The organism is Alienimonas chondri (assembly GCF_013036045.1).
Classification (GTDB): Bacteria; Planctomycetota; Planctomycetia; order Planctomycetales; family Planctomycetaceae; genus Alienimonas; species Alienimonas chondri.
This window is the reverse complement of record NZ_WTPX01000013.1, coordinates 1-55,484: the sequence shown is the minus strand read 5'-3', so window position 1 is coordinate 55,484 and position 55,484 is coordinate 1. Positions and strand designations below refer to the sequence as shown.

19 protein-coding genes and 3 pseudogenes are annotated in these 55,484 nt (G+C 65.8%); 12 read left to right on the top strand and 10 right to left on the bottom strand.

What is annotated here, in order from left to right:
• On the top strand, positions 1-1,190 hold a 1,190-nt coding region (locus tag LzC2_RS22060), incomplete at its 5' end, for a sugar transferase (RefSeq protein ID WP_246254721.1).
• 44 nt (positions 1,191-1,234) lie between these two features.
• Here LzC2_RS22060 and LzC2_RS03560 read toward each other — a convergent pair.
• Positions 1,235-3,136, bottom strand: coding sequence for a polysaccharide biosynthesis/export family protein (locus LzC2_RS03560; RefSeq protein ID WP_171183853.1), 1,902 nt, complete (start codon positions 3,134-3,136; stop codon positions 1,235-1,237).
• 1,328 nt (positions 3,137-4,464) lie between these two features.
• Between LzC2_RS03560 and LzC2_RS03550 the strand changes: the two genes are divergently transcribed.
• Positions 4,465-4,641, top strand: a complete 177-nt coding sequence (locus tag LzC2_RS03550; RefSeq protein WP_171183850.1) for a hypothetical protein — start codon at positions 4,465-4,467, stop codon at positions 4,639-4,641.
• A 310-nt stretch (positions 4,642-4,951) separates the two neighbouring features.
• Positions 4,952-5,188, top strand: a pseudogene (locus LzC2_RS22050) (transposase); the annotation flags it as partial.
• Between the two features lie 13 nt (positions 5,189-5,201).
• Here LzC2_RS22050 and LzC2_RS22045 read toward each other — a convergent pair.
• Complete coding sequence (locus tag LzC2_RS22045) at positions 5,202-5,579, bottom strand: hypothetical protein (RefSeq protein ID WP_171183814.1); 378 nt, start codon at positions 5,577-5,579, stop codon at positions 5,202-5,204.
• 183 nt (positions 5,580-5,762) lie between these two features.
• Here LzC2_RS22045 and LzC2_RS03535 point away from each other — a divergent pair, with 183 nt between their 5' ends.
• Complete coding sequence (locus LzC2_RS03535) at positions 5,763-6,167, top strand: hypothetical protein (RefSeq protein ID WP_171183848.1); 405 nt, start codon at positions 5,763-5,765, stop codon at positions 6,165-6,167.
• A 435-nt stretch (positions 6,168-6,602) separates the two neighbouring features.
• Complete coding sequence (locus LzC2_RS03530) at positions 6,603-32,297, top strand: polysaccharide deacetylase family protein (RefSeq protein ID WP_315854519.1); 25,695 nt, start codon at positions 6,603-6,605, stop codon at positions 32,295-32,297.
• 263 nt (positions 32,298-32,560) lie between these two features.
• Here LzC2_RS03530 and LzC2_RS03525 read toward each other — a convergent pair.
• Both LzC2_RS03525 and LzC2_RS23005 read right to left on the bottom strand, forming a co-directional pair.
• Positions 32,561-33,418, bottom strand: a pseudogene (locus LzC2_RS03525) (IS3 family transposase); the annotation flags it as partial.
• 76 nt (positions 33,419-33,494) lie between these two features.
• Positions 33,495-33,713: pseudogene (locus LzC2_RS23005) on the bottom strand (transposase); the annotation flags it as partial.
• Positions 33,714-34,169: 456 nt separating this feature from the next.
• On the opposite strand from LzC2_RS23005, the gene LzC2_RS03520 reads away from it, so the two are divergent.
• From LzC2_RS03520 to LzC2_RS03510, 3 genes are all read left to right on the top strand, one after another.
• Positions 34,170-35,945, top strand: a complete 1,776-nt coding sequence (locus tag LzC2_RS03520) for a DUF262 domain-containing protein (RefSeq protein ID WP_171183842.1) — start codon at positions 34,170-34,172, stop codon at positions 35,943-35,945.
• A 537-nt stretch (positions 35,946-36,482) separates the two neighbouring features.
• The gene (locus tag LzC2_RS03515) at positions 36,483-37,829 is read left to right on the top strand and encodes a hypothetical protein (protein WP_171183839.1); all 1,347 of its coding nucleotides are present in this window, start codon (positions 36,483-36,485) and stop codon (positions 37,827-37,829) included.
• 325 nt (positions 37,830-38,154) lie between these two features.
• On the top strand, positions 38,155-41,925 hold the full coding sequence (locus LzC2_RS03510) for a hypothetical protein (protein ID WP_171183837.1): 3,771 nt from the start codon (positions 38,155-38,157) through the stop codon (positions 41,923-41,925).
• A gap of 96 nt (positions 41,926-42,021) precedes the next feature.
• Here the strand turns inward: LzC2_RS03510 and LzC2_RS03505 are convergent, their stop codons facing one another.
• The 4 genes from LzC2_RS03505 to LzC2_RS03490 form a co-directional block, all read right to left on the bottom strand.
• Positions 42,022-45,153: a type I restriction endonuclease subunit R gene (locus LzC2_RS03505; protein WP_171183835.1), complete on the bottom strand. Its 3,132-nt coding sequence runs from the start codon at positions 45,151-45,153 to the stop codon at positions 42,022-42,024.
• 334 nt (positions 45,154-45,487) lie between these two features.
• On the bottom strand, positions 45,488-46,387 hold the full coding sequence (locus LzC2_RS03500) for a hypothetical protein (protein ID WP_171183833.1): 900 nt from the start codon (positions 46,385-46,387) through the stop codon (positions 45,488-45,490).
• Entirely contained in the window at positions 46,384-47,724 is a 1,341-nt protein-coding gene (locus LzC2_RS03495; protein WP_171183831.1) for a restriction endonuclease subunit S, read from the bottom strand. The genes LzC2_RS03500 and LzC2_RS03495 overlap by 4 nt, the downstream gene beginning before the upstream one ends.
• Positions 47,721-49,250, bottom strand: coding sequence for a class I SAM-dependent DNA methyltransferase (locus tag LzC2_RS03490; protein ID WP_171183829.1), 1,530 nt, complete (start codon positions 49,248-49,250; stop codon positions 47,721-47,723). Before LzC2_RS03490 ends, LzC2_RS03495 begins: the two co-directional genes overlap by 4 nt.
• A 1,023-nt stretch (positions 49,251-50,273) precedes the next feature.
• Here LzC2_RS03490 and LzC2_RS03485 point away from each other — a divergent pair.
• From LzC2_RS03485 to LzC2_RS03470, 4 genes are all read left to right on the top strand, one after another.
• On the top strand, positions 50,274-50,624 hold the full coding sequence (locus tag LzC2_RS03485; protein WP_171183827.1) for a helix-turn-helix domain-containing protein: 351 nt from the start codon (positions 50,274-50,276) through the stop codon (positions 50,622-50,624).
• 526 nt (positions 50,625-51,150) lie between these two features.
• Entirely contained in the window at positions 51,151-52,050 is a 900-nt protein-coding gene (locus tag LzC2_RS03480; protein WP_171183825.1) for a hypothetical protein, read from the top strand.
• Positions 52,047-52,640: a hypothetical protein gene (locus LzC2_RS03475; protein ID WP_171183823.1), complete on the top strand. Its 594-nt coding sequence runs from the start codon at positions 52,047-52,049 to the stop codon at positions 52,638-52,640. Before LzC2_RS03480 ends, LzC2_RS03475 begins: the two co-directional genes overlap by 4 nt.
• A gap of 258 nt (positions 52,641-52,898) precedes the next feature.
• Complete coding sequence (locus tag LzC2_RS03470) at positions 52,899-54,098, top strand: McrC family protein (protein WP_171183820.1); 1,200 nt, start codon at positions 52,899-52,901, stop codon at positions 54,096-54,098.
• A 724-nt stretch (positions 54,099-54,822) separates the two neighbouring features.
• Here the strand turns inward: LzC2_RS03470 and LzC2_RS03465 are convergent.
• The gene (locus LzC2_RS03465; RefSeq protein ID WP_171183818.1) at positions 54,823-55,248 is read right to left on the bottom strand and encodes a hypothetical protein; all 426 of its coding nucleotides are present in this window, start codon (positions 55,246-55,248) and stop codon (positions 54,823-54,825) included.
• 38 nt (positions 55,249-55,286) lie between these two features.
• Positions 55,287-55,484, bottom strand: a 198-nt coding sequence (locus LzC2_RS03460; RefSeq protein ID WP_171183816.1) for a hypothetical protein, incomplete at its 5' end; no start/stop codon positions are given.

Below are 55,484 nucleotides of genomic sequence, written 5' to 3'. Positions count from 1 at the left end.
GCGCCTCGCTGCGGGCCGCAACGGCGAGGCGCAGCACGACGGCGTCGGCGCCCGTCCCCGCTGACAGCGCCCCCGTGCAGCGTCCCGTCGTAACCGACCGACCGACTGCCCCGCCGCCGGCCGCGGACTGCCGTCCCACAGCGCTCGAACGGCCCGCCCCGGCGGAGCGGTTCGTCCGCTTGTTGGAGGTGGAACGGATGCGGGCCGACCGCGGCGACCGGCCGGTTTCGGTGGTCGCCCTCCCCGTCGTCGACGGCGACGAGGCGGCCGCCTGGGCGGCACGTGGACGGGTCACCGACCGGATCGGCTGGCTGCCGGACGGCCGCCTCGCCCTGCTGTTATGGGACACGGACGAGGCCGGCGCCCGCCGCTTTCTTCGATCCGCCGCCCAGTCGTCGCACGCCGCCTCGTCGCCCGCCGCTTCATCACACGTCACATCATCGCCGGGCGGACCGTCGACCGCGGGGGGCGACGAGGCGACCGTGTACGTGTACCCCAGTCCGGATTCATCGGACGGCATGCCCGACGGCTCGCCCGACGGTTCGGTCGGGTCGCCGCGGATCCTCCCGCTGGAGACGCTGCTGGTGCGACCGATTCCGGCGTGGAAGCGGGCGACGGATCTGGTCGGCTCCTCCTTCGGACTGCTCGCGCTCTCCCCGCTGCTGCTCGCGATTGCGTTGGCCGTGAAGCTCACCTCCCCCGGCCCGGTTTTGTTCTCCCAATGGAGGACCGGATTGGGGGGACGCCCGTTTCGGCTCTACAAGTTTCGATCGATGGCCGTCGACGCGGAGGACCGGCTGACCGAACTGCGGGAACGGAACGAGCAGGACGGTCCGGCGTTCAAAATGACCCGAGACCCCCGCACCACCCGGCCGGGCCGCCTGATGCGGCGGACGGGCCTGGACGAACTGCCCCAGTTGTGGAACGTGCTGCGGGGGGAGATGTCGCTGGTCGGTCCCCGCCCGCTGCCCGTCGACGAGTCCGACGCCTGTCAGCCCTGGCAGCGTCGCCGGCTGACCGTCACCCCGGGGCTGACCTGCGGCTGGCAGATCCAAATGAAGCGGACGACGATTCCCTTTGCGGAGTGGGTCCGGATGGACCTCCGCTACGCCGACTGTCGCAACCCCCGCCGCGACCTCGCCCTGATCGCCCGGACCGTCGCCGTGGTCCTCGGACGCTCAAAGGAATAGGCGGCCGACGGGCTCCACCGGGGGTGCGGGAGGTCGAGCGACCGTCAGTTACTGCCGCGGATGAGCAGGGAGTTGCCGATCCCGTTGAGGGCGGACTCGAGCAGCAACCGCTCGAAGAACGCCCCGACCGCCTCGCACTTGGTATACCGCAGGATGAGGTAGTCTCCCGGCCGGATCAGCACGCGGGAGGAGGGATCCCTGAGAGCCTGTCGGAGGTCGACCTCGATCCGCATCTCCGGATGCCCGGGAGCGCGCCGAAGGATGAACAGGCGGCTGCCCCCGACCGTCACGTCTTGGTTCAGCGAGCTCGGCCCGCCGACCGCGAGCGGAGCGTTCTGCGCCGCCCCGCCCCGCTGCCGCACGATCGCCAGCGCTTCGAGCACGTCGATGTCGTAGTTCTGGGGCAGCGAATACTGCCCGCCGCCCAACAGGCCGCCGGTGTAGAAGAAGTCGGTCTCGCGGTGCTCCACGAAGACGATATCCCCGTCATACAGGGTCACGTCGCGCTCCGTGAACGGGACCTGCGATCCGGGCGGCACGCGCACCGGAATCCGCAGCACTTGCACGCCCCCCATGGTCGACTTGGCCAGCCCCAGCGGAATCGGGCAGTCCGCCCCGTCCCACCGCTCCGCCGGCAGCCGATCCGGCATCCCCGGACCGCTCGCGTGAACCGCGTCGCTGAACGATCGGTCCGCGTACGCGGGATCCGGGCACGTCGGTTCGGCGAACGACGTACCGGGGAACGGCGTACCCGGGAACGACGGACCGGGGAACTCCGGTCCCGCCGCGAACTGGTCGTCTGCCCGGTACTGATCTGCGGGAGCATATCCGCCCAGCGGAAGCGGGGCCGGCGCCGGGAGGACCGGCAAACCCGGCGCGACGGCCGGGGGAGCGTCCGCCAGCTCGAACCCCGGCGGCAGCGAGTACACGGTCCGCTGAGCGTATCCCGCCGGCCGCATTTCGACGCTCCTCACGTCCGCGGTCGACAACCCGTGCGGCGCCTCCGCCCGCCAAGGGCCGGCCGGAGGCGACTGCCCGCGGACGGTCGGGCTCATCCCGCTCTCTTCTAAGCGACGCGGGGCGAACGCGGCGCCGTACCGATAGTCCGCGCCGTGGCTCGCCTCTTCCAAGTCGCGGGAGGTCGCGCCGCCCGCTCCGTCGCGATCGGCCCCGTCGAGGCTGCCCTCCACCGGCCCGTGGCTCACGGGCGTCGCCTGATTCCTCGGCCGGCGGATCACGTAGATCACGTTTTGCGCGTCCAGCCCCGGCAGCCCGCCGGTCGCGGCCAAGGCGTGCAGCACGTCGTTTTGATAGGCCGGCAGTTCGACGATCCGCCCGGTGCCGCGTTTATCGAGTTCGAAGTTCACCGTGGCGGCGGCGCCGATGTTGCCCTGCTGGTTGCCGGATTCCTGCCGGATCACCAACACCGAATGCGTGCGGGGTCGCTGGAGGCTGACCAGCACCCGGTCCTGGCCGGCCTTCAGAATCGGGTTGCGAACGGTGAATTCCTCCCGCAACTTCGCCTCCACCTGCGGCAAGGTGAGGCCGCGGACAGAGACCGCCCCGGCGGTCGGCAGGGCGAGCGTGCCGTCCTCCCGAACCGCGATCGGGAAGCCGACGCCCGGCCGCTCCACCGCAAACGCCGGGTTGTAGATCGGCGGCGCCTGCTCCGGCCCGCCCAGAACGCCTTCGATATACACCCCTAACACGTCGCCGGAGTCCACCCGGTGCTGCGGCGGGGGCGTGCGACCGAGCAGGGACAGGTCGATCGTCTCCCGCCCGCTGCGGACCGGGTCGCGGAACGCTGCGGAGAGGGAGTCCGCCGGCACCCCCTCCAGCGACCGGAACGCCGCACAGCCCGGCGCTGCGCTGATGACCGCCAGTAGAACAAGATTCGCCGCCGCACGGAGACGAGCGGGCGGCCGTGGGCGAGAGAGCGGAACCATGACCGGGGGGCGAAAAGCGATACGGACACGGCCGAGGGACGGAGAATCGTCGGGAGCTCACGGGACGAGGCCCGCGCCCAAGCGGTCGGGGCGGGCCAGCCCGCAAGGTCCCCCCAATCCCTATCGGCCGAACACGGCCGAGGGTTCACTGCAACGCGCGAACTGTCCGGCCGCGACGTCACGCCCAGGCAAGAAACTGCCCCGTGCCCCGCGGCGGTCTCACCCCGCACGGCGCCTGCCGCCCGACGGACGGAAGCAGATCATCGTTCTGACAACCCATCGCCGTGCCGGCGGAGCAGTCGGGCGGTCCCGCCCGACAGCGCGGCGGAGCAGGACGTCGAGCTGGAGATCGTGCGGCCGCCGAAGGCCAAGAAGGGGTTCGTGCGGCCGCCGCGGCGGTGGGTCGTGGAGCGGACGTTCGGCTGGCCGGGCCGCGGTCGTCGCCTTGCCCGCGAAGACGAGCGGCTGGCGGAAACGCTGGCCGGCTACCACTGGTTCGCCTTCGCCGGTCTCCTGCTCGGACGATTCATCCGACAGAGTTCACGACAGGCTCTAGTCAGTTTGACCAGGAGACCCCGTTCGCGAGACGCCCCATCTCCTGATGGGATTCGCCTCAATCGTTGAGGCGGGCGAGACTGACGACAACTGGGCGCGGCGGGATTCGAACCTGCGACTTCCACCGTGTGAATCTGCCTGTCGGGTCCGCCGGGAGAAGGAGCGTCTCACTGCTGGATAAAAGGGTGAGACGCGGATTGTACGGCGTTTGCAGGCCGATTCCAGCGTTCGCACTCGGTCGCAGCCCGTCGCATTCCCTCCCGCTCCGTCGCGTTGAAAGCTGGTCAATGGGACTCCAGATAGCGGTTTCCTGGTCAGGCTGACCAAGTTTCAGATCGCGTCCGTTCTCTCCCGTCGACGGACCTGCTCCGGTCGGTAGGACGCCTCTCCGCGCCGGCGGCAGAAATCGGATGTCGAGGCGGGACCGGTTGGCCGTAGCAAGGCTCGCTTCGCGGGGCGACACGGGCGACCAGCTTCGCTGACGCCGGGTGATCAGGCTTCGACCCTCAACCGCCGGCTGGTGCGATCGACCTCTTCCTCGCGGCGGGAACTCAGCCCTGCCTTGCCCCCGCCGGAGAACGCCTGACCGGCAACGACGCAGCGGAGCGTGACTTCGATGATCGCTCTGTCGGCATGCCAGGGTCACGCGCGAGAAAGGTTTTGAAGACGTTGCGGGATCGGCACCTGGGCCCGTGAATGCAGGCTTTCGCGGCACCGGCGTATCCGTGGTTACACCTATGGTTACACCTGCGAGCGGAATCGAGCTCCACGCCGTGGCCGTCTCCGTCCTCTCCGGCCAGACCGCCGGCCAGGAAGCGGGGCCCGGCGAGGGGGCGGCCGCTACCCACGATCTGCCGGCCGATGTGCGTCGGGTGGTCGAGGCATGGCCCTCGCTCCCGCCGGCGATTCGGGCCGGGGTGTTGGCGATGGTGGAAGCGAGCGGTGGGTGATTCCGCTTCGGTGGCATGTTCGCAGCATTGCACGCCCCTGCCGCGATAGGGGTATAGACATCTGTATGATCTGCGACTGGGCCGCCGTCTGAGCAGGACTTGGAGGTCGGCGCGGCCGCTCTGAGTGCGTGCCGAATGCTAGGGGAGCGTCGACGCAGGACTCCGGGGGCAGGCGGGTCGTCAACAAAGACCTTCAGGCGTTAGACTCTCGTGTCCGGACCGTTCCGCCGCATTCGCTTTACGCTTGCGGGGACGTTCCTGTCTTGATGAGAAGCTCACGACGCATTTGCAATCCGTGACCGACGGCGCCGTGCAGGTGGCGTTCGTGGATCAGGGCTATACCGGCCGAGACGCGGCCGAAGCGGCGCGGGCTCACGGCGTAAAACTGGAGGTGATCAGAACGCCCGAAGCCAAGCGGGGCTTCGTGTTACTGCCCCGCTGGTGGGTCGTGGAGCGGACCTTCGGCTGGTTGGCCCGCCACCGCCGGCTGGCCCGGGACTATGAGCGGCTGGCCGAGATGCTCGCGGCGTTTCACTGGGTCGCATTCCACGGCATCCTCCTCACCTGCATCCCGCTCGCCGGGAGTTCACCACACGCTCTAGACTCCACCGCGACCGGCCTTCCGGCGGCGCGGAGCAGGTCAGCTTCACCACCGCTGCATCCGCCCCCACGTCCAAGAGCGGCTCGGCGTTTCGGACGTAGGCCCGGGGCGAGAGCGACTCCAGCGACTCTTCCTCGTAGGCTCGCTTCCGCCAGCTTTTCGAGCTGCGTGTCGTCGTCGCCCCAAGGGCTTCGGCCACGTCAGCGTCCTTCCAGCCGAACCCGCCTTCGCCCAGACCGCATAGCAGCAATGCCAAGGCCCGCGTCAGCTTGCGGGCCGCGGCCGTTCCTTTGCGAGTCAGCGATTCCAGCGTCGCCTGCTCCTCGGGGTCAGGCAAAGCACATACTTCTTGTCCATCGTCGGTCCTCCTTGGTGGAAATCTCCCCCCCCCCCGGAAGCGTACACGCGAAGAACTCACAAATACTCAACATTAGAATGGGTGTGGCGTCCCCCCCGGCACTGTTTCTCCGCTTACGAGGTTGGCGCTTCTCTCCCAAGTCCCACGGACCTCGAATCCCCCATGGCCGACATCACCTTCACTATCACCTCCCATGATGGCAACCGGGCCGACGGTCGGCTGCGGTGGCCGGCGAAAGGGCTAGACTCCCCCGCCGTAAGCGGCCCGCACGGCAAAGGGGCGTTACCGACCGGGGAATACATCGCGCAACGAAGCAAATTGCTCGACCGGGACGGGATGCCCGCGTACTGCGACCCCGCGGGCTCCGCTACGCCGCAGGGCCACTGCTGGTTCCAGGTGTTCGACGATGCGGACCACACGGACCGGACAGATCTCGGCGTCCACCCGGACGGCAACGTGGCGGGCACGGAGGGCTGCATCGGTCTCCAAGACAAAGACACAAAACCATGGTATGACGCGTTCTACGCTGTGAGCGGGAGCACCACCGTCGAGGTGAGGAACGCGTAAGAGATGAGTGCGAGTCCCGGATCGCCTTTGTGCAACTGTAGTACTACACGAGTACGAGGTTAGGGGCTGGTACGGCTGGCATCGGCACGGCACGCTGTCGATGCTCGCCCACGTGACGCCGGCGGCGAACAGGGCCGAGGCCCGCGGAGCGAACCGCCGCCCCCAAAAGCGGGGGAAAAAGTGTGAGAAGACGATGCGAGCGAACTGATTCCGCTGACGGTTCCCGAAGTCCGCCGCGTGCTGGCCCGGCTGGTCTGCACCCGCCGCCAGTACAACGATGCCGTCTTGACGGTGGTCGAACCGGCGACGACGCCACCAGCGTCTAGCCCTACTCAGCCCCTACCCGTCCCCGGCCGCCTTCTTGTAACTGTAGTACTCACTCAACCATAATCGTGGCTCGCAAATCACTCGTGATCCTAATCTCGCGATAGGGCAATGCGACCAAGATATCAGGAGCGTCGAATGCGAGTTTCTTACTGCGGCTCGAGAGGTCGAACTGGCGTCTCGCTTGTATGGTTCGTCTTTGCCCTGATTTGTGCGTGCTCCGTCGCCATTGCAGGAGAGCGCCGCGTCTTGAAAGTGGGCTCTTCAGGCCCGGACGTCGTATTTCTGCAGAAGTCTTTGAACGCGATCTTGTCGCTGGACGAACCGATCGCCGAGGATGGGGATTTTGGGTCTGATACGAAGACGAGCGTCGAGACGTTTCAGCGAAAAGCGGGACTGCCGATCGACGGTGTCGTGGGAGAGAACACTTGGCCGCTGTTCGAATCGTCGGTCCGTCGCGCGTTTTCGTCCGAGGGGAGCGTCGACTACCAGCCGTCGGCGGAGACGGGAAAGGTCCTGTATCTGACGTTCGACGACGGGCCGGAGCCGGGCACCGAGGATGTGCTCGCGATATTACAAGCCGAGGACGTGCCGGCGACGTTCTTCTTGGTCGGCGAGTACGCCGCCGCCTATGGCACACGGTCTGGGGAGGATCCTGATCTTCTCACAAGACTCTATCGCGATCCTCGTTACCAGGTCGCCAACCATAGTGATAGTCAGTCGCACCAATTCTACTCGAGCTTCTATTCGGACGGGCTTCGCCTGAACGCGCAGACACTCAAGCCCGACGCTCAGCCGGAGAAGCCGGCCGTGCGGCGATCAGTGTTGATGGATTTCGAGTATGGCTCGGCTTCTTTGACGACGGTGTTGGCGGGGATTCCGGCCGAAATGCCGCCCTATTCTCACGATTATCGTGGGCGGTTCGATCGGGACCGCCTGCAGGGGTATTCACGATTTACGACCCTGCGTCTCCCGGGCCGCAACACATGGCGGTTGCCTGGCATCCGGGTGACGAAGTTCACACCCGACGAGATCCCGGGACTTTGGGATTCCATCGAGGAGGCCGACCGGCTCGAGACCAACGGAAGTCGAATCTACGGCTGGGACACCGAATGGAAGATGGACCTCGAGGGCGACGGCGAAGTCAAGGAAATTGCCGATTTGCAGCGGGCCAGCTTCCTGGCTGGCGAAGACGGATTCGTCAATATGTTCACCCCGCAGACGATCGATCTAGACCGTCCCCTGGATACCGTCGACGAGCTGCTGGCGAAGATCGACGACGCCGAACCTGAGGTCGAGGACCGGATCATCGTCCTCATGCACGAGCGGGCCTTCCGCCGGTACAAGTCGGGCGAGGAGACCAAGTATGCGGACCAGTTCCGAACGTTCGTGCAGGACTGTAAGGCGGCGGGCTACCGGTTCGATGTCCTCGCCAACTACCCTAGTGCGGACGCGACGCCGGTCCCGCCTCGTGAGATGAGCCCGTCAGAGATCCGGATCCTGGATCTCGACGAGGATGAGAAGTCCTTTGCCCGGCCCCTAACGGCCGCCGAGATCGAACACATTGATTGGTCCGACTTCAGAAATCCGGGGAGTCTGTTCATCGACGGCGAAGTAGTTAATCACTCCGACCATGCGTTGCTGGTCTACGGACCCAACCCGGGCCCGAATCGGAAGTACGACAATTCGCTCTATGTGCTGCCCGCCGGTCGTCGGACCGTGTCGAACTGGGACTTCGACGGAGTCTATATCCCGGCGGATCGGTCGGCGACGCCCGCCACGGCTTCCATCACCGGCGTGACGCCGACGTCGCCCTTCGCGGCGAAATCGAAGAACAACGAAGTCTGTCATGTCGACGAGATGACCGACACCGAGATCCACCTCCGGATCTCTGGCGTCCTTTCGGATGAGAAGGTCGACGTCGTCCGAGAGACGGGCACGCCGATCGGCCCGGGAGAGCAGAACGCGAATTGGTGCGTGCCGACCGATGCGACGGCCTGGACGCAGGATTTGGTCGATCGACTGGCGGACGGAGAGCACGTCGACGCGACGCTGACATGGAACGCTGCGCCGGGGTCGCCTCCGCGATTCGTCCTGCCGGAGGAAGTCGCACCCGGAGCGGAACTCAAGGCGACGATCGCGACCACGGCGCCCCACACCGCGACGATCGTGTTGACGCATCATCATGACGATGCGCCGGCGACGGGCGACAAGATCGAGGCGGAGCCCAATACGCCGACAACGCTCTTCACGGCACCTGTTCTTAGTGACGAAACCTATGAGTTCTCGATCGATGTGACGTTCGACGGTTCGCCGTTGGAGATGTTCGGGATCGCGTCGATGGCGAAGGACACTGACGACCAGTGGGCGATCAGCTACGACTTCATCGACCGAGGACTGGTCACCTATCGCAGCGAGGGGCACTCCGACCGCACGCTGCGGATCCATCATCCGGTCCGTTCGGGAGAGCCGGTGTCGGAGAGCAAGTCCGGGGTGACCTTCGGCCGGGGCTACGACATGGGCTCTCGCTCCGCGGAGCAGATCAAGGCGGAATTAACGTCGATCGGATACGACCCAACGGCGGCGGAAACACTCTCGGCTGCGGCGGGCATGACAGGTCTCGAAGCCGATGCGTTCTACCGCCAGCATCGCGACGATGATTCGCTTCTCCTGACTCGGCCGCAGCAGCTCCGATTGTTCAATCTCGTCTACTCCCAGGGCGCCACCTGGACCGAGTCTGACGGGACCGTGCGCACGAGTCCATCGTACATCGATCAGACGATTGCGATTTATAACAGGCGGACCCGACATGTCGACGGGACGTCCAAACCGGGCAAGACGCCCTGGGAGGAATTGCACCCGGCGATCCAGGACATTCTCGCCGACTTCATCTATCAGGGATGGTCGGGCGAGCGGCCGATGACCAAGGGGATGCTGGGCGATTTCGACACTCTCATTCATTACATCAAGACGACGCGGAATCTCAGTCGGGACGAACCGGCACGAGGTCGAGCGCCCTACCTTGAACGATGGAAGCCGAAAGCGGAGGTGTTGCCCACGCCATGGGTGCGTGCCCAGGACATCGTGGGGCTTGACCCGCTGGGAAGACCGATGACCCGGACCGGGTCCATCCAGCTCACGGGGCTGACCGCCGCAGGCGAAGCCGGCGCGACGTTGTTCGTCCGGCGACGTCTGGCTGAGAAAGTGTGGACCGGATGGGCACCGGTTGATCGGGATCCAGCGAAGACCACGGCGAACGTCGCCGTTCTGCCGTCGGCCCGTTATCAGTACTGCCTTGCGAGGCGAGAGCCGACGCTCCCGTCGGCCCGGGTTCTGGAGCTATCCACGGAGGACCTGTTCACGGGAGACCTCTCGCCGATATCCGTCGACGGGCTGCTTTCCCTCTCGGCCGCCGACGAAGTCCGTCGGGTGAACCGGGTGAGGATCAAGACCGTGCTCACCAAGGCGAAAGGGGACGCCGAATTCCACGAGATCGCCACGGGCGACGATGGGACGGCCGGTCACGCTCACTTCGTTCTCGACCCGGCCGGCTCCTCGGCCGCCGATGACGGAGGCTATCTGATCCGACGGGAGCGGACGGCCGCGTCGGCCCCGCCCATCCGCGTCCCGGAGTACTATTTCGCTCCGAAAGTAACGGAGCGATCGTCGACCGATGGACCGGGCCCGCCGCTCCCGTTCGAAGGGGTCGTCGGATTCGTCGTCGAGCGAGAGCTTCTCGATCCGGCGACTGGCGTGGCGACCTGGGAGCAGCTCCGGCCGCACAGCGGGACCGAGCCGACCTTCACGGTCACGGTCCACGCTGGAGCCCGCCGACCGCTGTTGACCGGCACACATGGCGTCGACGAATGGGGCGATGCGGACGTCTCGATCTTCCGGGCGACGCTTCAGCAACGGCTGCGGTGGCTCGGTTACATCGGCGGCGATACGCCCGACTGGCTAGTCGTCGACGGCAGGCTGGATTCGCGGAAGGCCCTCCGGGACGCGTTGACGCTCTGCCGGGCGGCTCACGAAGTCGAGCCCCCGGCCGCCCCGGGTGAAACGGCTCCCGATGCCGACGATTTGCTCGTCCTGCGGGCCGATCGGCGCCGCGACGACACGACGGCACCCGCCTGGAACCGACTTACATCCGGGTCCGGAGCACCATCCTTCGGAACGTCTTGGCTGCGAGAAATCCTTGGCGACCCCTCGCTGGCCTCGTTCGGAGGCGTGACGCTCGAACGCGGGTCCGACGAATCGGGCCGGTTCGTGCCGATCGGCGGCGGGCCCGCGATCCGCGATAACGGGAATGTCGCGATCGTCGCCTGGACCGACGCGGCCGATGAGATCGGGTATCTTAACGCAATTGCGAAGGTCCACGTTCGCCCGTTTCTCGCCGTCAAGCTGGTCGTTCCGACCGGGATCCGGGCCGACCTAGAGCCGGAGGTTCGACCCCTCGTCACCGAGAGCGACGAGCTCGATGTCCAAGCGCAGGTGCGGATCATCCGCCAAGCGGGGTCTCCGATCTCGGCTCCGGGGATCGAGGACGTCGCAGCCCTGCTGCAAGACGACCCAGTCCCGGTTCCGGCGACGCTCGCAACCCACCTCGAGACATTCGGGCAAGCGGTCGCGGCGTCGCTGACCGAGGCGAGAAACGACGAAATCATCGAGGCACTGGACGAACGGCTGATCACGGTCACCGACGAGACCGTCGAAGCGTTCAAGGTTGCCCTCGTCAACGAGATCGGTTCGCTCAAGACGATTGTCGCGGGGGCGGAGGATCTGGAGGACTTGCTCGAGAAGACCGACCGCGTCGACTACGATCCCGCAACGCGAGTCGTCTCACTCCGATTGCCTGACGCCGCTCAGGCCGACGTCGAGGCAACGTTCCGCGTTGAGACCATCGGCGCGGTCGACGAAAGCGTCGTCGACACGATGCTCGACCGGCAGGGCCGGGTCGCCCTAAGAGCCGAGGTTCCTGTCCATCTGCGGGCGACCTGGGCGACCGAGGCGTACCTGGAGGTTCAGCTCGACGAACTGGATCGCTTCACGGTGAAGATCGAATCGGCTCACGCCCGCCTCGCGATCGGTCAACCGCGGGCGTTCGGCCAGACCGATTGGCGATTCGGGATCCTCGGCCTGGCGGCACCGACAGTCGAGGGCCTCGGCTACGAGATTAACGTTCCGATCGTCTCGCTCAATGACGGCGGGGGCGTCACTGTCGCCTCCGAGCAACTCGCGGCGGAGTGCGACGCGTTTCTTGGCCGGGCCCTTCTGGCCCTCGAGCATCCCCTCCCGCCCGACCCGACACCGGGACCTCCGGGTGCGGACGACCGTGTCCGCGTCGGCGAACTGGTCGTCGACCTCGACGGTACGGTCAACGGCGGCCCCCATCCGATCCAAGGGCTCCCACGGGGAGAGACGCGGTTCGAGCTCTGGGTCGATACGGCGGTCGAAGCGGACGCGAGGGTTCGATTCGCCCACCTTTCGCCGGGTCTGCTTGCGGATGTGGTCGCTTCGCTCGACGCCGGGACCGTACCGACGCTGTTCGAGAAGGAAAAGGATTACGAAGTCGACCAAAACGGGGAGACCGCCACGCTGCCCGGTCGAACGTCGTTCCTCTTTCCCGACAAATACAAGCCGCCGGCGGTCGTCGATGTCACGGCCGATACGCGTTGGCGGCTGGTGCTCGATCCCGAGGACGGACAGGACCTGCCTCGGCAAGAGTTCGATGTCCTCATCATCGACGAGGAACCGCGGATCTACAGCGTCTCTCCGACGATTACCAAGTCTTATGTGATCCTTCCGGAGACCACCGAGGCGGGGCGGACGCTCGCCCCGCTGAAGCGGACGACTCAGGAGATACCGCTCAATGTGCTGGACATCGTTGCGGAACGGCTCGAAAGCGGCCTAGCGAAGAAGCGGTTCCCGCTCACCGACGTCAAGCCATCCGATGTAATCGACCTTCGCAGGTGGCTTCAGTTCTCCGTCATCGATCGGATGCTCTACCGGGCGGTCGAGTGCGAAGCGATCGCGGGCGAGGTCTGGCCGTCGACGATCGCCTTCACCATCCACGCGGATGACCGCGTCGTGCCGATCGAGCTCACGGTGGACCCGCCGCCGTACACGGACACCCCGCAACCGGAGGGCGAGTACGTCGAACGGCTCAACGACGCACTCGGCTCCGCGCTCAACCGGGTCGGTCTTGCTCAGACGCTCTGGTTTGGCTTGGCCGATCGGAAGGGAAACGCTCCGCCCCGGTTGCGACTGCTCATCAACCGACAGGCACCGCTTGCCCGGCTCACCATTGAACCGAGGACTGGGTGCGAGGCCCTCGGCCTGAAGTCGATCCGCCGGACGGGTAGCCCCTTGCCCTCGGACAGGGATCTGGCGCAAGAGGATCTAACGTTCCTCGCGGTAATCACGCCGGCCGGGCCACCGGTTGAGGTCGTCGTGCCCCACACGACAGGAAACGTCCAGGAAGTGGAGTCGCGGATCGAGCAGGCGATCAGCAATTTACCCGATGGTGAGGCCAAGACAGCCCTTGAGGCACTCCAGTTCGAGCGACGCGACGGACGGCTGGTGATCACCACCCCTCTGACAGGAAACGCCCCGGTCTCATTGTTCGAAACGGATCAGCTCGGTTTCGTCGGCGGCCTCGCCGATCTGCGGGCGGTTGATGATTTCGCTTCGCCGACGCTGGGGAGCCTGCGCTCGTGCGTTGAGGATCTCTCGGGGGGGCGGCTTACGATCGCGTACGAACGGCAGGGGGGGGCGGATGCGGCGCTCACTTTTTACGCTAAGGCGGTCCGTCCTGAGGACGCTCTCGCCGAAGAGCCGCCGCTGCCGATCGAATCGGCCCGCATCACTTTGCCTCCTGACAGTCCATTCGACCGCCTCACCTTGCAGGGGGGCCTGGCCGCATCGTTCGAAACGTCCCTTAAAGCCAACTTCTCGATCGCGGTCCCGCCGAAGCCGCCGGAGGACGGGCACGACGCGGACGACGGCATCGAGGACGGACCGGCCGACTCGCTCGCGATTTCGGACGACGCCGAAGATCAGGAGGTCTTCCTGCGGCCGTTCTGTGGGGAGATGAGAAAGCGGATGGAGCATCTTTTCGGCTTGCTGACCGCGTCCCATCGAGATGCCGTCCAGGTGAGGGTGGCGCTCACCGGTCACGACCCGGAGACGCCATCCGACCCGCCGACCGCTTTCGACGTGCCCTTGGGGGATGTCCACTCCGCGGAGGAGATCGCCCAGCGATTCAACGAGACGGATCCGACCGGACGGCTGCACGTCGACTTCGACGGGGAGCGTTTTACCTTCCGGGACAGGTACGTCGCGACAATCGACTGGTTCCCTCTGATGGAGACGACGCCGCTGTCGATCACCGCCCCGGGCCAAGCCCCGGATCGCGACGCCATATTCGACACGCTCATGCTCTCGGCGATGTTGGCACTTCCGCTGAAAGACGTCGATCGTGACGGCCTTCTGGTCGGCGGGTCGCTGCTTGCCGAGCGGGGAATCTACGACCTGTCGTTCACAGGAGAGACGCTCGCGGCGTGTTCGGGACGACTGAAGGCCCAGAACGTCCAGGGGCAGGCCGAGCTCGGTTTGCTGGACCTCGGCCTCGTTTTGACAGCGGACGCCGAGGCCGACTTCAGGGCGATCATCGATAACGAAGGAGTTGCCTGTTTCGAGGGCGACGGCAATGTCGCCATCCGGGGAGAGGCCTGGGTGTCGGAGCAATTGTTCGAAGGCGATCTCTGGCGGACAGCTGCCGGTCTCGACCCGGGTCTCAAGGCCGCTATCTCGCAGTTCAACGAAAAAGCGACGATGGGACTGACGGCGGACTGGGACGGCAAGACCGAGATCGAACTCTCCGAGGACGCGATCCTTGGGGGATTGGGGGACCGGGATGCCCTGTTGGACAGCTTACAAGCGGGCCTGAAGGATCTGGCCGATCTTCTTGATCGCTACGCGGCGATCGAGAAGTTCTCCAGTCTCGACGAGCTCGACGGCATCGGGCTGCGGCTGGGTGATCTAATCGAGATTCAGGATGTCTTCGCAAAGTTCCAGCGGACGGTGGCCGCTCGGCTGGACCAGCCCGACCTCATCCATGGCGGTCGCCTGGTGCGCTCGATGGACGATCTTAGCGACGTGTTCGTAGAGGCAATCGAGGACGCACTGGGGCAGGCGGGACTCGGCGAGGCGCTGACGTTTCGCTTCGACTTGGAGACGAACTCGCTGATCTTCACATACACCCGCGCGAAGTCCGAAGATCGAAAAGCGAACCTGAACCTGTCTGTCGACGTCGGCGGCAAGACCTATCCTCTGATCAATGCAGGCGACGATGGGCGGGTGAGAGCCGATCTGACCGCCACGTCTCGCCTGACATTCGGCATCGACCTCTCGAAAGCGGAGGGCGCGGACGAGATCCGAGGCGTCTTCATCGGCTGCAGCGAAGTCGACGACGAGCCGACGGACGCGACCGCCGACGCGACGATCACGCTCCCCGCCAACGACATGGGTCTGATCCCGTTCGAAGCCGTCATCGGACCGTTCCGAGCGACGTTGGGAAATCTCAAATTCATGGGCACGGACTCCGACGGAACCTGGTCCCGGGAGTTCAAATATGTGCTCGAAGACCTAGACGGCGACGAACTCGGCCGTGCCGGCCTTCCTCCCCGGATCTACGACCTCGACACGCTTGCCGATATCGACATCGGCAAGATCAACGCCGAGCTTCCCGAAGTCGGCTTGGATTTCGACCTGGACGATCTGACCTTCGACGGACGGGCGACGCTGCCTGACCTCGACCTGCAATTGCTGCTGGCCAATCTGGGCATTAGCTGGGACCGTCTCAACGCCGAGCTCGAGGAGGCGATCGAACGCGCCCTCGGCGAACAGGATATTCCCGTCCTCGGGCGGGCCAAGCTCGACATTCTGGAGGTATTCGAAGGACTCCGGGGCGCCTTCGAGGACGACTGGCTGACCATGGAGGATATCGATCCCGCTGATCCAAAACTGGAAGAGCGGATTGCCGAACGTCTTGAGGATGCGATCTCCGAGGCGCTTTCCGGGACTGGCGCTGAGGTCGGCGAGGTCGACGTAACGATCGCCGACGGGGAGCTCAAGGGCGTCACGATCCAGCTCCGGATCAAGAAGACGATCGCTCAGGAGACGGAGCTCGACCTCGGGCTCGAGGGGATCGGCATGGTCATGTCCCCGCCGCCCCGGGTGACGCTGAAAGCTTGTCTGACCGTAGGCTCACTGGACGAAAGTGGGGTAGGAAATGGTTTCGCGACGATCGGCTTTGATGAGACGGGGGTCTACTTCGAGGACGTGGCTGTCGAGTGCGTCGCCAAGGCGATTATCCGCCATGACGGCGACGAGACCACGTCGGATATGACGACCGACTTAGGGTTCCTACGCTTCGACACGCGACTTGCAGGCGCCGAGGACACGACCGACTGCTCCTGGAACGACGAGACTGTCAAGAACGGGGTCCGAACGCGGGCTCGACTGATCCTGGCGAACGGAAAGGTTGGCCTCGGGGGGCTCGTCAACAATGCCCGAGTTCCAAGTTTCGAGGCGCAGGCGGGTTTTAACGTGAAGCACTTCACCAGTGACGAGATCGCCCTCGGCGGCGAGTTCAGCCTGCCGCAGTTCCGGACATCTTTCACGTTCACTTGGTCGACGGGCGAGGCCGAGACGACAGTGAAGTTTGGCCAAGTCGAGATGCAGGTCGGTCAGTTCGTCGACGAGTTCGTCGAGCCGATCTTCGAAAAAGTAGAGGCCATCGTCGAGCCGATCGCGGACAAGGTTCAGGAGATGAGACAGCCCTTACCTGTGATCTCGGATCTCGGTGGGGAGGTCAGCCTCATCGATCTGGCGATGTTGCTAGTTGACGGTGGAGTTGACGGTGAAGAAGCCAAGTCGCTCAGGTCGTTCTTGGACGCCCTCGACGAGTTGGCGACCTATTCAGATCGAATCACGGCTCTCAGGTCTCACATTCCCGCGGATGGCTGGGTAGCCATAGGAGGATTCGATCTCGATTACGAGGCGGCACGCTCGGAGGGAGCGGCAGGCACGCTCGAACCGAACAATGTTCAACTCCTCGAATCCTGGAAGCAGACGCGGCGCCAACTGGAGAAGGCGGCCAACGCGTCGCGACCGGCCAGCGGTCCGCCTGCGACACGGGAGGAATTCTACCTTCGTTACAACGCCGGACGGTTTGCGTTCCCCTTGATCGAAGACGTCAACGGGTATAACGACAAGAATCAAATCTTTCCCGTTAGTACGCCGCACAAAGTGATCTTTGGGCTGCTGTTGGGCAAGGACGCGACACTGTTCGAGTATCGGGTCCCCCGGGTGCGGGCAGGATTCGAGTACGGGCAGTTCTTTCCCGTCATCGGCCCTCTGGGAACGCGGATTGGCGGACGGGTCTCAATCGAGGGGACGCTCGGCGTCGGTTACGACACCGCCGCAATCCGTCAGCACCGGCCCGCCCATCACGGGTTCTATATCAACGATCGACTCTATCCGGGCGGACTCGGTCCGGACATCAACGAACTCGCCATCCGGATGGGCCTTTTCGCGGCAATGGAAGTTAACGTCGCCGTCGCCCGGGCGGGGGTCGAGGGCGGCGTCGTCGGCGAACTCGGACTCGATCTCAACGACCAGTGCACGACGGACGGCTACCAGTCAGGCGACGGGAAGCTGCACTACGAAGAGTTCGAGAACAAGAGTTTCGATGAACTATTCACGGCCAACTCGAAGGTCGAGGCGTACCTCCGTGCCTATCTCGAGGTCGGCTTCGAGACGTTCGGCAAGTTTCACTGCGTCATCTGCAAGAGTTACGAGATCGGACGGCAGATCCTCTTCGCGCTCGAGCCGCAGCCCGGTTGCGGCGAGTCGGAAGACATCCTCGTCGCGAGATCGATCCCGGTTTTGCCGGTCGCGATGCGGGTCTTACGAAATGCCGACAATCCGCCGTCGGCGACGGTGGATGGAAGCACGTTGACGATCACCAATCAGGAAGACGCCAAGCTGGAAATCCGCTACTCCCGCGTTCGCGACGACAACGGGAATATGGTTCCGCTGGTGACCATCCTCCGGTATCTGAGCGGCGGCAATGAAGTGATCCCGGTCTGGAAATCCAGGAATCAAAACATTGATAAGCTGGTGTACGTCGGTCACGACGAACCCGAAACGGTCATCTTCGATGCGCGTGTCCCTTACGAACTGGATATCAGCGGTCGGGGTGGTGACGACGTCCTGATCGTCAACAGCCGCGACAACGCCGCGATTCGTATCGACGGCGGCCTCGGTCAGGATGTCATTATCGGCTCCAACGCAGTCGGCGATCTGCTCATCGGCGGCGGCGGGAACGACAAGATCCTCGGACGTGGGGGCGACGACTGGATCTTCGGCGATGGCGACGACGACGAACTCTTCGGCGGGCCCGGCGTGGACCATCTCCACGGTGATCAGGGCGTCGACAAGATCGACGGCGGTCGCGACGACGATTGGATCTGGGGGGGGGATTCCGAGGACCGTATTTTCGGCGACCGCGGGGACGACCACCTCTTCGGCGGCGGCGGGGCCGATCGGTTGGGCAGGCCGTTTACGATCAATCTCCCGCCGCAGGAGGAAGCCAAGCCCTACTTTGCGTTTCTTGAGGACCCTGATTCCGCCGATCGGCCAGAATCTGGTCGGGACGTGTTGGTCGCCGGAGCGCTCCGCGATGTCACGCCAATCGCTCCAGCGAACTTCCCGAATCGGGTCGCTCACCATGCCGCCAACGTGAGCGCGACCGAGCCGCTCCGCAACAGCGACTGGGTCAAGGTCAAACAGCGTCCGGACGCCTTCCAGCGGACCATGACGGACTTCGTCGTTGAGGACGATGACACCGTGGGCACGGAGATCCTCAACGGAGGACCGTCCGGCGACTTCCTCATCGGCTCCGGTCGGGACGACGTGATCGAAGGCGACGACGGGGGCGACTGGATCTGGGGCCTCGGCGGCAACGATCGACTTGCCGGTCAGTCCGGCGGTGACGTGCTCTTCGGGGGCGAAGGCGTCGACACGATCTCCGGTGACGGCGGGAACGACAATCTCGTCGGAGGGGGGCACTCGGACTTCCTCTACGCAGGCTCACTCCCCACGGGACTGCCGGAGAGTCCGGACTCCCTGATCGTGGAGAATGGGCAGTCGATCAAGTTCCGCGAGCGTTTGACCGAGTTCGACACCTTCTTCCCGGTCGCGGACGACGACGTCGGACGGCAGGAGCTCTTCGGAGACGAGATCGTCTGGTCGACCGATGAGCTCCACGACGCATCTGATGCCGGGAACGACATCCTCGTCGGCGGGGACGGTCCGAACCTCGTCCTTGCCGGCAATGGAAACAACACGATCCGGACGGGACGCGGACGGGACGTCATCCTCGCCGGGGCGTGGCGGACCGAGCCGGTGGACTGGGAGGCCGAGCAGCAGGATGACACGTTGCCAGCCCGGGACACGCTGCCCCCGCCTCGACAGTGGGTCGCCGGTCGGCTGGGCAGCGCAAACCGGGTCCATGCCGGCTCGGGCGGCAATGAAATCCACGGAGGCAACGGCGTCAACCGGTTCTGGATGACGGGCGTCGATCAGGGGACCGATCCGGCGGCCAGCGCCCGGGAGATTAACATCATCACCACCGGAGCGGCGCACGATCAGATTACCACAATCGCCGACGCGAAGCCGTTTCCCGCGCTTGATGAGTATCAAGCTCGGACGGTCGAAATCGAGGTCTCCCCATTCGAGCCATGGGTGGAAACGGCGCATGCGTTTCTCTGCATGATCGACGTCGGTGGCGGTAACGATCTCGTCATCAGCGGCAACGGCGACGACTGGATGCTGGCCAGCCCCGGTCCGGACGGCGTCGACCTCGACGACGAGCGGGACGTGATCTTCGCCGGCGACGGGGACAATCTGATCGACGTCGATTCCGGCGACAACTTCGTTCTCACCGAGGGCGACAGCGAGACCTACAACGTCATCATCGCCACCGGCGACGATGATGTGATCCGCGCAGGTGGTCAGAACGACTTCATCCTCGCCGGCAAGGGGAACGATTGCATCTTCGCCGGGGACGGGAAGGACATTGTCGTCGCCGGACGGGAGCGTCTCGAAACAGGGGAGAATGATCGCGACATCGTCCACGGCGAAGGGGGCGACGACATCCTTATCGGCGGGCAGCAGATCGACATCCTCGATGGCGGCGAGGGCAGCGACATCCTCATCGGCGGTCGCCCCGAATTGCAGCTCTCACGGCAAGCGAACGCCATTGAGAAGTTCTATGAGCTCGCTCGCGGTCTCCAAAACGCCGGGGCGTTTACCGCCGCCGTCGACGCGGACGCCCCCCTGGGTGAGGCGAAGCGGGAGTTCATCGATCAGTTCGAGGCGATCTACGCCGCCTTCGAGGCACAGAAGGAAAACCGGGCGGACCTAAATTTGGTCGAGGAACGTGGGGCAGAGCGGATGAACCGGCCACGGTACACGTATCCCAAAACTTTCCTGAAGCACCTGCGGGAGTCCGTCTTGGGAGACGTCGGCGACGGGCCCGACCGTCTCCTCGGAGGCCTAGGCGACGACTGGCTCTTTGGTGGCAACGACGAAGACCACCTCTACGGCGGGGACGGCAACGACTACCTCGACGGCGGAGCCGGGGCCGATCAGTTACACGGCAATTGGCCGACGCCGGCCCAAGCCGAGATGAGCGGTTTCACGGACCTGCCCGGGTTCTCGTATGACTTCGCGGCCCTGGTCGCCGGCACACGGACCGGGGAGGGGACGAACGACGACGTCCTCCTGGGCGGGCATGGTCACGATATGCTCTGGGGCGGCTGGGGGATCGACCAGCTCTTCGGTGACGAGGACGACGACATCCTCCATGGCGATCAAGGCATCCTCATCGAGACGCCCACCGTCGAGGCCACCGCCGAGCGTCGGGAGAGCATCGCGGCTGACGGCGGCGTTCCTGCCTGGCTCGTCGAGGCCTTCGCTGAGCACCAGATCGAAGTCGCCAGCACGTCCCGTCTGAAGGTCTGGCGGAGGGACAAGTCGGGTGCGCCCGATCAATGGCTGATCGTCGGAGACGTGTTCGGTCACCGCCTGCTCAGGATCGATTCGTCCACCTCCAGTGAGTCGCCCCGGTTCTCGATCCGAGAGCTCCGTCAGGGAGGCCAGCGGCTCTGGGGCGGGGGCGGTGTCGATCTCATGTTCGCGTACTCGGGCGAGGAGGATCGAGAGTACGACCGCATTCGCCGGGATCGGTCGCTTCGTCCGGAGGACGATGACTCTCCGTTCGCGGCGACCGACTACCCAGCCGGGGACGAACTCCGCGGCGGCGACGGCGGCGACTTCCTCTACGGCTCCCTCAGACGGGAGCTCCTCATCGGCGATTCCCTCGAACAGCCCGGCGCCGGCGCGGACTATCTGCACGGAGACTTTCTGACAGCCGGGTACGAGATCAACCGCGACGCGGGTTGGAGCGGCGGGGCCGACATTCTGTTCGGCAACCGCGGCAGCGATCAACTTTTCGGCGGAGGCGGCGACGATGTGCTCTGGGGCGGTGAGGACAACGACTGGCTCGAAGGGATGGCCGGCACCGACAAACTCCGCGGAGGCAGCGGACCAGACCATCTCGTTGCTGACGTGGACTCACGCTATTACTACGACAACGAGATCGGCGAAGGAGGCGACTCCCCCGCGATCGAGCAGACGATCGAGGACATCGATGGGCACCGGGGGAACATAACGGCCGGCGATTCGCTCGACGACGCCGTCGACATCCTCCTCGTGCAGGGCGACGCGACGTTCTCTAACCGACGGCACTCGAACAATCACGAACACGACCGGATCGTGATCGGCGAAAGCGATCCGGACGTCTTCGAAATCGATTACACCAGTTTCAGCGAAAGCGAGAGCCACGGCCTAGACGAAGTCGACTGCAACGACGACACCGGGCCGACGACCGTCCGTCGCGTCCCGGTCCCCCGAAAACCCCGACGGTTCAAGATCCGTTGGCGTCCCCGATCCGACGAGTTGCCGGCATACATCGAACAGGTGCAAGTTGCCGGTCTGATGGGCGACGACCGGATCTTACTGGACGTCTCAACGAAGACCGCCAACCATGCGACCGAGATCGGCGAAGAAGTTCCGACCGGCCCCCGGCCGCTGAAGATTTGCTTCTCGGTCCTCTCCGGCGGATCGGGCGACGACCTGATCGTCGGCGGCGGGGCCCGTGATCGGATCATCGGCGGGCCAGGCAGTGATATCCTCTTCGGCTTGGGGGGCGACGACATCCTCTGGGGCGACGTCACCGAACGCAAGTCGGACGAAAGCCGGTCGGACGACTTGGACTACCTCTTCGCCGGCGGCGGGAACGACGATCTCATCGCCGGAGTCGGCTCGAACAGACTCTACGCATGGTCATTCCATCCTCTGGCGTCGAAGCCCTTTCCACATCGGGTCCGGGACGGCCCGACGCCGACAGATCCGGACGCGTGGCGGGAGGCCGTGCTCGCCTTCCTCGACGACGAAGTGCAGATCAAGGCTCGGGAGGCACGCGGTCTCGGCGTCGAGCCCGAACGGACTTTCGGCGTCTTCGAAAACGCGGGGATTTTCGCCCCCGAACCGCAGACCGGCTTCGAGCTCGAGCGGACCGGCCTCAATCGCATGCTCGGCAGCGACGATGAGTCCGCCGTCGACCTCCTCTTCGCGGGAACGGAACTCGATTTCCTCTTCGGGCGGGCCGGCGAGGCCGATCAGATCATCGGACGCGACGGGACGCCCTTCCAGCCGACCGGCGACGTCGCTCGAGACGATCTCTGGAAAGAGTATGCCAAGACGACCAAGGGGGCTCTCTACTTAGCGACCTCAGAGATCGACGATCGGGTGGAGATCGGCTATGTCGTCGACCCGACGTCGCCTCACTTCGGCGAGCACTCACTGCGGATCTCGACAGCGGGCTCGGAGGACACGCGGTTCTCGGTCGAGGCATACGAGTTCGCCGGCGCCGACGGCCGTCCGCTTGACCGTCAAGGGGGACAGTACGTGGACCCGTCGGCGCTGCTGATGTCCCGGCAAGATCATGTGCCATCGCTCCTCGAGGCGCGGGCGACCGGTCTCGAATCCGATCCGGAGAACCAGGCGGCGAAGGCCCGCTTCCAACAGGGCGGATCATTCGACCGCGTTGCCTCGTCGGGCGGCGTCCCCCAGCGAATCAGTGCCTCACTGGCCCGCCGAGAGCTCGAAACCGACTTCCTTTTCGACGAACAAAAGGAGAAGTTCCTCGCGATCATCATTGATACCCTCGCTGGTGATGATGAGGTCCACATCGGCGAAACTGTCGAGAAGACGGTCTGGGTCGACGCCGGCGAGGGTCACGACCTCGTCCGCGTAGCCCCGACCCGCTCGTACGTTCCCGACGCGGCCGAACGGTCGCGGGCCCGCCTGATCGCCGAGCAGACCATCACCGAGGAAGAAACGAAGGACTGGCCCGGCGGATACGTCCGATATGCCCTTCACGAAGATCCCGACCGCGTCCTCCACCGGATGGTCGCCAACGACACGCCGAGGCTGGCGTTCGATCTCCAGACGATCCCCCACAGCCAGCACTTTCAGAGCCTGACCCTGGACAGCCCTTTCGGCGAGCCGGACGTCGATTGGTATCGCTTTCGGCTCGCTGAGGATCTCCATCTGGGTGAGGGGGACGAACTTGACCTCGTCGTCACCGATCGGCTTCACCGGACGCCCTTGCGGGGAGAACTCTACGACGAGTCGGTCGAAAATCTTCTCTGGTGGTTCGACACCCCGGTGTCGGAGAAAGTTGCCGATGGGGAACGTCGCCCCGACTCAGATCCGACTTCGCTACCGGCCATCGTGGACTGGGCTGACGGGCCGCTTCTGCGGGAGAGCGATCATCTCCGTCTGCTCGAGATCCTGCGCGATCAAGACATCGAGGCGCTTGAGGAATTCTGGGATCCGATGGTCGATCGCTGTCGATTTCCCGCGACCCTCCGTCTTCGGGGCGACGTCGTGGAGATCCGTCCCTACGACGAGCGCCGCTGGGCCTTCTTGGCTGGCAATCTTTGGACCTGCGTCGTCTCGTATCCTGACGGCAATCCGCCGAAGCTCCGTCTGAGTCACCGTCAGTTCAACTGGCCGGCTCTCGGCTGGGTGGAGCAAAACGGGATCAATCCGGCCGCGATCGATGAGCATCTCCGGTCGGGCGATTTGGATCGTGGACTGCTCGTCCTCGAGGAGATGGCCCGCTGGAGCGGCCTCGGCGGTCGCCTGAGACCGGAGGAGATCCGATCGATCGAACGCCTCGGCGAGAACCGGTGGCGACTAGCGGACGATCGTCACGCGCTCGAGTTGACCGTCGAGCGGTCTCGAGTGAGCTTCCGTTACGGACGGCGGGCGTCGTACTATCTCAAGGTCGCCGCCGCGGACCGCGAAGACGGTCCCAATACCAAGCTTGCGGCCTATGACATCCGCTTTCGGCTGCGGAACCATCCCGACGCGACCGAGGCAGTGGGGGGGGCGTTCCCGCTCGGATCACTGGATCGGCTCGAGCGGCTCGAGGGGCTGACGCTCCATCGCGGCGACGTGGCCGCGTCGAGCGACATCGCCGACGAGCCCGCGACCGACGAGCCCGCGACCGACGAGGACGTCTTCTCGTTTATGCTCCCGGTCCATCTCCACGGGACGTCTCGCCTGGAACTGGTCACGGTTTCGCCGTACGCCGATGAGATCGTCCTCGAGCTTCGCGACGTCGCAGGAGCGGTGCTTCATACGACCGAGGCGGGGGAACGGACAGTCGATTTCTCCGCGATCCAACTGGGCACCAAGGAACAGTTCGAGCTGCGGGTGGGGCTCCGCGAGCCGGAGGATCCGGCCCCGACCGATCCGCCTCCCGCCGGCCCGCCTGCGGACGTGACGCCGGAGGCGATTGCCTACGCGCTCGTCCCGTCGATCGTCTGGGACGGTGAAGTCGCCGGCCGCCCGAACGCCACCCCGGCGACGGCCGTCTCGATCACGGGGTATCAAACGATTCCACGTTTCGGACCGTATCAGCTCGATCGTCTGGAAACGGAGTTCTTCTCCGTCGATGACGACACGCAAGGCTCCCTGGCGACGATGCTCACGGATGGGACAGTGCCGCCGGCGTTCGTCGCCGAGTTCGCTAACTTGGAGAGGTCGCTCCCCGCGGACGTCCGCGTAACCGTCGTCGAGGAGGGTGTCCGTTGGCGGATCCAGGCCGCCCCCTCGGTTTATCTCGTCGAGAAGGAAGGTCTTCGCCTGACAGTCCGCGAGGGCGGTTGGTCGCCCGGATACTTCCGGATCACGTTCCCCGAGAAGCTCGAACGATCTGTCCCGTTCGTCGTGCAGGTCGCCAATTCCGGGCCGATCCCTCCGCGGCTGCGGCTGGAATTCTGGCAGGCCGACCGCGACGATCCGGACCGCCTGGGACGGCTGCTGACTACGACCGAGACCACGACCGAGCGCACCCACGCCGTGCTCGATTTGTCCCGAGTGGACCTGCTGGAGATCCGGGCGGCGACTGCGCCTCGTGAAGGTCTCTACCTCGCCGAGGATATCGAGTTCGAATTGCTGCTGGACGGCAAGCCGTATCGGATCGTCGTGCCCCGCGACGAGGCGGCGGCGGCGACTCAACCCGAATCGCTCGAAGAGCGGCAGGACGACCTCGTCACGAAACTCGAGGCCGCGTTCGCCCAGGCGACCGGTCCGGACGGGCGTCCGCCCGCCCGCCCGCTCGATCTGGAGGCCCGGTTCGAGGACGGGCGGCTCGTCTTCGCCGTCCCGCTGACGCGGGTCGACGCCCAGCGGATCGCCGTCCGCGACGGCGAGGAGCTCGGCTTCGTCCGGTTCCGCGACTTCGACGCCGTCGACGGAGGCGAGATGCTCGCCTATCAAGAGGCCCGCAAGGAGCAGGCCCTCATCAAGGGGAACTATTTTCTCCGCGTGCAGGTGCTCAATCCCGAGGACCATCCGCAGGCGGTCGAGCAATTGCTGCGGACGGATCCGGCCGAGCATGACCGCGTGCTGACGGTCCACCAAGTGGGACCCGGCGACGTGCAGTACAGCTTGACCTCATTGGCAGCCAACGACGAGAGGTTCGTCCTCGATCTGTCGGCCGCCCGGTCCCGAAATCTGTCCGGACGTCCGAACCATCGCCGGAAGGATGTCATCCTCGGCGGTCCGGGCAACGACCGTCTCCTCGGCGGGTCGGCGGAGGACTGGATCTTCGGCGGCGACGGCAACGACGTCCTCTGCGGCGGACTCGACGGCCAGGCGTCGGACCTCCTCTTCGGCGATGACGGAGACGATCTCTTCCAGCTCGTCCCCGACGAACTTCCCCGTCATCGGGTGTACGGCACTTCCTTCGATCCAGCCACGGCCGACCTCCTGTTCGGCGGCGAGGGTCACGATCGCGTTTACTTCCTCGGAGGCGACACTGTCCACGCGGCCGACGCCCAGGATGCCGGCGAGCGGATCCGGGACTTCATCGCCCTCGGCTACGATCGCTTCCTGGGGCGGCATCGGCTGATGGCCCTCGTCTGGGACACGAACGCCCGGCGGTTCGTCGGCACACGCTTCAAGCCGGCGGAGGAGGATTCGGTCGTCAAGCGGTACGACGAACGGCTCGCCTTCTTCCAAGTCCAGGACGTTGAAGGCACGCTCCTCGAGACGCGAGGCGGAGCTGACGTCGTCCATCTTGATCCGGAATACTTCCAGCCCACCTTGGGCGGAAGGAGCTGGGGCATCGCCCGGGGAGACGTCCAGGCGGGAGCATCCGCCTTCGCCCATATCGAAGTCCGGACCGGCGACGACCGGGACGTGATCTACGGTTCCGCCTATGCCGACGTTCTTCTGTCCGGCGACGGGGGAGACTTCGTCTTCGGAGGCGAGGACGACGATCGCATACTCGGCGGCGACGACGACGACGTCCTTCACGGCGGAACGCCGACTGGGAGGCGGTCCGATGTCGGGGACGACGTTCTCCTTGGCACGCCCGACGGATCGTCGTCGACCTGCTCGCGAGCCGACCAGGCATTGCCGTACAACTTCATCGCCACGCTGGCCCATCCCGCCCTCGCCGCTTTTCGGCCTGCCGGTTTCTCGCTCGGTCGGACAACCCCCGCGGACGAGATGGAGCCGCGCTCTCTGGAGCAGGCATTCGCTATCGAGGGGGACGTCGACGGTCGTCTCGCCCGGCTGATCCCGATCGGCGACCTCAACGACGACGGTTACGACGACTTCCTCGCCGCGGGCGACGGGTCAGGTCGAGTCCACGCTCTCTACGGGCCGATCAATCCAGGAAATCTGCACCGGGCCCGGCTTGATCCGACCCTCGATCCGACGACCGGGACGCAACTGCTGCGGCTCAACGGGCGGGACACCTCTCTGGCGATCACGGTCGACGACCCGTCCGATCTCACAGAGCTCGCCCGGCGATACTCGATCGCGGGCCAGAGTCAGGCCGAGTTGCTTGCCGGCGAATCGGTTTCCCCGGCCAGGCGGCAGTTCGAGGACGGCCCGATCGCGATGGTGACCCGACGCGGCGATCGCCTCGTCGTGCAAACGTCACGCTACAACGAGTGGCGAACGACGTGGGCGGATTGCTTCACCGTGCCGGTGTCGTCCGTGAAGTCCGACGCCGTCACGCCGGAGGATGTCGTCGTCCATGCGATCGAGTACGACCATAACGCCGACACTCGCGAATTCGTCGTCTGGATCGTCACACCGACGGAGGACGCTCCGGTGATCGGCTGGGTCGTGAAGGCCGACGGGAGCGGACCGCTTGCCCAGTTCCGCCACGACGACGCCAGGGCGACCGACGTACGCGGCTCCTCGACGCTGGGACGGCGCCTCGTCGGCGAGACGATGGACGTCACGCCGCTCGATAGCCGCTTCGAGGTCCTCGTTCCCGGCGACGTCGACGGCGACGGCCGCGAGGACATCGTCCTCGGCGACGCGTCCTTCGTTTCGATCGACGGCCGGACCGTTGGCCGAGCGTACCTCCTCGCCAGCCACCCCGACCCCGACCCCGACGTCACGCTGCGATCGCTCGAGACCGCCGATGCGGTCTGGGAAGGCTTCGGGCTGGGGGCCTCGCTAATCGCCCTGAACGACGTCGCCGGGAAAGACTTCGAGCGCGACGGCCTAGCCGACTTCGGCATCACCCGCAGGGTCGAGAACACCGACGACGACGATCTGGCCGCCCGCGGCTCAATCTTCCTCGTCCGGGGCTGGGAGGGATTCGGTACCACCCGATCCTACTTTGCGATTGATAAGGAGCGGCTTTCCGGCGAGCGGCAATGGCCCGCGACGCCGAACTCACAGGTCTTCGGTCAACTTCGCGACGACGTCGAGCTCGGCTTCCGCACGGGACGGCTGACGGCGACCGCCGGCGACGTCGACGGCGACGGGCAATGGGATCTCATCGTCTCTACCGTCGGCGTGACCGCGTCCAGCGGCGAGCCGGTCGATCACCATGGGAAGGTCTTACTGTTTCACAGCCTCGGCAAGCGGTTCGAGAAAGAGGCCGCCGGAGCGGACGCGGCCGTTCCCACGGTCCGGCTCTCCGAGCACACGGGGATCGTCAGGACTCTTCCGCTCAGCAAGAAGCCGGCATCCGACGCGTCAGGCCAGAACACGCCGATCGCTACGGCTTTGGAACTCGACGGCTATCCGCTGTTCGACCTCGACGGAGACGGAATCGACGATCTTGCCGTCGGCGACCCCCTCGCGACCAGCGGGCTGGGTGCCGAATCGCAGACTCAAAGCGTCGGCCGAATTTTCTTCGCCTTCGGCGAGCCACGGGAATTTCGTCGTCCGCGACGCGGAGGCGAGACGCTCGCCAATCGCGATGTGCCAGGCCTCGGTCTGTTCGTCGTCCATCCACCGACGAACCGGCCTTTCGCCCACCAGTTGGAGATGGCCTACGCGGACTTCGCAGACCCGGAAACTGTTGACTTCGTCCCCGCGGAGGCGTGGACGCAGACGACGACTTCGCTCTTCGCGACCGACGCCTCGCGACGTCAGGTCGCTCTGCTTCGCCGGACCGCGGTCGGTCCGTTCTACGAAGCCCGCGTGCGGCTTCGCCCCCAGCCGGGCCCGTCTCGGAACGGCTATATCGTCGTCGAGTATCGACCGCACAGCGACTGCGTCGATCCCAACGACCGCACCGCCCGCGGCGACAAGTACCTCCTCGCCGGAGTGAACCTCACCGAGCAACTCTTCGAGATCCGGGACCACCTGGGTCGGCTCTCGGCAACCGTTCCGATCGAACCCGAACACCTCGTGGCAGGTCGGTGGTTCGATCTCCGCGTTCGGGTGACCGACCGGACCGTCACGCTCTACGCCCGTCCGCTCGACGCGTCGGGTCTCCCGCTGTCGCCGTTCGGTCCGCCGAAGCTCACACTCGACCGTCTCCAGCATGTTGTCCGCCTCCAGGACTTCGATGAGGCGTTGTTGACGCTCCAGATGATTGAGTCGGAAGGATTCGGCGACGAAGCCCTCGGCACGCCCGGCTGGAACGATCTCTTGGACGTCATGCAACGTCCAGCGACCGATCAGACGCCCTGCATAGTCCGCCGCGACGGGGCCGACTTCCGACTGCGGTTCCTCGGCGAGTCGCGGTCCCACGTCTTTCGGCCGGTAGAAACGCTTGGCGGAGACGCCAAGCTGGACGTATTTCTCGACCCGCCGCTGCAGGTACCGACCGTCGCCGGCCGCCCAGGCGTGATGACCGATCGCAGCCGGACCGAGTTCGCCGACTTCGCCGTGCACGAGACGGAGCGCTGGTTCACCTTCTCGACGCTCGGTGACGGACAACCCGGCGATTACGTCAAGCTGAGGGTCGACGAGGCGTATCAGCCCGAGGCCGACTCCGACGGCCCGCTCCCGGTCTACTCCGGCTCAGAGCCGCTGCCGGCGAAAACCTATTCCACCGCCGAGATTCACCCGGCGCTTGGCCGACCGGTCCTCCCCTACGGGGGCGAATCGCGAACCGCCGACGCTCTCGTCCAGCCCGACGGGGGCCGGCGCTACTTTGTCGGCGGGCCAGACGACGCCGTCACGGTCTGGCTGTTTGACCTCTCCGCACTCCAGACCCATCTTCCTGCGTTGGAGCGGGAACTTGCCTCGGCGCGGCTGTCGTTCCGCTACCGGACGTCCAACAGCGGAAAGCTGTGGCTGGATTGTCTCGCGGAAGAGCCCTCCGGGACGGATGACCTCGATGCCCGGTGGATTGACAACGACGCGCCGACCCTCGCGACGATACCGACAGAGCGGTGGCGACGCCGTGGCCAGACCGTCTTCCCCGGCGAGAACGATGAAATCCTCTTCGACCTCCGCCCGGTACTCTTGGACGCGCTCCGCTCGGGACGAAATCGTCTCGCGTTCCGGCTGCGGGGCGAGGGCATCGACCAAGCGATCACGATCGCGAACTTCAGCGACCGCCCCGAGTCGTACCTGAAACTGGAGGTCATGACGCGGGCCCGTCGAGGGCTCCGCTTCGACCTCTTCGCGGCCGATCGCCAAGTCCGCCGCCTCCGCTCGGGGCTGACCGTCAGCGACATCCGCGATCTCGCCGCTGGGACCTACGCTCTTCGTGTGCACGATCCGTTCGATGTCGACGCGGCGCCCGATTGGTCCGGGTCACTCGCCTACGAGATCGAGATCGCCGCCCCCGAGGTCGGCGCCAGCCATCCGCCTTCCGATCGCGACGTCATCGATGGCCAGCAGGGGCACGATTATCTCGAAGGCAACGGGTTCTTCGACAATCTCGCCGGCGGCGAGGGCTTCGACTACTTCAAAGCCGAAGAGGGCGAAGTCGTCGACCTTCATCACTTCACTGCGCTTCCGACCACGATCCCGGGGGACGTTCCCGCAATTCAGGAACGGCGAGTCGACCCGGACGATCAGGACCTCGTCGTTCAAGCGAACCTACCGCGCCCCCTCGACGAATTGGTCGTCTTCGCTCCCGGCGATCCGCTGCGACCGTTGATTGCTCATCAGTTGGGAAAGACCGTCCTCGTCGCCAACAGCCGGCCCACCGATCGGCTTCGAGTCGTGGAGCCGATTATGGTCAGCGATTTCGTCCGCCTTCAGAGCCTCAACGCCTCGTCGGTGAGCGGTCTCGACTCGATCGAGATCCTCCAGTTCGCGACGCACCTTGAAAGGCTGCTCATCGCAGGAACGGATATCACCGATCTGACGCCGCTCTACCCCGCGCCTCACCTCGCCGATCCGCGGCTGGCCCGCTTCGGAGAACTGGGAACGCGGGAGCTGCGACACCTCGACCTCGATAACACGCCGATCGACAATCGCGGCAAGCACCCCGGCGACGGCACGCTTCTCGACGCTTTTGCCGTCATTGGGAAGCAGGAGTCGCTCCTCTATCTCAGCGCCGATCGCCTGCGTCCGTCGGACGGATCGCAGACCCGGTATGCCTTCTCTCAATTTGACCGCGGTCGTGCCGCTCTGCCGGGTCTCCGTTTCCTCAGCGCCGTCGGCAATCGGCTCGATTCGCTCGAAGGTCTGTCGTTGACATCGCCGAACCTCGCCCCGCTGGAGTATGCGAACCTCAGCGACAATGAATTAACCGACGTCGTCGACCTGGCCAACGTGCGGACCCTCCGCTGGCTCGAACTCCGCGGTAACCCCGTGGACGTGACGTCGATCGTCGGGCTCGGCGTGGCCGATGACGCCGACACGGCCCGGACCCGCCTGGAAGGTCGCTGGACCTCGACCTCGAACCCGGACGCATTCGGCGACTCGTTCAGCCAATCGGACGACGCTGCCGCGGTTGCTCGATTCGACCTCGGGCCTCTCCGGGCCAGACAGGTCGCCTTCGATCTGACCTGGCCCTCGGCGTCCGGCCTCACGCCCGAGGCGGAGGTGACCGTCAAACTCGGCGGCGACCCCGTCTTCGCCTGGACGGCGCTCGAGTTGACGGACGATCCCGCCGCGCCGAGGGCGATCCTCCACCGGGGCGACCGCGTCGCCAAGACTGCTGAGGACGTCGAACGCTGGGTCATTGCCCAGGGCTGGGAGGCGCCCCAAGTGACGGAGAAGCGGTTCTCCGTGGATCTGACCGACCGGCCGACCGGCCGAGTCCTTGACGACGACCGATTCGGGTTCGACATCTCTTCCCGACCGTTCGGCTGGCGGTCGCTCGGGACTCTCTCTCTGACCGAGGCCCACCTCGGGCTGAAGCTTGAGGCGACCCTCGTCAATCGCAGTGACAGCCAGCCACTCGTGGCTGATGCGATCGTCGCCCGTCCGGTCCCACAGATCCTGAAGTTCGCCGACGCGACCGCCGTCCCCAATTTCGTCGCCGTCGGGAGTCGGTCCGTCCCGTTCACGATCGGACTGGACGTTGAAACGTCGGCTCCAGCGAACCACCACAACGCGATCCGACACCGCGTTCTCGGAGCATTGGCCGCGACCTACCAAGGGACCAGAGACGCTCGCCGGGGCGGACAGCAGACGATCACCGCCACCGACATTGTGACGCTCCTTGCCGAGTTCCCCGAAGTCGACCGCGTGACGGTCACCGAAATGCGTCGGCGGGTCCATCCTCCTCAGAGCCCGGCCGCACTGAAGACGGCTCGGCTCGGCCCCCTGAACTTCGCCAGCGAGGAGTTTCCGACCCTCACCAGCGACACAGCGTACGACGGTCTGTCGGTTCGCCTGCTCCCACCGAAGCCCGCCCCGCCCACGAAATGAACCCAAGTTCTTAGCCTCCAAACCGCATATGTCGAGCGGCTAAGAGTCGCTATCGTCAGTCAATTTGTTGCAATGCGGAATTGTCGCGAGGTTTGGCGCGGCACTGTCTGAACTCGGCACTTTATCGCGCACGCGAAAGTTCTTGATTATCGGGACTTCCCGCACGGTAATGACACGTTAGGGGGATTCATACGCGGACGTCCAGGAGGTATTGGTCTGCCCCCAGAAACTGATCCAGTCGCTATGAGAGCGGGTTGGGGTGGTCAGGACGTGCGAGGCGTCCATTCGGCCTCCGGCCTCATTCCCGCCCCGCACGTCCGCGCGAACGCCGCCGGGGTCACGTACCCGAGCGAACTGTTCGGTCGCGTTTCGTCGTACTCACGCTGCCAAGAGCTCGTCAAAGCCCGAGCCTCCCGCAGGCCGCCGAACTCCTCCGCGGCCAAGAACTCGTCCCGCAGCTTGGAGTGAAAACTCTCCGCGTCGCCGTTCTCCCACGGCGAGGCCGGAGCGACGTACAGCGTGTCGATCTGCAACCGCTCGGTCCATCGCCGGATCGCCTTCGCCGCGAACTCCGGGCCGTTGTCGCTGCTGAGATGGTTCGGAGCGCCCCGCTGGCGGAACAACGCGGCCAGCGTCTCGATCAGATCTTCTGCGGTGACGCTCCGGCCGACCTCCAGTGCCAGGCATTCCCGCGTGAATCCGTCCACGATCGAGAGCCACTTCAGCGTCGTTCCGCCGGTCGTCCGGTCGAAGGCGAAGTCCCAGGCCCACACGTCGTTCCTCCCCGCCGCCTGCCGGCGATGACAGGCGTTGGCCGACGAACCGACCCGGCGCTTCTTGGCCTGCTGTCGCGGAACCCGGAAGCCCTCCCGACGCCAGAGCCGGTACGTTCGCTTGGCGTTCAGCCGGAAGCCTTCCGCCCTCAGCAACGCGCCGATCCGGCGATACCCGTAGCGCGGGTGTCGTCGCACCAACGCATGCATGCGTGTGAGCAGCCGCCCCTCGTCGGACTTGGGCGTCGATTCGTACCGCTGGCTGCTGCGATGCTGGTCGACGACCCGACAGGCCCGCCGCTGCGACACGGCGAACGACTTCGCCAGATGTACGGCGGCGGTCCGTTTCCGCGAAGGGCCGCCAGTTTCCCGAGGCGAGTTCCTTGAGCATCGCCTTGTCGAGTTCCGCTTCGGCCAGCAGCTTTTTGAGCCGGGCGTTCTCGATTTCGAGTTCCCTGAGCTTCTTCGCCTCCGTGGCCTTCATCCCGCCGTACTGGTTTCGCCAGCGGCAGTAGGTCGCCTCGGTGACTTTGAGCGCCTGCAGCACGGCCGCCAGGTCGCGGCCCGCGTTCAGCATGGCGTCCGCGTCCCGCAGCTTGCGGACGATCTCCTCGGGGGTGTGCCGTTTGCGTCGCTTGGTCATGGTCGAATCTCCATGCCGATGTCATCGGCTCGAGACTCTCACAACCGCCGGACCAGTTTCCGGGAAGCAGGCCAACCTCGCCGCTCAGTCGCAGGTCAACTGCGACGCGTATCGGGTCAACGACGCACCGGTCTTGTCACGCCGCCCACGAGTGCCCGCCACAGCGCCCTAAAGGGGATCGGCAACACGATGTCGGGGCACATGCGGCTCCAGACACTGCGGCTCGTTGACCGAGGGATGTTGGCGGCTTAACGTCGCCGCTTCGCCTGAGCGATCAAGCGGGGGATTCGTCAAACAGCCTGGAGCCAGCGTCTCCTACATCGGACGGACTCCTTTCCTCGGCTGTGTTACGCGGGGCGATCCCCAAGATCACGAACCTTCACCGGATGGGACGGGACTTCACTAGATGGCGCGGGCAACGCAGAACAACCCGTCTATTTCCTAGAACGCACGCGAATGTACCAGACCGGCGGCACCATCAAGGAAACGCTCGAGGCGGTTCAGCAGACGAAGTACGTCCTTCCGGCGATCCAGCGCGAGTTCGTCTGGAAACCGGAGCAGATCGCCCGGCTGTTCGACAGCCTGATGCAGGGCTATCCCTTCGGCACGTTCCTTTACTGGAAGGTCGACGCGGCAAACAGCGACAAATACAAGTTCTATTCGTTCGTCTGCAACTACCACGAACGTGACGACCCGCACTGCCCCCAGCTCCCCGTTTTCCACGGCACCGAGCTCACCGCCGTGCTGGACGGCCAGCAGCGGCTCACCGCGCTGAATATCGGACTTTGCGGCTCGATGGCTTGGCGGCTCCCGTATAAGTGGAAAAGTAACCCGAACGCCTATCCCGAGCGACGCCTCTATCTCGACCTGCTGGCAGACCGGGACGACGCGGACGAGACGGGCGAGAAGTTCCGCTTCGAGTTCCTGACGGAAGAGCGTGCGGCGTCAAAGAACGAGGATGAGTGCTGGTTCAAGGTCAGCGACATTCTCGGGATGGAGAGCGGCCCGCCCATGCTGGATTGGCTGAGCGACCGACTCCCGCAGAAGAAGTCCACCCAGGCGTTCAAAGTCCTGCACCATCTCCACCGCGTCGTTCACGATCAACACCTGATCTCGTACTACGAGGAGAAGAGCCAGAATCTCGAGAAGGTGCTCAACATCTTCATCCGCATGAACAGCGGGGGGACCGTTCTGTCTTACTCCGACCTGCTGCTGTCTATCGCCGTCGCCCAGTGGTCCGGGGACGCCAGGAAGGAGATTCACGACCTAGTGGACGAACTCAACGCGACGGGCGAGGGGTTCGCCTTCTCGAAGGACCTCGTCTTGAAGGCCGGTCTGATGCTGGCGGACATCGGCAGCGTGAATTTCCAGGTGCAGAACTTCAACCGGGAGAACATGGAGATCCTCGAACGGCGATGGCCGGACGTGAAGCGGTCCCTGAAGCTGGCGGCGCAACTGCTCGCCGCCTTCGGATTCAACGAGAAGACGCTCCGGGCCGACAGTTCTGTGCTGCCCCTCGCCTACTACCTCCGCCACCGGAAACTCGACGAGAAGTACCTGTCCCACAGCAAGTACGACGAGGACCGGGCGGCGATCCGCACGTGGTTGATCCGCAGCCTGCTGAAGGCGTCCGGCATCTGGGGCAGCGGCCTCAGCACGCTGCTGACGGCGATCCGGGACACGATCAAAACTCACGGTTCGGAGAGCTTCCCCGCCCGCAAGCTGTACGAAGACATGGCGAAGCGGGGCAAGTCGCTTCACTTCGCCGAGGAGGAGATCGACGAACTCGTCGAGATGCGGTATGGGGACAAGCGGCTGTTCTCTCTACTCACCCTGCTGTTCCCGTTCGTCGACGTCACCCATCATCACTTTCACGTCGATCACGTCTTTCCGAAATCCCGCTTCACGAACGCGAAGCTGAAGAAGGAGGGGGTGCTCGAAGAGGACGTCGACGAGTTCAAAGAGATGGCGGACTCGCTGCCGAATCTCCAACTGCTCGAAGGTGCCGAGAACGTCGAAAAGCAGGCGTCGATGCCTTCGACTTGGATGGACGGCGCGATGTCCGCTCCCGCACGCACCAACTACTGCGACAATCATCTTCTCGGCGTGGTCCCGGAGACGCTGACCGATTTTCGAACGTTTTATGACGCTCGCAGGGACGCCCTCCGCTCGCGGATTGTCCAGCTTCTCGCCACCAGAGAGACCGACGCACCGCCCCCAGCGGAGGTCTGAGGAGCGTTCCCGCCGGCACGGCGGCTCTGACACAACGACGCCCGTCGGCCGAACAGCTCGCGATTTTCCCATCGAAGCGGCCGTCGCCGCCCCGTTCAATTTCGACGATGACGGTCGCCGGAGCCGCGGTCAGTGCATTGACGATCGGCGTGCGGAGGCCGACGCCCTGGGTCGGTTCCGCGGTCTCGATCGTGCCCAAGAGGGCGTACCGGGCGTCGCTGTCATACCGAGCGTGATGCGGCCGCTCCTTCCACCAACCGCCCGTCGGGACGACGGCGACGCGACCGGCGTCGGCAAGTTCCTCGGCCGACCCGTGCCACGTGTCGGAGTGCAGAGGTCCCCGCCCGACCGACCACCTACGTCGATCCTCCCCGGCCCGGGAGCGGTCCTCCTCCTCGACACCCTCCCAACTGCCCCGCTTGGCGAAGTTCGCCGCGATCTCGGCCAGCAGGCAGCGAGGTACGTCTTCGCTATCATGACGCAGCGGCTACACAGACGCAGCGACTTCCCCCAACGACATTCCGAACAGCTATGGGAGTGCTCCCCCTCGAACGTGCTATTCAGGACGAGATCTGGAGCCGTCGCGACAACTTCGGGGATCTATTGCTCGATTTACCGGGAGAAGGCGACCCGCACACGAACGATGAGCTGCCGTTCGTCGCCGATCTATTGCGGTCTGTGCAGCGTCGGCGGGGATTGCATAAGGCCACTTCCCTTTGCGAACTCTCACTATTTGGGAACGAAGTCCCGCTTGGGTTTACTCGTCGCCGCCCAATCCGGGCCGATTTTCTCGCCCATACGCCTGGGGAATCTGGGCTGACCGTCGTGGAACTGAAGCGGAGCGACAAGACAGCCCGGCAGGCGTTGACCGAAATGCTTGCATACGGGCAGTGGCTTACTACACGTTTTCCGCCGATGTCGACCGCGGACATCGATTATCTGCTAATCTCGCCGATGAACGCGAGCATCGTGCGGGAGGCGGTCTTGCACACGTCGCTGTTCGACCGCAAGACGATCCACTGCCTCGTGCCTGAATTGGGCACGCCGGGCGACATCTCAACATTGAAACTGCGATACTGGCCGCCCCCGGACGATGCCTTCGGCAGAATCTCCGCGCAGGCATTCGACGCTGCGGGCATCGGCATCAGGCAGATCGCTTGGCGGGGGGCGCAGCGGGTCTGGTGTGGTGACGAGCAGTGGGAGCGAGACAACCGTCCCGCCGTCGCTCGGAGAATGGGACAAGTGGTGAGCCTCGCGGCGCAGCTGATGGAGAACGCGAATATCCACGGTTTCTGCTTTGCCAGCCGCTACCCTCAAGAACTGAACTTGATGTTCCCGAACGTGCTGACAATCGGCGCGATCAATCCGTATCGCGCCGCCCGGGCACACGCTTGGAAGTCGATTGTGCAGAATCATGGCGATCGCTTCGATCCGGAAGAGCACGTTCCGGACGCGGCATCGGATCCATTGAATTTCAGTAACTTCATACCCGGACTCAAGGACGATCACGCCGATCTTTCAGGACAACCGCTGCATGAGGCGGAAACCATGTGGGATATGGAGTTATACCGTCTCGGAAAGCGCGTCGTCGAAGCGGCACTCGTCACTCCCGGAACGACTTCTGTCGAGGAAAGGTGGTCCGAAACAAGCGGGATGCATTTGGGGGCCATGCTCGCTTCACCGCTTGAGTACGGTTTGCGTGAAAGGTTCGAGGCTCGAACGACCGGCATCGTACGCGACCTGATGATCGAGCATTTGACCCGTACTTCGAGTGACGACCCTCTCGCCGTGGCGGAGTTCGACGCGCCTGTGCTCGACTCGGTTACGAGCATTGAGAAGGTGCTTAGATTTCTAGAAGAGATGTACGAAACCGCCGATCTGTAAGACTTCTTGATCCGTTTACGGGTCGAGCTATACCGTCTGTCGCCTCTTAGGCCGACAGCAGCCGCCCCCCTGCTCCAAGGAACAGCAGCTCTGCTCCCCGACGCCATGGCGCCAGCGCGACGACGCCATGGCGCCAGCGCGACGACGCTCACCTCTCGGGAAGACTACACCCCCGGCCGCAGGTAAAGGCGATCTTTTGGAAAGGCTCGTCTCCAAGACCACGTCGCGTAGCGCTTCCACTTAAATGCAGCCTGCTCGGCGCTTGGCCCAAAGGCGATCGCCAGCGGCGGCGTACCTCTATCTGAAACGTTTAAGCGGGACGCAGATGCAACCGATCCGTGCCGAGGACCTCGAACGCTGGGCGGGCGGCACGCTCGAACCGCGTGGCCTGTTGCCGGAGTTGGTCCGACGGCTCGTGCACGGGACCACGCGCGAGGCGACCCGCGTCGACTTTCCGGCTGAGAAGAGCGTCGGTAAGGGCGGCTGGGACGGGACGGTCGTCACGCCGACCGCCAACGCCTGGGTGCCGGACCGCCTGAGCCGGTGGGAGATGGGGGTAGACGCCGAGGCGCAGGACAAAGCGACCCGCGACTACCGAAAGCGGACGCGGAACACGCCGAAAGCCGCCTGCGCCCGTGCACACTACCGTTTCGTCACTCCTCGACGGTGGAACGGTAAGACGGGGAAGGAAGCGTGGGCGGAGAAGCGAGCCGGCGACGGCTGGGCCTCCGTCCGCGTACTAGACGCCGACGACCTCGAACAGTGGCTGGAGAACGCCCCGGCGGCGGCGTTCTGGTTCGGCCGGCTGCTCGGCCGGTCCCCCGAGGCGACCGCTGTGAGCGACTACCTCCGCGACCTCGCGGAACTCACGCCCGTCCCACTGCCGCCGAGCGTTTGGCTGGCTGGGAGGAAAGGCATTCTGGACCACGTCGGACATTTTCTGCAAAGTCAGCCGGCGTCGATGGCGGTGGAGGTCGGGGCGACCGGGGATGGGTTCGAGGTTCTATGCGCCACCGTACACGAGGCCGGCGCGGGGGACCGGGCCCTCGTGCTGCCGACGCCCGCGGCATGGACCTCCGTGTCCCGGGCGGAGGCTCCGCTCGTCTTGCTGCCGCGGCCGGGGGTGCGGCCCGCGCCGGAGTCCGTTCGGCGGGCCGTGCGGGCCGGGCACCACGTCCTCCGGGCTGCAGTGGAGTTCGTCCGACCGGACATCGATGCCCTGCCGGTCCCTCGTGCCCGGCGCTATCGGCTCGCCGCGGCCCTCGAGGAGGCCGGGATGGACTCCCTGGAGGCCAAGAAGGCGGCGGAGCGGTGCGGCGGCAGCCTCACGGCCCTCCGTTTTCTGACATCCGAGGAGCCCGACGAGGCCCGCCCCGCTTGGGCAGACGCCCCGGCCTCGGTTGCCGCCCTGTGGCTCGGCGGGTGGGTCGAGGGATTTCCCGGAGACCGGGCCGCCGCGGACGAACTCGCCATCGCGTGCGGGGGCGACCCGCGAGACCTGGACGAGACGACCGCCCTGACCCGGGCGTCCGGCGGCGACGCCGGCGACCCGCTGCTGCTCTCGGTCGGGACCCACCGGCGGGTACTTTCGAAGATGCTCGGCTGGTTGCACCTGGCGCCGCGGACGGCGGCAGGGCTCGATGCGTTCCTCGCCCACGCAGCGGCGGCGTTCGCCGGGGCGGATGCCGCGGACCGCCCCGGCCCGCTGGTCGTCGTCGGCCCGCCGGAGATGATGCCGCCGAAGGTCGGGTACTCGGCACTTTTCGTGGAGCAGGCGGCGGACACGCTCGCGTTTCTGGCCGCCGAGGGCGAACGGACGCGGCTGCCGTTCGCGGACCGGTTGCCCCGACTGATCGACGCCGTTGTGCGGGAGGCACTGGCGCCAGGGAACTGGGAGCGGTGGGCCGGACTCGGCGGCGCCCTCCCGCTGCTGGCGGAGGCGGCCCCGAAGGCGTTTCTCGACGCCGTCGATCGAGACCTCGACGCCGAACCGTCGGCCGTCGCCGGTCTGTTCGAGAACACGGGGGCCGGGGGGCTTTCCGGCCGGTGCGAGTTCGCCAACCTGATGTGGGCGTTGGAAGCGCTCGCTTGGCGACCGGAGTACCTGTCCCGCGTCGTCCGTCTGCTAGCCCGCCTCGCCCCGCTGAAGGAGCGGTCCGCTGGGAACTGGGGCAACGGGCCCCTCGGATCGCTGCGGACGATCCTCTGCGAGTGGTGCCCGCACACCGCCGCCAAGCCCGCGGCTCGGCTGCGGGCGATCCGCGTCCTCGCCGGAGAGGAGGGGCCGGGGACGTGGCCGGCCTTGGTAACGCTGTTCGGGCACAAGGCTTCCGTCAGTCCCAGCCATGCGCCCACATGGCGGGAGTGGGCCGTGTCGGACGCGGAGCGGCGGCCGACGTACGGAGACCTCGCAGACCAGCAGGGCCTCGTAGCTGACGAGCTGCTGCGGCTCGCCGGCCGCGATCCTGACCGGCTTCTAAATTTGGTGAATGACCTGTACTGGATCCCGGAGGACCGGCTGCCGGCCCTCGCCGATCGGCTGCGGGAGGCGGCCGGGGACGCTGCGGACGACGACCGAGCGAGGCTGACCGAGGCACTCCGGGACCGACTGGCCCTTACCGCTCACGAGGACGGCGAAGACCCCCTCGGCCCCCACCGGCCAGACTTGAATGACGCGCTAGGCTCGCTGGAACCTGACGACCCCGCCGCCCGGCACGCTTGGTTATTCGGCAACTCGTTCATGATCTTTTACCGGCCCGACCAAGAACACGACGCCGCGCAAGCGGCACAAGCCGACGCGGAGGACGCGGCCATGGAGGAGGTGATCGCAGCCGGCGAGGACTGTCTGCAGTCCCTCATCACACGGTCCGTGCAACCGGACGCCGTGGGGAACGCACTGGCCCGTCGACCGGACGCCGCCGACTTCGATGCCGCTCTGCCGGCCGACCTCCGCGACGAGGATCCCGCCCGACGCAAGTTCGCGGCGGCGTTCGCCCGCCAGCGGTTTCGGTATTCCGGTTGGGCATGGGTGGACGACTTAAACCCCGCCGGGTGGCCGCCCCCCGCCCGCCTGACGCTGGCGCTCGCTCTGCCGGCGGGTCCCGAGACGTTCGACCGGGCGGAGGATTGGGGAATCGAAGTCGATTACTGGAACGCCGTACGCCCGTATGCGTTACCAACCACACAGGATGTGGCGGACCGGTCCATTCCACGACTGCTCGCCGCGGGCCGGGCCGGCGACGCGTTGAAGTACGTCGCGCGCGCGAAAGACCTTCAATTCGAGCCGGAACTGATGACGGAAGCCCTCACCAAGGCTGCCGATCTCGGGGCTGAGAGCGGCGACGGCTATTACATCGCCCAAGTTCTAGACCGGCTGCGCGACGCCGGAACGGACGCCGACCGCCTGGCGTGGTTTCAGTTTCAGTTCCTCCCGCTGCTGGAAAGGACATCGGAGCGGTTGCAAGAGCTGCTGGACGCCATTGTCTCCGACGCCGGCGTCCTAACGCAGTTGATCGCCGTCCGCTATCCCCGACGCGACGGAGTGCCTCACCCTGTGATCGATAAGATCCGCGATGGAGAGAACGGATTGCTCCCGAAAGGGCTGACGGACCGCGCGACTCGACTTCTGTACGACCTCGGCGAGGACGGACAGCCCTGCCCCGGATTCCCGGCCGGCCGGCCGGACGGGGACCTCCTCCGCAGTTGGATCGCGGAGGTCCGCCGCCTCGCAGCGAAGTACGGCCGGGCGGAGGCGGCGGAGTTCGTCCTCGGACGGCTGCTCGCCCGCAGCCCCGTCGGCGACGACGGGGCGTGGCCGCACGAAATCGTTCGCGACGTGCTAGAGGAGCAGTCGGACCCGGACGAGGACCCGCTGCTCCTCGGCTTCCAAACCGGGCATCGGAACCGCGGCGGCACGACCTGCCGCATGCCGGACGCCGGTGGGGCCCAGGAGGCATCGCTGGCGGAGCGACACCGGGTGTGGGCGGCCCAGGTCGAAAACGAACACCCCGTCGTGGCTGCAGTATTGAGGAGGCTGACGGACGACTACGTCCGCGACGCCCGGCGGGAAGACGCGGACGTGGAGTGGGGTTTTTAGCTCGACCGGGAGGACGAAGACCTTGCCAGGCTCATGCCGACCAAACGAGTGGGTCCGCTCCACCAGATCGAGCGGCGACCGACCGGGTCGGGCAGCCTACGCCGCCCAGTCGTCGCAAAGTCGGGCCGCCTGCTCCAGGACCAGCTCGGTCGCGGACGCTCGCAGGTCGGGCGGGTAGCCCCACGCTTTGAGAATCCTCTTTACCTCGATCCGGATCTTGGCTCGGGCTGATTCCCGGCGGTGCCAGTCGACCGTCACGCTCTTGCGGATGCGGCGGGTCAACTCCTCGGCGATCGTCTTCAGGTCGTCGTTCTGCATCGCCTCGCGGGCGGAGTCGTTCTCTGTCAGGGCGTCGTAGAAGGCCAGCTCGTCATCGGACAGACCCAGGCTCTCGCCTCGCGCTCGCCGCTCGCGGAACTCGCGGGCTTGGCCGAGCAGCTCCTGTAAGACCTCGTGGGTGTCGATCGCGCGGTTGTGGTAGGCGTTCATCGTCTGTCGCAGCTTGTCCAAGAGCGACTCGCTCTGCACGACGTTCCTTTTCGCCGTCGTCTTCGCCTCCCGCTCCAGCAGGGTTCGCAGCAGCTCGACGGCCAGGTTCCGCTCCGGCATCCGCTCGACCGTGCCGAGGAACTCGTCGGAGAGGATCGACAGGTCCGGCCGGTCCAGGCCGGCGGCGGAGAACACGTCCACGACCTCCCCGTCCGGGACCACCGCCTCCGACACGAGTTGTTTGACGGCGTGATCGAGATTCGCCCCGGATTGCCCCGCGGCCCCGGTCGTCTTCGCCACGGCTGTCGCGAGCAGATCGAAGAACGCGACCTCGTCCCGGATCTCGTCAGCGGTGCCGCTGGTGGCCGATAGGGCGAACGCCTTCTTGAGCTTGCCGACGGCGTCCCGGTAGCGGACCGCGCCGTCCTCCAGCCCGAATACGTAATCCTGGGCCGCCGCCGTCAGCTGAAACCGCTCGCTCGCGGAGCCGCAGGGCCAGGTAGAGTAATTGAACCCGTGGAGGATCCCGCGGACGATCTCGACGGCCTCCTGCAACAACTCCTCCGCTTCCGCCGCGTCCCGGCTGGGCGCCCCCTGCCCGCCGGCGCGGGTGTAGGTCTTGAGTGCGTCCCGAAGCTGGTCCGCGAGCCCCAGGTAGTCCACAACCAGCCCGCCGGGCTTGTCGCGGAAGACACGGTTCACCCGGGCGATCGCCTGCATCAGGGCGTGGCCCTTCATCGGCTTGTCGACGTACATCGTGTGCAGGCACGGGGCGTCGAACCCGGTCAGCCACATGTCCCGGACGATCACGATCCGGAACGGGTCCGCCGGATCTTTGAAGCGGCCGGCGAGCGTCTTCCGGGCCCGCTTCGTCCGAATGTGCTTCTGCCAGTCCGGGCCGTCACTGGCCGAGCCGGTCATGATCACTTTCACGATCGACTCTCGCTTCCGTTCCTCCTCCGGATCGTCTCCCGCGGCCCCCATCCACTCCGGGCGAAGCTTCACTAGGGCATCGTGCAGCTCGACGCAGATCCGGCGGCTCATGCCGACGACCATCGCCTTGCCGTCCATCGCCTCCAGCCGCTTCTCGAAATGGGTGATGAGGTCCGCGGCGATCACGTCGATCCGGTCCGAGTCCCCCACGACCGCCTCCAGTGCGGCCCACTTGTTCAGCAGCTTGCCCTTCCGCTCGTCCTCCTCGTCGACGGTCAGCAGGTCGAAGTCCGCGTCCAGCGTGTCGGACGCCGCCTCGTCGAGCCCCAGCTTGACCACGCGAGACTCGTAGAAGATCGGCTTGGTGGCCCCGTCCTCCACGGCCTGCCGCACGTCGTAGATCGAGACGTACTCCCCGAAGACCGCCCGGGTGTCGGCGTCGGTCGTTTCGATCGGCGTTCCGGTGAACCCCAGGAACGACGCCCCCGGCAATGCGTCCCGGAGGTTCCGGGCCAGACCGTCGATCAGGTCGTACTGGCTGCGGTGGGCCTCGTCGGCGACGACGACGACGTTCCGCCGCTCGCTCAGCAGGGGCATCGGCTCGTGCGACCGCTTTCCGGTCTCCGGGTCGCGGTCCTTGGCGAACTTCTGAAGCGTCGTGAACACGACCCCGCCGGACGCGACCCGCAGCTTGTCCCGCAGATCCTCGACGTCTTCGGCCTGCGCCGGCGACTGGTTACCGAGCAGATCCTCGCAGCGTTGAAACTGGCCGAACAGCTGATCGTCCAGGTCGTTCCGGTCGGTGAGCATCACCAACGTCGGATTCCCCATCGCCGGGTGCCGGGCGATCCGCCCCGCGAAGAACAACATCGAGAGGCTCTTCCCCGACCCTTGCGTGTGCCAGACGACCCCGCCGCGGCGGTCCCCGTCGGCCCGGCTGGCGGCGACGACCGCGTCCACCGCCGCCTCGACGGCGTGGTACTGGTGGTACTGGGCGAGGAGCTTGTGCACCTCCCCGGTGTCCGGGTCCTCCTCGAAGGCGGTGTAGTCCCGCACCAGGGCGAGCAGCCGCGTTGGCTCAAACACCCCGCGGATCAGCACGTCCATTTCTCCGCGGGACGGCGGCGGGTTCGTCTCGTCGGGCGGGGCCCCGTCCTCGAGAACCCGCCAGACCTTGAACCACTCCCACGGGGCCGTCAGCGAACCGCCCCGCGCCCCGGTCCCGTCGGTGATGACCTGCAGCGCGTTCCAGCGGAACAGCGACGGGATCTCCTGCCGGTAGGTGTCCAGATGATCGAATGCCGTTTCCAGCGTGGCCTTCTCGTCGGCGGGGTTCTTTACCTCGATCACGGCCAGCGGCAGGCCGTTGACGAACACGACCACGTCCGGCCGGCGGGTCGAGCGCTCGACGATCGTCAGCTGCCGCACGGCCAGCAGGTCGTTGTTCCCGGGCGTGTCGAAGTCCAGCAGGCGGACGTACTCGCCCGCCTCGGTCCCGTCGTCCCGCCGGCGCTCGACGGGCACTCCATCGACCAGCAGCCGGTGCGCCTCGCGGTTCCGGCCAACGAGCGTGGGGTCGTCCGTCCGCAAGGCCCGGCGGACGGCCTCCTCCCGCAGATCGGCTGGCACCTCCGGGTTGATCCGGTCCACCGCCGCCCGCAGCCGGTCTTCCAGGACGACCTCGCCCGGCCCGCCCCGCTCGCGGCGGTCGTCCAGCGTCGCCCCGTCGGTCGCGGCGTACCCGAGTTCGCCCAGCCACTCCAGGGCCAGCAGCTCGACGGTCTCCTCGTTGAAGGGGGCGGTCATCGGGCCCTGGCTCGGGAGATCAAAGATCGCGAAGGATCGCGAAAGCATCGCGCAATATCACGCAACGAACCGCAGGGGACGGTCTCGAACCGTGGGGGCAGGCTTAAATAACAACCCCCTGCCCGACAGAGGGTTACAGCTTCGCGGGTGGGGTTTGCGGGGTCAGACTGAAACAAGATCACGCCCCATGCTGGGAAGTGTCGGGCGTACTTCCGGGACTCGCCAGCCACCTGATCCGATTTGATCTGTCCCGCCTCGATGGCCACGACGTAGCCGAGTTCCCCCAGCCACTCTTGGGCCAGCAACTCGACGGTCTCCTCGTTGAACGGGGCGGTCACGCGGCGCCCCCCGCCCCGCCGTCCGGGAGCCAGCCGCACGCCCCCGGGACGAGGTCGCGACATTCCTCGAAGGTCGCCCAGCCGATCCGCCGCGCCAAAGCGATTACCTGTTCGGGGTCGCGGTGGGGCAGATCCTCCTTGAGCGCGTCGGGATTGTTCACGTACTCGCGAAGGAGCAGGCCGTAATGCCGGCTCCGCGGTCGCCGGCGGAACGTCTCCGGCGTCAGGAGCACGAAGTACCGCTCGTCGATCTCGTGCTTCAACGCCGCCTTCTCATCGAGGAGGATGTCGAGGTTCCGCGCGATCTGGTTCCGCAGCGGGTCGAAAGTCACGTGCGACGAAGAGTCGGAGAGCAGCTTCGCCTCGAAGACGACCGTCGCGGACTGCCCGGAGAGGACCCCGTCGGCCCGCGTGGCCCCCTCCAGCTTGGTCCGCCCGGCCGCGGCGTCGGAGATGTAGGGCACCAAGGCGACGCTCGCGTCCCGTTCGTCGTAACGCCGCCGCAGGGCTTCCCGGTAGACCTCCGGGCTATACAACCCGACCTCGAACCGGAGCGTCGAGTCTTCCCCGCCGACCTTCTCGGCCCACCCCCCGACGCGCTCGTCGCCCTGGGTGTGGGCGAACGCGCGGTCGAGGAGCGCCGGCATCGCATTGGCGTCATAAACGGCCTTGAGAGCCGAGACGGTCCACGCCCGCTCGTCACGCTCCAGTTGTCGCTCCCGCCGAACTTCAGGGGTCAGCGAGAAGCCGCCGGTCAGCCCCTCGAAGCGGCGGACGTAGGCGGTGAGGCGCCGGCTCGAATCGACGAGTTGGTTCAGGTGCTTCTCGTCCGCGAAGTGCCCCGTGAGTTCCTCCCGGGTGTACGGCAGGTATTTGGGGTGGATCACGTCGCTCATTCGGGGGCCTCCGTCAGTGCTTCAACATCGGGGACGGTCAGTTCGCCGGATAGCAGTTTGGGGAGCAGCGCGTCGCGGAGTTCGGCGAGGGTCGCGGACTCTTCTGAATTCGCCCGGATCAGGTCAAAGTACGGTTGGCACCGACGTCCGAATGCCTCCGCGACATCCTCGTCTGGCACAGCGATGCGGTAGCCGGAGAGCGAATCGGCCGGTACGCGCTGTCGGCCGCTCGAGCCGGTCATCTGCTGAATCGCGAACTGCCGGAACTCCGGGTCACGGGCGAGCAGGTACCCGAAGAACGTCGGGAGAGGGGGTTTCGGGCGAAGCACGAGGAACTCCGTCGATCCCCAGCCGACTTCCCCGTCCCGCAGGAAGTCGACGTAGGCGGTCTTGCCGTTCTCCAGGCATGGGGTGATCCTCGCCATGAGCGTGTCACCGTTCACGAATTTGGTGCCCGACGTAAACGCTCTCGTGGCCACTGCCGTGGGCCGGTGGCCCGCTGTCGGAACGTTCCGCATTTCCAAGTACGTAGCCGCCCGCTTCTTCTTGAGGGATCGTTTTGGATTGACCTCTACGGCTTCACTCATGGGCATCTGCCGCCACCCGTGGGGGACGAGCTCACCGTTATTGTGCTCGAATCCGTCCGGGAAGAGGGCGGCGGTGGCGTCGTCCAGGCCGTGGGGGCGGCGGCCGTCGAGCTTGGCCCGGACGGGGTCGAAGTCCACGAACCAGCTCCGAAACACCGCCCGCGCCGCCGCCTCCAACGTCGCGTTCTGCCGCTCTAGCAGCGAGATTTGCTTGTCGAAAGAACCTAGTACGCTTGCTATTTGTTCCTGCTTACACAGCGACGGGAGCGGAACATGCCACGCCTTTAATTGACCGAGATTGAAACCGGGCACGGACGTACCAATGCCGTTGGCTACAATCTCCTTCCTTACAGCGGGGCTAGAGAAGTAGTAGTACAGATACAAGCTGCTCGCTTTACGAGGATCCGGGGTCAGCTTCATCTGTTTATTGGAGACGATGTAGCGATCAAACCTGGAGTCGCCGGTTATCAATCCGACCTGGTCTATCGTGCCCCAGCAAGTGAACACCAGATCGCCGCGGCGGGCCGTCGAGCGGCCGAAGGTCTTTGCGAGATCCTCGTCAATGAAGACGAGGCCGTTTTCATTGAGTCGGATCCCTATCTCGGCACTGAGATTCGATCCACGGAGTACCGGGACACCGCACTCACGGAAGAAACGCGAGCCGATTTGCGATCCGAACGGCCCTGTTGCAAGCGAGGCTGGTACATCCGCAGCAAGGTCTTTAACGTGGATCGAATTCAGTTCGTTCATCGAGAGGTGGCGGTTAGCAGGTCCAGATTTTGTATGATCACCTTCTGTGTAGCTTGAGACTCAGCTATTTGGTTCTGAAGAGTCGCCTTTAGACGTTCTATCTTCTCCTCGAACGGCTCGTCGTCCTCCTCGGCGGCCTCCGCCCCGACGTAGCGGCCGGGGGTGAGGACGTGGCCGTGAGCGGCGATCTCCTCGGTCGTCGCCGACTTGCAGAAACCGGGGACGTCCTCGTACGCCATCTCCTCGTCGCCCCGCCACGCCTGCACGGTGGAGCCGAGGCGGGCGATGTCGTCGTCGGTCAGCTCCCGGTGGGTGCGGTCGGTCATCGCACCCAGTTTGCGGGCGTCCAGGAACAGCGTCTGTTTCTCCCGCCCCGGCGGCTTCCGGCGGGTGACGAACCAGAGGCAGACGGGGATCGGCGTGCTGTAGAACAGCTGCCCCGGGAGGGCGACCATCACGTCCACGAGGTCGGCTTCCACCAACGACTTGCGGATTTCCCCCTCCCCGGACTGCTGGGAGCTCATCGAGCCGTTCGCCAACACGAAGCCGGCCCGGCCGCCGGGGGCGGTGTGGTGGAGGAAGTGCTGGACCCAGGCGAAGTTCGCGTTCCCCTTCGGCGGCGTGCCGTACCGCCAGCGGACGTCATCTTCCTTGCGGTGCCAGTCGGAGTCGTTGAACGGCGGGTTGGCGATCACCACGTCCGCTCGCACGTCCTTGTGCAGGTCCTTCTTGAAGGTGTCGGCGTTCTCCTCGCCGAGGTCGCCGTCGATGCCGCGGATCGCCAGGTTCATCCGCGCCAGCCGCCAGGTGGTGGCGTTGGACTCCTGCCCGTAGACGGCCACGTCGCCGACGCGGCCGCCGTGCTCCTCGACGAACTTCTCGCTCTGGACGAACATTCCGCCGGACCCGCAGCAGGGGTCGTAGATGCGTGAGCCGGGGGTGGGGGCGAGGATCTCGACCAGCGTCGCCACCACGCACCGCGGCGTATAGAACTGCCCGCCGTTCTTCCCCTCCGCGGCGGCGAACTTGGTGAGGAAGTACTCGTAGACCCGGCCGAGCGTGTCCTTGCTGCGGGCCGCGGCGTCCCCAAGGGCGATCGTCCCGATCAGGTCGATCAGCGGGCCCAGCTCCACGCCGTCGTTCCCGCGGCGGGCGTACTCCTTCGGCAGCGCCCCCTTGAGCCGCTTCGGGTTGTCCCGCTCGACCGCCAGCATGGCGTCGTCCAGCCGCTTCCCAATGTCAGAGTCCCGGGCGTGGGCCTGGAGCTCCGCCCACCGGGCCTCCGCGGGCACCCAGAAGACATTCTCGGCGAGGTAGTAGTCGCGATCCTCCCGCTCGTCCTCGTCGAGAGAGTTATGCAGTTCCGCGAAGGCGTCGGAGACGTACTTCAGAAAGATCAGCCCGAGCACGACGTGCTTGTACTCCGCGGCGTCGACGCTCTTGCGCATCTTGTCCGCCGCCAGCCAGAGCGTCTCCTCGAACCCGAGGTTGGCGGCGGAGTCGGCCTTGGAAGTCTTCTTTGCCACGTTCGTCCTGCGTTCCGGGAGGGCGGGATGCTCCGACCGCCCCGGAGCGTACGGATCTCCGCCGACGGTGCGACTGAGTGCGAATCGAACGCTGGCCCGATATAATGGCCATTCGTCCACGTGCCTCCAGGCCGTCGGATCCCGACGGGGCGGCTGACGTCGGCGAACGCCCGAATCATTTTTCTAAACCCGAACACGGCAAAATCCGATGCCCTCTGATCGCCCCATGGATGGTAAAGAGCCAACTTCCGTGCGAATTGCGCTGGCCTGCGAACGGTCCCAAGTCTCCATTCACCTCGCAGTCAAAAGTGGGGACGGCGATGACAGCCATTGGCACATCACTATCCAGTGCCGCTCCGCCACTCGGGGTCTCGACGGCGGCGGGGAAGGAGCGAGGGTCAAAGAGCGGCGACCGACCGGCAGACTCCCGCCGGCCGAACCAGAGACCTACGGCCCGCTTCCCACGAAGGTCGCCGCAGCCATCCTCGGCGTATCTCCCCCCACCGTTTCGCGTTGGATTAGAGAAAACCTGCGTGAAGATTCGGACTCCTCATGGCCGGTCAGCCGGGAGGAGGGATATGCCCGCGGACATGTGTTGATCCATCAACATCAGATCGGCGGCGAAGTGAGAAGGCGACTGGAAGAGCATAGGGAGAAGACCGCGGAACGGTTTCGGAAGGCAGCGGGGCTATGACGAACTCTGCCGCTCGCTTGGGGTCCGAGGCCTGCTCTGGAGATCGAATCTAATTCGCTGGCCGCGGCCCCCTCTGTTCGACTTCAGCTGAAAAATAGCCACGCCGCAGCCTGACTACGACCTTCCGCCGATTTCGAGGCGTTGCTTGTTCTTCCTCGCCGACTCCGCGAGATGTCGGCGACACATGATTGATCGTCTGGCATCAGTCCCGGGATGAGTCTCGGATCGTCAAGGTACGTCAAATTGCGGGGACGGGCGACTGAGAGTCCCCAAATCAAGTCGTTCGTCGCAATGGTGGCCGTGTTCCCCAACGCGAACGGATACGGCTCATGCCTCCCAATTCACTGGTACCAGCTTCACTGCGCGATCCCGCCGCCCCGAGCGGCGACATCCTCAAGGCTCTCGACAGCTCCTTCACGCCCGCTCACGTGGCGGACCGGATGAATGTCCACATCGCGACCGTCTACCGGTGGATGGACCGCGGGGTCAACGGCGTGAAGCTCGCCTTCCTCAGGGCGGGCGGGCGTCAACGGCGGGTGCCGCGGGCGGATCTCGCAGCGTTCATCGTCGAGACGACCCGCCAAGCCCGGAGCGCGTCCCCCGAGCCGCCGCGGCCCGAACGTCGGCCCCATGCGGCCGCGGACGCCGCCGGCGGTGAACTCGCCGGAGCGGGGTGGTAGTCCCCCCTTGCCGTCTCGGCGACCTGATGAACTTCTGCGGGCATTCGCGATGAACGCGTTCGCCCACTCCGTCTTCACGCCCGCTTCTGTCAGTAGTGCAGAAACCGCTCCCGGGGGTTGCACCCCCCGGGGCGGTCGGTCGGGCATGCCGCCTCAGCGGCAAGAGTCCCCACACAGCATAATCACTTTACATCGTGACGACGCCTACGTCTGCGCTTCCCGACTGTCCCAGCGACAACCTGAACGCCGAGCAGGCGGTTCTCGGGGTCCTCTTGCAAAGTTTCGCGAAGCAGTCAAGCCGCGAGTGCCTTGAACGGGCCGTCGACGATTATTGCTACAAACCGTCTGTCGTTGCCCCGTCCGATATCGTCGACGACGTGCACGAACGACGTGAGGTGACGGCGTGGCTGCATGAAGTTTGCCGCGAGGATGAGTCTATGCGGCACGGCAGCGAAGCTGGCATGCCGCGAACGTCCAGCCAGTCTGCGATGGTCTCCCCGCGTCGGCAGATGGGAGGGGCAGAATAATGGCCGGCGAGTGGATCAAGATGCGGACCGACCTGTGGGACGACCCCCGCGTAGGCGACCTCTGCGTCGAACTGGACGTGTCGGAGGCGCTCGTCTGCGGCGGCCTGTTCCGCCTCTGGGCGCTTGCAGACTCGCACACCCAAGACGGCGTCCTGCCGTTCCGGTCGGCGGCTGCCTTGGATCGCAAAATTGGAATCGACGGGTTTGCCGCTGCGGTTCAGTCCGTGGGTTGGCTGGAGATCGGCGAGTCTGACATCCGCATTGTCCGGTTCGACGAACACAACGGCGCCTCCGCCAAAAAGCGAGCGGCCGACGCGAAACGGGCCTCCAAGAAAAGGGGAAAGGTCGCACAGAAAGCGAACGACCCCGCAAGCGATCGCGGAAACGTCCCGAAAACGTCGCAAGCGACGCGACGGAATACGGACGGAGATGCGACGAAAAGCGAACCAGAACTAGAACCAGATACGGGGGAGGAATCCCCCGTAGCCCCCTCTTGTCCGACGACGGCTCTCGCCGCCGCCGAACCGCCTACAGAGATGGTGTTCCCGACGACCGGGAAGGGAGCAAAGGAGTGGGCTCTGACCGAAGCGAAGCTCGCCGAGTACGTCGAAGCGTACCCTGCGCTGGACGTACCGGCGGAGATGCGAAAGGCCCGGCAGTGGTGCCGGGACAATGCACCGAAGCGGAAGACCGCTAAGGGCATGCCGGCGTTCCTCACAAGATGGCTGAACCACGCTCAGAACTCCGGGCAGGGACGGGCGAACGACGCGCCCGCCGTACCCCGGATTCAGCAGGGGAAGACCCCGGGCGACTTCGCGGCGTGGGCATCCCGAGACGGCCCGCTGTCCCTCCCTCCCAATCTCGACCCGCCGCGCCTCATTTCATCATCAGACCCATGACCGACGTCGCCAAGCCGCCGATCCCAACTGAATTGTCTGTCGCTCCCCCGGTGACGAGAGGGGAATTCGCGAGTGTGATGGCGTATCTCGGCTCCGCTATCCCCGGAAAGGCTCCATCGGCCACACCACCGGGTGACGGCCAACCGTCGCCGATGGACGCTTGGTGGACCGCTCTGCACGATTTGCCGGCTGACGCTCTGAGAGCCGCGGTGAAGCGATTCATCATGACCGCCGACGGGAACGACTGGCCGACCCCGGGGACGATCCGGCAGATGGCCGTTGAATTCCGCGACGGACGCCCGGAGAGTTCGCAGGAGACCGTCGGCCGCATCTTCGAAGCTGTACGCCGCTTCGGCATCTACGAGCCGGAAAGCGCAAAGAAATTTATCGGACCGTTAGGCTGGGCCGCAGTGAAGAACTGCAACGGGTGGGCATGGTGCTGCGAACTGAAAAGCGAAAATCGCGGGATCTATGCCGCCCAGCTTCGCAAGGCTGTCGAGGCACTTCGGGAGCGTGAACTTGAAGCGTCGTTGCTGCCGACGGAGCTCATCCCCCCCGTCAGATCACCCTCGCATTCGCCCGTCGCCTGACTGTTCCTTCTATGTCCGTTGCGACTATGCAATTTGGGGCGGTGAGAGCTCGTCGCCTCGGCCGAAGTCCTCCTGAAGAAGAATGCTAGGGACCGGGATCTCAAAAAACGTTCCGCTATTGGGGCCGAGAATTCGTGAGCGAATCTGCCGCCCTCACCCTTTCCGAGTGGGAAACGGCCACGCCGGAGACACGCGACGTCTTGCGGGATCGGTTTCTAGACGGCGACGGTTGCCGAGGAGCTCGATCGATCCCGCCGCTTGCGGTTCACGGAACTGCAGGGCGAGTTGCGGATCGCCGCCAGATCGCATGTCGGCCGGGCGCGGGTCGGGGATCTGACGGTCACCGTGCTCCCGAAGATCGAGGCGGGCTCCCTGCTGCGGCTGCACCGTTACGCCCACAGCTTCCGCCGGCTGAAGCTGCTCTCCGAGGCCGAACACCTCGTCGAGCGCTGCGGGTTCGAGGACCTGCTGGTTCTGCAGCTGAACGCCGAGGCCCGGGAACTGATCGCCCGCGGCCTGCGGCGTGAGGCCGTCGGGCGGACCGAACCGCTGGCCTCCCCGCGGGGCCGGATCGCCGTCGACCGGCTGGCCCGCTCCGGCGGGCTGGCGACCGCCGCGTTGCCCTGCCGGCACTTTCCCAGAACCGAGGACGTGCCCCTCAACCGGGTCCTGCTGGCCGGTCTGCGGTTGGCGGGGGACGTGGCGAGTCTGCTCGAACTGCGGCGGGACTCCCGCCGGTTGGCCGCCCAGTTGGAGGAACACGTTGCCAGGGTCCAGCTTGATCTAACGACGGTAGAGCGGGCCGAGGCCCGACTGAACCGGCTGTCGACCGCTTACGGACCGGCGCTGGGGCTGATCCGGCTGCTGGTCGAGGGCCGGGGCGTGTCGCTGGAGGGGCGGGCGTCGACGACGCTGTCGGGCTACCTCTTCGACATGAACGCCTTCTTCCAGGCCCTGCTCTCCCGGTTCCTGCGAGACAACCTGCCGGCGGACTGCACGCTGCGGGACGAACAGGGGCTCACCGGCCTGTTGCGGTACGCCCCGGGCTTCAACCCGCAACGCCGTCGCCGGCCGACGCCCCGCCCGGACTACGCCGTGTTGCCGAAGGGCGAGCCGCCCTTCCTATTAGACGCGAAGTACCGCGACCTGTGGGAGAAGTCGCTGCCGCGGGAGATGCTGTATCAGTTGGTCGTTTACGCCCTCAGTCAGCCGAAACGCCCCCGGGCCGCCATCCTTTATCCCACGTCGAACCCGGCGGCCCGGGTGGCGAAGATCGACGTGGCCGATCCTCTCTCCGGCAATCCGCTGGGCCGAGTCGACCTGCGGCCGCTGAAGCTTGAGCGGATTGAAACGCTCGTCGCGATGGATACGCCCTCCGCCCGAAGGGACCGAGGGACTCTGGCCCGGCAGCTGGCCTTCGGAGACGACGGCGGGACGCTTCCTGAAGGCTCAACGTAGACCGCCCGCAATGTGCGAACCTGAAGTACGCACAAGAGCGTCCGGTCTGCCGTGCCGGCCAGTTCGATCATGGCCGGCCGGAAGGCGTCTGAGCGAAACCGCGAACGGCAGGGTGCCCCGGCCGGGTTTTGCTTGGAGCCTCCGCCCGACGTGCACTCGACACGGGCCCGGCGGGGGAGCGTCGCGATCGGTCGGACACCCGGGATCCTTCAGGGTTCTCGGGGCAACGGGTCGGCCAAGCCCGCCGTCGCCGCGAACCCGTCTCAGCCGGTTCAATCGTGCGGCCGCGGGGGCGCTCGGCGGGCCCCCGTGAAGGCCCCGCCGGGCAATTTCCGGGCTTGTCGCATCCGGCATCGTTTTGGGGCCACGCCGGGGGTCGTCGTACGGAACAGCTACGAATTACGGGCTTTCGGCCCGTTTTTTCGCTTCCAAACATGTATCGCCAGGGCGGCGTCGGGGCTAAAAGAGGCCCCCCGATAGTCCGGGGGGCCGGGCCGGGGGGCCGTCCTCACCGGCGGCGGGGCCGGCGGGTGACCGCGCCGACCGCCGCCAACGCGACGGCGGTGCGAATCACCAGCCGGGCGGCCGGGAGGACGAAGGGGCTCAGAAACCGATTCATATCGGAAACTCCGGAAGGGGGGACGGAGGTGTCAGGGCGGCGGGAACGCGACGACCCGCGACCGCCCCCGCCGGGACGGCCAAGGGGGAAAGAGAGCCGAACGGGTCAGCGGCGGTCGCCGGCCCGCTCCTTGAGGCCGTCGATCAGGCCGGACGCCTGTCGGCGGGAGAGGTCGGCGGCGTCGGTGACGCCGAGGCGCCGCAGTTCGGCGGCCAGGTCCGCTCCCGCCCGGCGGGCGAAGGCGTGCAGGGCCCGCACCTGCTTCGGCGTGCTCGGCGGGTCGGACGGGGAACGAGACGCCGGCACCCTCTCGGGCAGGCGGGCGGGACCGCCGCCGGACTCGGCGACGCCCAATTCGGCGTCGACGGCCCGGCGGACCACCCCGAAGCACCCGCGGATCTGACGCCGCAGCCGTTCGGGGTCTTTGAGCAGCTCGGCGCTCAGTTCCACCTCCAAGTGGACTTGGGCTCCGCGGCTGCCGTAGTCCGGCTGGCCGATCTTGCGGCTCAGGCCGCAGTTCATCTTCAGCATGGGTCGTACCTCCTGTGGGTTGAGGAAAAGGGAAACGGTCAGGCGGCGAGGTCGCCGAGCCGCTTGAGGTTGCCGAGGGCGGCGGAGACTTCGCGGTCCCGCTTCTTCAGGCGGCGGAGGTCCGCCGAGAGCGAGCGGGCCTGAGCGGCGGCGTCGGAGAGGGTCGTCGACAGGGCGGCGGTCCGTTCGAGCAGCGCCTCGGGGGCGGGGGCGTCGGACTTGGAGCGGGACACGGC

Excerpts from the sequence above, each read along its gene's own strand:
- LzC2_RS03495 (WP_171183831.1), bottom strand. The coding sequence starts at position 47,724 with ATGAACGAACTGAATTCGATCCACGTTAAAGACCTTGCTGCGGATGTA.
- LzC2_RS03560 (WP_171183853.1), bottom strand. The coding sequence starts at position 3,136 with ATGGTTCCGCTCTCTCGCCCACGGCCGCCCGCTCGTCTCCGTGCGGCG.
- LzC2_RS03530 (WP_315854519.1), top strand. The coding sequence starts at position 6,603 with ATGCGACCAAGATATCAGGAGCGTCGAATGCGAGTTTCTTACTGCGGC.
- LzC2_RS03480 (WP_171183825.1), top strand. The coding sequence starts at position 51,151 with ATGGCCGGCGAGTGGATCAAGATGCGGACCGACCTGTGGGACGACCCC.
- LzC2_RS03520 (WP_171183842.1), top strand. The coding sequence starts at position 34,170 with ATGTACCAGACCGGCGGCACCATCAAGGAAACGCTCGAGGCGGTTCAG.
- LzC2_RS03465 (WP_171183818.1), bottom strand. The coding sequence starts at position 55,248 with ATGCTGAAGATGAACTGCGGCCTGAGCCGCAAGATCGGCCAGCCGGAC.
- LzC2_RS03505 (WP_171183835.1), bottom strand. The coding sequence starts at position 45,153 with ATGACCGCCCCCTTCAACGAGGAGACCGTCGAGCTGCTGGCCCTGGAG.
- LzC2_RS03510 (WP_171183837.1), top strand. The coding sequence starts at position 38,155 with ATGCAACCGATCCGTGCCGAGGACCTCGAACGCTGGGCGGGCGGCACG.
- LzC2_RS03500 (WP_171183833.1), bottom strand. The coding sequence starts at position 46,387 with ATGAGCGACGTGATCCACCCCAAATACCTGCCGTACACCCGGGAGGAA.
- LzC2_RS03485 (WP_171183827.1), top strand. The coding sequence starts at position 50,274 with ATGCCTCCCAATTCACTGGTACCAGCTTCACTGCGCGATCCCGCCGCC.
- LzC2_RS03475 (WP_171183823.1), top strand. The coding sequence starts at position 52,047 with ATGACCGACGTCGCCAAGCCGCCGATCCCAACTGAATTGTCTGTCGCT.
- LzC2_RS03535 (WP_171183848.1), top strand. The coding sequence starts at position 5,763 with ATGGCCGACATCACCTTCACTATCACCTCCCATGATGGCAACCGGGCC.